Genomic DNA, 57,671 nt, shown 5'->3' on the forward strand with positions numbered 1-57,671 from the left:
GCCGCGGCGCCGCAGAGCGCGCCGCCCCGCCAGCCGCGGACCCGTCCCGCGGAGGCGACGCCCACCCATGTGCCGGGGCGGCGGGCGTCGACGGCTCAGCGGGCCGCCGGGACCTCGGCGATCGAGCGGCCCGCCCACGCGGGCGTCGGCTCGACGAGCGCGGCCAGCCGCTCCCGTACGGAATCCGGGAACGGGACGGTGCGGCCCGCCCGCTGGTCCACGTGGAGCGCCAGCAGCTCGCTCGTCGCCACCTGGGCGGCCTCCGGCTCCGGTACGCCGTCCGGCGCGCCGACCACGTAAAGCTCGTGGCTGAAGCGCGCCTTCTTCGCGTCCACGCCCAACAGGCGGGTGCGGACAGCGAGGTGGGCGCCCTCGGCCACGTCGCGGAGATAGCGCAGATGCGACTCGACGGTGTAGAGCGAGCAGCCGGTGCTCTCCCGGTACCCGGCGTGCAGACCGGTCTCGATCATCATCGCGTCGGTGGCGTACCCGAAGACGAGGACGTAGAACGCCTCGCTCATGTGGCCGTTGTAGTCGATCCACTCGGGTCGCACGGTCCGGTGGAACAGGGGGAGTTCCGTGGCGTCGTCGGCCAAGGTCGTCTCCTCGGGGGTCGGGTGCTCGCTCATCGGGCGACCTCCTCGGCGGACCGGGGCAGCCGGCCCGTGGCCCGCAGGACGTCGATGACGCCCCGGTCCCGCTCGGCGACCAGATCGGCGATGCTCCGGCCGTCCGCCGCCTCCTCGCAGCCGGCCACCACCGCCTCGTACAGCGCCCGGTCCAGTTCCGGTGCTTCGAGCCTGGTCCAGGGCGACTTGAGCGACGGGCCGAAGTGGTCGAGCATATGGGCCATCCCGCCCTCGCCGCCCGCGAGCGCGAAGGTCAGCATCGGTCCCATGACGGCCCAGCGGAGCCCTGGGCCCTCGGTGATCGACGCGTCGATCTCCGCCACCGTGGCCTCGCCGTTGGCGACCATGTGCAGGGCTTCGCGCCAGAGGGCCTCCTGGAGCCGGTTGGCTATGAAGCCGGGCACCTCGCGCTCCATGGTGATCACGGACTTGCCCGCGACGGTGTAGAAGCGCGAGGCCCAGTCGACCGCGGCGGGCGCGGTCCGTTCACCGCCGACGACCTCGACCAGCGGTATGAGGTAGGGCGGGTTGAAGGGGTGCCCGACGACGAGCCGCCCGGGGTCGGCGGCCTCCGTCTGCATGTCCGTCATCGGGTAGCCGGAGGTCGACGAGGCGATCACCGTGCCGGCGGGCGCGGCGGCGTCCAGCCGGGCCAGCAGATCGCGCTTGAGGTCCAGCTTCTCGGGGGCGCTCTCCTGGACGAACTGGGCTTCGGCCACAGCCTCTTCGAGCGTCGCGGTGACGGTCAGCCGGTCCTGCGACGCTCCGGGGGCCAGTCCGAGCTGCTCCAGCGCGGGCCAGGCCGCGGCGATGAGCCGGCGCAGCCGGACGGCCGCGTCGGGGGCCGGGTCCCAGGCGGTGACGTCGTAGCCGCGGGCGAGGAAGTGGGCCGCCCAGCCTCCGCCGATCACCCCGGCCCCGACACACGCCACACGGCGTACGTCCTCCGGGGCGCAGGCGGAGGCGGGGCCGTCGGTCGCGGCGGCGGAGGGGGTGACAGTCATGGGCGACACTCCAGAAAGACGGTGGGGGGAGGGGGCGGCGGAGGCGGAGGACGAACGAGGGGTGAGGGAGGCGTGCGGGGTCAGGCGCGCGGGCGCAGGCCGAGCTTCGCGCGTGCCTCGTCGGGCGTGGCGACCCGGGAGCCCAGGGATTCGGTGATCCGCACGGCGTGCTCCACCAACTGACCGTTGGTGGCCTTGACGCCCCGGCCCAGATAGAGGTTGTCCTCCAGGCCGACCCGGACGTGTCCGCCGAGCAGGATCGACTGGGCGGCCCAGGGCATCTGCATCCGGCCGAGCGCGAAGCTCGCCCACTGGGCGCCCGGCGGAAGCATGTTGACCATCGCCTGGAGGACGCCCGGGTCGGCGGGCGCGCCCCACGGAATGCCCATGCAGAGCTGGAAGACCGTGGGGTCGTCGAGCAACCCCTCGGCGAGGAGCTGCTTGGCGAACCACAGCTGCCCGGTGTCGAAGATCTCCAGCTCGGGGCGGACCCCGAGCTCCTGGATGCGCTTCGCGCCGGTGCGCAGCATGTCGGGGGTCGAGACGTAGAGGTTGCTGCCGTCGCCGAAGTTGAGCGAACCGCAGTCGAGGGTGCAGATGTCCGGCAGCAGCTCCTCCACGTGCGGCAGCCGTTCGAGACCGCTGACCAGGTCGGTGCCCGGCAGCTGACGGAGCGGGGCCTCCGGGTCGATGACGAGGTCTCCGCCCATGCCGGCGGTCAGGTTGATGACCACATCGGTGCCGGTCTCCCGGATCCGCTCGACGACCTCGCGGTAGAGCCGCGGATCGCGGGAGGGCGCGCCGGTCTCCGGCTCGCGGACATGGATGTGTACTACGGCGGCCCCGGCCCCGGCTGCCTCGACGGCGGAGGCGGCGATCTGCTCGGGCGTCACCGGGACATGGGGGCTGCGGCCGACGGTGTCGCCGGCTCCGGTGAGCGCGCAGGTGATGATGACGTCCTGGTTCACGGGCATGCGGGAACGTCTCCTCTCGGGGAGTTCGGGGAGTTCGGGGAGTTCGCGTTCAGGGGTTGGGGGTACAGGGGGTGTACGGGCGGGTGCGGGCGTCAGCCGGACACGGGCGCCGTCAGGCAGGCGTCCACGTGGGCGATGAGCACGTCGTGCATGGTCCCTGCGCCGGTGCCGGGGAGGCCGGGCTCGGTGGCCAGGACCTGGGAGGCCAGTCCGTCGATCAGAGCGGTGAGGGCGAGCGCCGTGCTGTCCGCGTCGACCGGACGGAACACGCCTTGTTCGACGCCGCGACGGATCACGTCGGCGACCGTGCCCCGCCACTGGCGGTAGTACTCCACGTGGAGCCGTCCGACCGTGGTGGACCGGGCGGCCTCGGCCCACAGGTCGAGCCAGACGCACCACTGCCGCCGTTGCTGTTCGGTGCGGGGCGTCTGGAGCTCGATCAGCAGGCGCAGCTCGTCCCCGGCGTGACGGGTGCCGGCCGTGGCGTCGGCACGGCGACGGGTGTCCTCGTCCATGCACCAGCGGACCGCCGCCTCGAGCAGTTCGTCACGGCCGGGGAAGTGGTAGTGGATCGCCGCCGTGCTGGTGTGGCAGGCCGCGGCGATGTCGGCGACCCGGACGGCGTGGAATCCGCGTTCGGCGATGAGCCGGACGGTCTCCCGCACGATCTGCAGGGGTCTGCCGCCCTCCGGCGAGGGCGACGGCGCGCGAGGGGGCGACGGGGCGCGCACGGTCGACGGCGTCGACGTCGCGCTGCCGACCGCCGCACCGGCCGTCGCATCGTCGCCGGCACCGGTCGTCGTACCGATCAGCCGACCGACGTCCACGCCGCCGATGTCCGCGATCCGGGCCAGTTCGGCGGCGGTGAAGCGCCGTGTCCCGTTCAGGGAACGGGACAACTTCGACGGATCGATGACGATCCGCCGCGCGAACTCGCGCGCGCTGACACCCGTCGCGTCGATCACCTGCCGGACCCGTGCGGCCACCTCGTCCTGCTGCATGGTCAGCCACCGTAGCCCCGTGTTGAGAAAACCTCAACATCAGCGGGATGTAATCCCTGAAATGGCGCGGTGTTGCGGTTCTGACTGATGCGTCAGTCAGAACCGCAACACCTGCTCACCCGCTGTCCGACAGGCCAACGCCCGGCGGGGTGGCTCGCGATGATCACTCCTGGACGAGCATCCCGCACCGCAGCTTGCCCAGCATCCGGCTCAGCAGCCGGGACACGTGCATCTGCGATATCCCGAGCTCCGTGCCGATCTGCGCCTGGGTCATCTCCTGGCCGAAGCGCATGTCGATGATCCGGCGCTCCCGATCGTCCAGTTCGTCCAGCAGGGGCGCGAGGGCGTGGAGGTTCTCCACGGTCTCCATGGCGGGGTCCGGCTCGCCCAGCACATCGGCGAAGGTCCGCCCGGCGGTCTGACGGGGCCCGGCCTCACCGGTGTCGGTCGGCATGTCCAGGGAGCCCGCCGTATAGCCGTTGGAAGCGACGATCCCCTCCGTGACCTCGGACTCCTCGATCCCCAGGTCCTTTGCCAGCTCCCGCACGGTGGGGTCCCGGTCGAGGTCGCCCGCCAGGGACTCCTTCGCCTTGGCGAGGTCGACCCGCAGTTCCTGGAGGCGCCGCGGCACGTGCACAGCCCAGCTCGTGTCACGGAAGAACCGCTTGATCTCCCCGACGATGTACGGCACCGCGAACGAGGTGAACTCGACTTCCCGCGAGAGGTCGAAGCGGTCGATCGCCTTGATCAGCCCGATGGTGCCGACCTGGACGATGTCCTCCATGTCGCCGTTGCCCCGGTTGCGGAAGCGGTTGGCGGCGAAACGGACGAGGGAAAGGTTCATCTCGATAAGGGTGTTGCGCGCGTACTGGTACTCGTGCGTGCCCTCCTCCAGCGTCTGGAGGCGGTCGAAGAAGAGGCGCGAGAGCCGGCGCGCGTCCATCGGGGCGACCTTCCCGGCATCCTCGATCCACGGAAGTTCCTCGGCGGCGCCCGCCTGCTCCGTACCGGCCGTCTGCGCGGTCTGTGCGGTCTGCGCGGTCATGTCGGCTTCACGCTCCCTGGTTCGTAGGCCCTGAGGTCTGTTCGCCTTCCCAGAGGTACGGCTCTCATGCGTCGAAGAGGGAGTTGATCCGGCCAACCGGGGTGAGTTGGCTTGAAACAGGTGCAGTTCGGCTCTGAGGCACGGTCATCCGAGAGGCATGAGACTGGGGAAGCGAGCCGAGTGGTACGGACCGCGAGATGCGGGTCGAAAGCCGCGAGCCGAAGGGCGCAGGTAGAGGGCGCACGTGAACGGCGCGGGCAATGAATGCGCAAACAACCGCCCCACCGGTACGGGGGAGCCCGGTGGGGCGGTCGCCACCAGAGTGCCACAGCCGGGGGGTCGTTGGGACCGGACCGGCGCGTATCGGCCTACGGATGAGTCGATTTCGCCGCTCGCCGGTTCGGGCGTGCGCCGGGGCATCGGAGTGTCGCAGGGTCGTCGGCGCCGGTGGCGCGGGCATGGCGCGGGGCGGACAGCCCGCGCCCCGATGATGGCGACGCCGTGAACAGATCCGCCTGACGGAATACTTGCCGTACCCACCGGCTTCTTCTGCCTGGCGGGTACGCGCTCCCGACCCCGGGCGCCCGCTGCCGAGAACCGTGCGATGAACGGAACGAACGAGGAAGGCCATGACCCAGAACAGCACCCGGCCCCGGACCGATGATCCTTCCAGGCTCCACCCCCTGGACAACCCCGCCCGGTCCTCCCTGACCGGCCCGCACGCCCACTTCGCCGAGAGCCGCGGGGGGGTCCTGCGCTATCCGGCCGACGTCACTCCCTGGATCGCGCTCCCCGACGCCCCGGACGCCCGGGACTGGGCCGATGTCGCGGCGCTCGCCGGGCCGGGCGGCTCCGTCACCCTGGCCGCGTTCCAGGAGCCACCGCCGCAGGACTGGGAGATCGTCTTCCGGGCCGAGGGGGTCCAGCTGGTCGACGCGTCGGTGGACGCCGCTCCCGATCCCGAGGCGGTCCCGCTGGGCCCCCGGGACGTGCCGGAGATGCTGGACCTGGTGGCGCGCACCCGCCCCGGCCCCTTCCTGACACGCACGGTCGAGCTGGGCCCGTATTTGGGCATCCGTCGGGGCGGCGCGCTGGTGGCGATGGCGGGGGAGCGGCTGCACCCGACCGGCTTCACGGAGATCAGCGGTGTCTGCACGGACGAGTCCGTACGGGGGCAGGGGCTGGCGAGCCGACTGGTCCTGGCGGTCGCGCACGGGATCCGGGAGCGCGGCGAGACGCCGTTCCTGCATGCCTCCGCCTCCAACATCGGGGCCGTCCGGCTCTACGAGTCCCTCGGGTTCCGGCTTCGCCGGCGTACGGAGTTCATCTCCGCGCTCGTCCCCGCCACGCTCCCGTCCGCCGACGGGAGCCGCAGGCCCTCACTGCGCTGACTGGTACAGGTAACCCCGTACCTGTACCAGGTACCCGTACGACGGGACCGGGGCCGGGACCTCAGGCACCCCCGGTACGGGACCAGGGCCCCGGGCCGGAAGTCCCGGGCGGGACCTTCGGCAGCCGCTCGAGGCCCTAAGCCCTCCTGCGCGGGCGCCCGCCACCCGGTCAACTGGAAGGGACCGACCGGAACCGCGGGCGGCACCGAGAGATCAGAGGGAGGACAGGCCGTGCCCATGAGGTTGCTGGACATGGCACAGAAGCGGAGCGGCGTACGGCCCCTGGGTGGTACCGCGCCCGGAGCGGACGCGGGCGTCGGGGCGGTGTCCCAGAGCCGGATCGGCAACTGGGCACTGGTCGGCGGTCTCGCGCTGCTGACCGTACTCGTCGTGTTCCTCGACGTCAGCACAGGCAACGACCTGCGGGTCGTGCCGCTGCTCGTGGTCGTCCCCGCACTGGCCTCCGTCTACTGCAGCCTCCGCCAGACCATCTGGATCGCGGTGTGGATCACCACCGTCGTCGTCGGGTTCCGGGTCGGGGCGGACGGCACCTTCTGGGACTTCGTCTTCGGCATCGGATTCGCCGTACTGGCCTGTGCGCTCGGGGTCGCCGCCTGCGCGGCGCGCATCCGGCACGCCACCGAGATGGCGCGGCTGCGGTCCGCCGCCGTCACCCTGCAGCGCCAGATCCTGCGGCCGCTGCCGGTCGGTACCGACCACGTCGTCGCGCACGGGCTCTACGAGCCGATCGAGGAGGACCGCTTCGTCGGCGGAGACATCTACGAGGTCGTCGAGTCGCCCTACGGGACCCGCGTGATCATCGGAGACGTCCAGGGCAAGGGGCTCGCGGCCATCGGCGCCGGCTTCGCGGCCATCGCCGCCTTCCGTGAGGCGGCCATCCGCGAGCCCACGCTCACGGGAGTGGTGGAGGCGCTGGAGGCCGCCGTCGTCCGGCACAACGTGTTCTCCGCCCAGACGGGTGAGGCCGAACGCTTTGTGACCGCGCTCGTCCTCGGGTTCGACGAGGGCGGCCGGGTGGAGGCCGTGAACTGCGGGCACCTGCCGCCACGCCTGCTGCACGACGGCCGGTCCTCGGCCGTCACGCTCCACCGGACGTACGTCCCCCTCGGCCTCGCCGGACTCAGCCAGGAGACCCGTACGACCGAGTCCTTCGACTTCCCGCCGGGCGCGACACTCCTCGTCGTCACCGACGGGGTGACCGAGGCCCGCGACATCGACGGCGCCTTCTACCCGCTGGACGAGCGGATCAGGGCCTGGGCCGGGCATGGGCCGCGCGAACTTCTCGACGCGCTCCACGTCGATCTGGGGGAGTTCTCCGGAGGCGTCCGGCGCGACGACGTCGCCGCGCTCGCCCTGCTGCGCACCTCTGCCGACGACGGGCGGCGGCCCGCGGTTCCGGGCGCCGCGATCCCCGGCGACGCCATCCCCGGCGACGCCGGTTCCGGTGCCGGGGCCCTGGGCGATCCCGCCGAAGCGGGCGAGGCCCAGCGGCGGACCGCCGCGGTCTGAACGCGCGCCGCAGGACTGCGACAGGCATCCCTGATGAGCGCCGCGAGACCGCGCGGCAGGCGTCCCCGATGTCCCCATGAGACGAATGTCGCGTGGGGACATTTTCAGGTGTACGGTGCATGTATGACTCCGGAACGGAAGATCCCGGATCGGCGCGGCCGCAAGGCGCGCCGCACCCGCGACACCCTGGCGCAGGCCGCGTTCGAGCTGGTGCTCGACCGGGGGCTGCGGAACGTGACGGTCGAGGAGATCGCGGAAGCCGCGGACGTCGACCGTCGTACGTTCAGCAGGTATTTCCCGAGCAAGGAGGCCGCCGCCCTCGACTCCCTGCGGGGCGACGGCGACCGCATCAACGCGGCCCTGCGAGCCCGCCCGGCCCCTGAACCCCCGCTCCTCGCCTACCGGCGGGCCGTCCTCGACTGGCTCGCCGATCCCGCGTCGGAGCCCTGGCACCGCCGCCCCCGGATCTTCGACCTGCTGGTCGTCGCCGAGGAGGAGCCGACCCTCTACGCCGTCTTCCACCACATCCGGGTGGACGCCCAGGAGGACTCGGTCGCCATCGTCGCGGACCGGCTCGGTGTCGATCCCCGGCAGGACATCCGGCCCGCCGTGGCCGTCGCCGCGGGAGCGGGCGCGCTGCTCGCCGCCCAGGCCGCCTGGGTGCGCGGAGGCCGGCCGGACGCTCTGCCCGGACTGGTCGCCGAGGCGTTCGACGCGCTCTCCGCCGACCTGCTCGGCGAGCCGAGCCCAGCTCCGGAACAGCACCGGGGTGCCCCGGGACAGCACTCCGGCACCACCAGCACCACCGAAGCAGCAGAAGGAACCGAGGCAACACCATGAGCACCGAGCACAGCTCCACCCCCGCGGCCGAGGCGAAGGCCGAAGCCCGCACCGAGTTCGCGGGCCGCACCGCCCTCATCACCGGCGGCGCCTCCGGCATCGGCCTCGCCCTGGCCCGGCGGCTCGCCGCCGACGGCGCGGCGGTCGTCGTCGCCGACTACGACGAGGAGAACGCGCGCAAAGCCGCGGCCGACCTGGAGAGCACCGGGGCCAGGGCCGCCGCCGTCGCGATGGACGTCACCGACCCGGCCTCCGTCGAAGCGGGCGTACGGTTCGCGGTGGACACCTTCGGCGCCCTCCACCTGGCCGTCAACAACGCCGGCATCGCGGGCCCCAGCAGCCCCACCGGCGCGTACCCGGTCGAGGACTGGAACCGCGTCGTCGCCACCAACCTCAGCGGCGTCTTCCTCTCGATGCGCTACGAACTGCCCGCCATCGTCGCGGCGGGCGGCGGCGCGATCGTCAACATGTCCTCCATCCTCGGCACCAACGGCTTCGCCGGGTCGCCCGCCTACGTCGCGGCCAAGCACGGCGTCGTCGGTCTCACCAAGACCGCCGCGCTCGAATACGCCGGACAGAACGTCCGGATCAACGCGGTCGGCCCCGGCTTCATCGACACCCCGCTCCTGCGGAACACCGTCCCGGAGGCCCGCGAGCACCTGATCTCCCTGCACCCGGCGGGACGGCTCGGCACCGCCGAGGAGGTCGCCGAACTCGCGGCCTTCCTGCTCTCCGACAAGGCCTCCTTCATCCACGGCAGCTACCACCTGGTGGACGGCGGCTACTCCGCCCCGTGACGGAGCCCGAGTGGCGCGCGGGAGACACGGGGGCGACAAAGAGAGTCAAGAGAGAAGCGAGGAGACCTCATGAAAGCCGTCCAGTACCGAGCCGTCGGCGCCGCCCCCGAGGTGGTCACCGTTCCGGACCCCGAGCCCGGCCCCGGCCAGGTCCTGCTGAAGGTCACCGCCGCCGGTGTCTGCCACTCCGACATCGCCGTGATGAGCTGGCCCGCCGACCAGCTCCCCTTCCCGCTGCCCCTGACCCTGGGGCACGAGGGCGTCGGCACGGTCGCCGCCCTCGGTGACGGCGTCGACGGCTTCGCCCTCGGCGACTCCGTCGCGGTCTACGGACCCTGGGGCTGCGGCACCTGTGTGAACTGCGCCGAAGGCAGGGAGAACTACTGCCTGCGCGCCAAGGAGCTCGGCATCATGCCGCCCGGCCTCGGCGCACCCGGCGCGATGGCCGAGTACATGATCGTCGACGACCCCCGCCACCTGATCGCGATCGGTGACCTCGACCCGGTGAAGACCGTGCCCCTCACGGACGCCGGACTGACCCCGTACCACGCGATCGTGCGCTCCCGGGCGAAGCTGGTGCCCGGCTCCACCGCCGTCGTCATCGGCACCGGCGGCCTCGGCCACGTCGCGATCCAGCTGCTGCGCGCCATGACGGCCGCCCGGGTGATCGCCCTCGACGTCACCGAGGACAAGCTCGCCCTGGCCAGGACCGTCGGCGCGCACGAAGCCGTCCTCTCCGACGAGAAGGCGGCCGCCCGCGTCATGGAACTGACCGACGGACTCGGCGCCCACGTGGTCCTCGACTTCGTCGGAGCGCCGCCCACCGTGGCGACCGCGGGCGCCGTCGCCCGCGTCGACGGCGACGTCACCATCGTCGGCATCGGCGGCGGCGCGCTCCCGGTCGGCTTCGGCACGCTTCCGTACGGCGCCAACGTCAGCGCGCCCTACTGGGGCTCGCGCAAGGAGTTCGCCGAGGTCCTCGACCTGGCCCACGCCGGAGCGGTCGACGTCCATGTGGAGACGTACTCCCTCGACGAGGCGCCGCTCGCCTACGAGCGCCTCCACGACGGCAGGATCAACGGCCGGGCCGTCATCCTCCCGGGCGGCTGAGCCCTCCGGCACCCGGGAGGCCGGGCCCCTCCGGCCCCCGGGCAGCTGCCTGATGCCCTCCGGCACCCCGGCGGGCGCCTGCATCCCCGCGCGTCGGCCGAACCTCCCGGTCTCCGCGGCGTCGAACGTCCGCCCGTCCGCCCCGGCGGCGGCCGGCGGCCGCCGTCCGGGCCGGCGAGAAATTCCCGGCGCCGGGAGGCCGGCCGCCGTTAGAATGGCCGACATGGGTTCGTACAGCTACTACTTCTTCCGCTGATTCCCGGCCCGGACGGCCGCAGCGCGCCGCACCGCGCGTCCCTCTGAGACGCCCCGGTGACGTCGACGTCACCGCGCGCGCCCGCCGCCGTCCCCTCCGCCGTCCGGCATCCACGCCCCGCCGCCGCGCCTCCGCGCGCGCCTTCGCGGGCCGTCACCCAGGGAAAAGGCACCCATGCACCCCCAGCGCGACCGCGCTCAACTGGCCATCAAGGACGTCTCCAAGGCGTACGGGGACCGCTCCGTACTCGACCAGGTGACCCTCGCCGTCCGGCCCGGTGAGAAAACCGCCGTCATCGGCGAGAACGGCTCCGGAAAGTCCACGCTGCTCCGGCTGCTGGCCGGAGTGGAAGAACCGGACACCGGTGAGATCACCGTCCGCTTCCCCGGCGGCACCGGCTATCTCGCCCAGACCCTCGACCTCGACCCGGCCGACACCGTGCAGGACGCCGTCGACGCGGCCCTCGCCGAACTGCGCGACCTCGAACACCGTATCCGCGAGGCGGAGGCCGGCCTCTCGGAGCGGAAGCCCGGCGACCCGGGGCCCACCGACGCGGAGCTCGCCGCCTACGGAGACCTCCTCACCGCCTACGAGGACCGCGACGGCTACCGGGCGGACGCCCGTACCGAAGCGGCTCTGCACGGCCTCGGCCTCGCCCACCTCACCCGCGACCGCGCTCTCGCCACGCTCTCCGGCGGCGAACAGTCCCGGCTCGCCCTCGCCTGCGTCCTGGCAGCCGCCCCCGACCTGCTGCTGCTCGACGAGCCGACCAACCACCTCGACGCCCGCGCCGTCGGCTGGCTGGAGGACCACCTGCGCGCCCACCCGGGCACCGTCGTGGCGATCACCCACGACCGGGCTTTCCTGGAGCGCGTCACCTCGGTGATTCTGGAGGTCGACCGGGACCTGCGCACGGTCACCCGGTACGGAGACGGCTGGGACGGTTACCGCACCGCCAAGGCCGCCGCCCGCCGCCGCTGGGCCCAGGAGCACGAGGAGTACCTGACGGACCTGGCCCGCACCGAGGAGCTCGTCGCAGCGGCCGGAGCGCGGCTCGCGGCCGGCGGAGGAGACCCGAAACAGGGCTTCGGCAAGCACCGCCGCTCGCACGAGGCGAAGCTCTCCGGCCAGGTCAGGGCCGCCCGGACCCGGCTGGACGCGCTGCGCCGGTCTCCCGTGCCGCCCCCGCCCCACCCACTCGCCTTCACCGGCCGCCCGACCGTCGCCGACGTGACCGGCCCGGCGGACCGCGACGGAACCGCCGACGTGACCAGCACCGCGGACCGTGCGAGGACCGCTACCGGGACCGGCACGACGGGCCGCGACGGAACCAGCACCGTGACCGGCACCGCGGACCACGCGAGGCCCCTCGTGGAGCTGGACGCCGTCTCCGTCGGGAACCGCCTCCGTCTCCCCTCCCTGCGCGTGGCATCGGGGGCCCGCCTCCTGGTGACCGGTGAGAACGGGGCCGGGAAGACCACCCTGCTGCGGGTCCTCGCGGGTGACCTGACCCCCGACGCGGGCACGGTCACCCGCCGGGCCCGCATCGGTTACCTCCCGCAGGAACTGCCCGCGCGCCCGACCCGGCGCAGTCTGCTCGCCACCTTCGCGGCGGGCCGCCCCGGCTTCCCCGACGAGTACGCCGACGAACTCCTGGCCCTCGGCCTGTTCCGCCCCGAGGACCTCGATGTGCCCGTCGCATCCCTCTCCGTCGGCCAGCAACGCAGGCTGGCCCTGGCCCGGCTGGTGACCAGGCCGGCCGATCTCCTGGTCCTGGACGAGCCGACGAACCACATCGCGCTGAGCCTGGTGGAGGAGCTGGAACAGGCCCTCGACCAGTACCGGGGCGCGGTCGTCGTCGTCTCGCACGACCGCAGTTTCCGGGCCCGCTTCACCGGCGACGTACTGGAACTGCGGGCAGGCCGCCCGGCGGGCGCGGCACCGGCCTACGCGTCGGGGGAGGCGGTCGCCCCGCGCACCTGAGCGCGCAGCCGGTCCACGAACACCCGCTGGCCGACGACCAGCCGCTCGGCGGCCTGCTCCGGCGTGCACCAGGCGAACCGGTCCATCTCCGGGAACTCCTGCCGCACGCCGGACCCGCGCGGCCACTCCATCGTGAACGTCCCGGGCACGACGGACGCCACGTCCAGCTCCGCCTCCAGGGCCCAGGCGGTCACCGTCTTGCCGCTGCGCTGCCGTGACTCGCCCAGCGCGATCCACTCGCCCGGCGGGACCGGCACGCCCAGCTCCTCCACGAACTCCCGGCGGGCGGCGGCCTCCGCGTCCTCCTCCGGTCCGTACTCGCCCTTCGGTACCGACCAGGCGGCCGCCTCCCGCCCCGCCCAGAACGGCCCGCCCATGTGCCCGATCAGCACCTCGACATCCCGCTCGCCCGCGCCCTCCGTGAACCGGAAGAGGAGAAGCCCCGCACTGCGCCTGCTTGTCGACATGTCGTCAAGTCTGCTGCGGCGCGGTGCGGGGCGCCACGCGGGCCCGGCGCCCGACCCGGAGGAAAGCGCTACGTCTTGCGGTAGCCGTACGCCTCCGAGGCCGCGGCCTCCACCGCCGCGAGGTCGCCACCCGCCGAGGCGGTCACCACGGCCGCCACGGCGCCCTCCACGAACGGCGCGTCCACGAGCCGCGTGCCCTCGGGCAGCTCGTCGCCCTCGGCGAGCATGGCCTTCACCGTGAGCACCGCACTTCCCAGGTCCACCAGGACCGCGACACCCGCCCCCCGGTCCACCGAGGCGGCGGCCCGGCCGATCAGCTCCGCGCTCGTCCCCAGCCCACCGCCGGGCAGCCCGCCCGCCGGGGCGACCGGCGCGGTCACCCCGCCGGCGGCGAGCCCCTGGGCCAGCTCGGCGACCGACTCGGCGACGGCACCGCTGTGGGAGACCAGAACGATGCCCACCTGCCGCTCGCCGCTCACGCGCCCACTCCGTCCGCCGCCGTCGCCGCCAGGGCCTCGACCAGCAGCGCCGAGGAGGTCGCGCCCGGGTCCTGATGCCCGATACTGCGCTCGCCGAGATAGCTGGCCCGGCCCTTGCGCGCCTGCAACGGCACCGTCGCCTCGGCGCCCGCACGAGCCGCGTTCGCGGCGCCGTCGAACGAGGTGGCGAGGGCCTCCGCCGCGGGCAGCAGCGCGTCGAGCATCGTCTTGTCCCCGGCCTGGGCGCCGCCCAGCTGTCCCACCGCGGCGACCCCGGCCGCGAACGCCCGGGCCAGCTGGTCCCGCGTCACCTCGTCGTCGTCCCCGAGCGCCTTGCCCGTACGGCGCAGCAGGGTCCCGTACAGCGGGCCGGACGCCCCGCCGACGGTGGAGATGAGCTGCCGTCCGGCCAGGGTGAGCACAGCACCGGGAGTGGCGGGGGCATCCTTCTCCAGCACCGCCGTCACCGCCGTGAAGCCGCGCTGGAGATTGCTGCCGTGATCGGCGTCCCCGATCGCCGAGTCCAGCTCGGTCAGATGGTCCGCCCCACGCTCCACGGACGCCGCGACAGCGGTCATCCAGCGGCGGAAGAAGTCGGTGTCGAGCACATGATCTCCTGTTCCTCGGTCCCACCCGGAACGGATCGTCCCGGCGGTGGCACGGGCTGTACGGCCAACCCCGCACCGGGGTCGCCCACGGTCACGGGATTCCGTCGGCGCTCAGCGGCCCCAGCGGAGCGCGGCCGTCCGCACGGGCGCGTCCCACAGTCGCAGCAGCTCCTCGTCGACCTGGCACAGCGTCACCGAACAGCCTGCCATGTCGAGCGAGGTCACGTAGTTCCCCACGAGCGTACGAGCCACCGGGACACCCCGCTCGGACAGGACCCGATGGACCTCGGCGTTGAACCCGTACAGCTCCAGCAGCGGAGTCGCCCCCATGCCGTTCACCAGCGCCAGCACCGGTCCGGTGGGGCGCAGATCCTCCAGTACCGCGTTCACGGCGAAGTCGGCGATCTCGCCGGACGTCATCATCGGCCGCCGCTCACGCCCCGGCTCCCCATGGATGCCGATGCCCAACTCCAGCTCCCCGGTGGGCAGATCGAAGGTGGGGCTGCCCTTGGCCGGAGTGGTGACGGCGCCCAGCGCCACCCCGAAGCTGCGCGAGGCCCCGTTCACCCGCCGCGCGACGGCGGCCACCCGGTCCAGCGGAGCGCCCTCGTCCGCCAGGGCTCCGGCGATCTTCTCGACGAACAGCGTCGCTCCCGTACCGCGCCGCCCGGCGGTGAACGTACTGTCGCTCACGGCCACGTCGTCGTCCACCACCACCTGGGCGACCTGGATTCCCTCGTCGTCGGCGAGCTCGGCGGCCATCTCGAAGTTGAGCACGTCGCCGGTGTAGTTCTTGACGACGAACAGCACCCCCGCCCCGCTGTCGACGGCTGCCGCCGCCCGCAGCATCTGGTCGGGCACGGGGGAGGTGAAGACCTCCCCGGGACAGGCGGCCGACAGCATGCCGGGTCCGACGAACCCGGCATGCAGCGGCTCGTGCCCCGAACCGCCCCCGGAGACGAGGCCCACCTTTCCCGCCACGGGTGCGTCCCGCCGCATGACGACCCGGTTCTCCACATCGACGGTCAGCTCGGGATGTGCGGCCGCGATGCCCCGCAGGGCATCGGCGACCACGGTCTCGGGAACGTTGATGAGCATGTTCATGGTTGTCTCCTGAGTAGCGTGAGGGCTTCGTGACCTGCGTTTTTCCAGGTCAGCAAGGGTTTGGTCGCTTGCGGATCTTGGCGGTCCGTGGCGGCTTGCCGCGCCCTGTGGCGGTACTGATGCTGACTGCCTGCTGAGCTTCCTGACTGGTCGTCACCTTGTTGGCGCGGCGCTTTTGATCTTGACGGGTGGCTGCTTGCTGCTCCAACGTGATGATGCCAACGGGGCGTGTGCGGTGCCACCGCAAAGGCGTCTGCGCAGTCCCGGACTCAAACGTCGGAGCTTGAGGTCGTCGCTATGGATTTGGGTGGAGGTGGGGGTTCGTCAAGATCTGAGTCCAAGTCCCCCGAGTGGTGGCTGGACTCGGCGCGGAGAAGCTCTTGCGCGGGTGACTCACTCGGGGGCGTGGCGAATGAAGAGGCCGCCCCTGCGGCGCCTGCGGCACGACCGCTACGACGGGACACGCAGGTTCTGCTTGCTGCTATGCGCGCGCCGACGGAGGGCGTACCGGGTACATGGCTTCCCGCATCAGTTCGCCTCGAACGCGCTTGCAAAAGGATTTTCAGCGGTGGACGCCGGCGCGGGTGAAGACGTTGATCGGGCGGTTGTTCCACGTCAGCTACACAGTGGAGGGGGCATGGCGGCTGCTGAAGCGTCAAGGCTGATCCTGGCAGCAGCCGACCCGCAGAGCGATCGAACGTGACGACGAAGCAGTGGAGTTGTGGAAGAAGGAGGTATGGCTGCAGGTAAAAGCACGGCGGCGGCCCGCGGAGCCTGGACCGTCTGCGAGGACGAGGTCGGCCAGTCGCTGAGGCCGCCACGCGCGAGGTCGCTTGACAGCTCGACCGCGGCATGGGGACCTTGCTTCAAGGGCTGCGGCTGCGCCGCTCTCCGCTGAGTCGGCAGAACGATGTCTCGGTCATCCCGGCGGCAATCTTCTCGGCCTGGGCCCGCATGTACTCCACCAGGACGGAACGTCGACACCGTCTAGGGAACCGGGGTTGTTCTCGCCTTCGTCGTCGTGGTCAGTGAGCCGCCAACGAAGATGGAGCTGCTGAACAATACGGGCTTCGGCTGCGCGCGAGCGTCGTAGGGAGCGGCCGTGTGGCTTGCGGGGCCGGATCCGATGATGACTCTTGCGATGAGATCAGGCACGAATGACTTCAGCGCCCAATGGTGTCAGCGGCCACTGATGTGACAGTGTCAGTCTGTGATGACGTCAGTCGACATCGAACTGATGCGGGGGCTGAGTGACCCCCTGCGCCTGCAGATCGTGACTCAGCTCGCCCGCGAGATCCTGTGCACCACCCACCTCGTCGAAGAGACCGGTGCCCGGCAGACCAATCTCTCCAACCATGTGAGAGTGCTGCGCGAGGCTGGTGTTGTGGAGACCGAGCCCTGCGGCCGCTTCACCTACTGCAAGCTCCGCCCGGACGCCATCGCTCAGCTCGCGGGTCAGTTCGCCGGCCTGGCCGAGTCCGCCCTTACCACCACCGAGAACAAGAGGGCCTGTCCGTGACCCGCACTCAAGCGCCCGCGAGCGCCGAGGAGCTGTCGGTCGTCGCAAAGCTGTCGACGCTCGACCGCTTCCTTGCCGCCTGGATTCTCCTGGCCATGTGCCTTGGACTGGGGCTGGGCCGACTGATTCCCGGGCTGAACGGCGCGCTCGCCCAGGTCGAGATCGGCGGCATCTCGCTGCCGATCGCCGTGGGCCTGCTGATCATGATGTATCCGGTCCTCGCCAAGGTTCGCTACGACAGCCTCGACACCGTGACCGGCGACCGCAGGCTGATGATCTCCTCGCTGGTCGTCAACTGGGTCCTCGGTCCGGCGCTCATGTTCGCGTTGGCCTGGATCTTCCTGCCGGATCTGCCCGAGTACCGCACCGGCCTCATCATCGTCGGCCTGGCCCGCTGCATCGCCATGGTCATCATCTGGAACGACCTGGCCTGCGGCGACCGTGAAGCCGCAGCCGTCCTGGTGGCGCTGAACTCCGTCTTCCAGGCCATCGCCTTCGGCGTCCTGGGCTGGTTCTACCTCGATCTGCTGCCCGGCTGGCTCGGACTCGGTGACGGCGAGAGCCTCGACATCTCCATGTGGAAGATCGCGCTGAACGTCGTCATCTTCCTCGGAGTCCCGCTGGTCGCCGGCTTCCTGACCCGGCGCATCGGCGAGAGGAGGGTGGGCCGCGAGTCCTACGAGGCGAAGTTCCTGCCGAAGATCGGTCCTTAGGCCCTCTACGGCCTGCTGTTCACGATCGTCATTCTCTTCGCTCTCCAGGGCACCACCATCACTTCGCAGCCGCTGGACGTTGTCCGGATCGCACTCCCGCTTCTCGCGTACTTCGCGGTGATGTGGTTCGGTACGTTCTTCCTTGGCAAGGCCATCGGCCTGAACTACGACCGTACGACGACGCTCGCCTTCACAGCCGCCGGCAACAACTTCGAGCTGGCCATCGCGGTCGCCATCGCCACCTTCGGCGTCACCTCCGGCCAAGCCCTATCCGGAGTCGTCGGCCCGCTCATCGAAGTCCCGGTGCTGGTCGCACTGGTTTACGTCTCGCTGGCTTGGCGCAAGAAGTTCACGGACGTGCAGACGAAGTAGAGCGGTGTGCTACAGCCCGCCCCACTTCATTTAGCGGTGAAGCCGCGTCGGAAAGGGATATCCGCAATGAAATGGCACGTGGATGTGGTCGTCATCGGCGGCGGCCAGGCCGGACTCGCTGCTGGCTATCATCTGCGCCGCCGTGGCCTGGAGTTCGTGGTTCTGGACGCTCAGGCGACGCCCGGGGGCGCCTGGCAGCACACGTGGGACTCGCTCCGCCTGTTCTCTCCAGCCGCGTTCGCGAAGACCTTCGGCGCCAAGTTCCCCAAGGCCGTCGCGAAGATCACCGAGGACCGGGACGAACTGCTCGCGTTCTACGACTTCCCGGCCGAGCGCTGGATCCACCTGCGGACCACCAACTCCATCGCGTTGACCTTCTCCACGGTCAAGCTCCGCACCAAGGTCACCTGAGGCGCTGGCAGCCCGACGGCCGCGCTCGCGATGGTGTTCAAACTGGTCGAGTCCGCCCAAGCGTGGTGCCGCGCGATCACCGGAGCCCACCTGGTCCCCCTGGTCCGCGCCGGTGCACGCTTCGAGAACGGCATCCTGGCCGAGGGTCCGAGGTGGCGGCGTGAAGGACTTGATCGCGGCGCTTGACGCGTTGACCGACCGCGATCCGAACCGTCGGGACGTTGCCGCTGCAGTCCTCGGGGACCTCCTGCGCGGCACCGCGCTCGACACGGACACCGCCTGCCTGACCGTCGGACGTCTGGTCGGCCTGGCCGTCGACGAACCGGAAACGCGCCGCGGCATCTGGCGGGCAGGCTCCCCGGGGGTATCGACGTACGGGGGCGAGCTGCCTTGGGCCTCGCACTCGGGGAACGCGTAGGAGACGACGCCCCAGCTGGTGATCTGCGTGACGCACAACGCGGGCAGCGCGGCGCGGGGCCGTGGCCGGACGCCAGTTCCGGTCACGGCCCCGCGCTCAGGGACGTCGAGGTCGGTCACGGGCCGCAGCAACCCCGCGCTGGTGCGTCGCCCACGGCCTCGGCAGCGGTCGGCGCACCTGTACCGAGCTGGACCAGGGCGGGTTTCGGCGTCGCGCAGGAGCCTCCGGCGTCGCTGGGGGCCGGGTCGTCGAAGAGGCCTGCCCCGCCGCAAACACCCGTTTCGGGGAGGGTGAGTTCGACGCGGTCGGCCGCTTCCAGGTCGCCGGCGAGGGCGGCGGCCACGGAGCGGACCTGTTCGTAGCCGGTCATGGCGAGGAAGGTCGGGGCGCGGCCGTAGGACTTCATGCCGACCAGGTAGATCCCCGGTTCCGGGTGGGACAGCTCGCGGTGCCCGTGCGGGTAGACGGTGCCACAGGAGTGCTGGTTGGGGTCGATCAGCGGGGCCAGTTCGGTCGGGGCCTGGAGGCGTTCGTCCAGGCCGAGACGGAGTTCGTCGAGGAAGCTGAGGTCGGGACGGAGGCCGGTCAGCACGATGACTTCGTCGACCGGGTCCAGGCGGCGCCCGTCCTCGCCCACCAGGACAAGGCGTCCGTCGGGGTCGCGCTCGATCGCTTCGGTGCGGAAGCCGGTGACCGCGTGCGCGTACCCCTCGTCGACAGCGGCCTTCGCTGCGAGCCCGAGAGCCCCGCGGGCGGGCAGCTGGTCGGCGCTGCCGCCGCCGAAGGTGGTTCCGGAAATCCCCCGGCGCAGGATCCACACCCCCGTCGTGCCCGTGCCGTCGTCGGACTTGGCGAGGTCGGCGAGGTAGGCGAGAGCGGTGAACGCGGAGGCGCCGGCGCCGATGACAGCGGTGCGACGGCCCGCGTACCGGGCGCGCTCGGCCGGGTCCTTGAAGTCGGGGAGGCGGTAGGTGATCCGGTCGGTGGCGGCCTTCTCTCCCAGGGCCGGCAGGCCGGAGGCGCCGGCCGGGCTGGGGGTGGTCCAGGTGCCGGAGGCGTCGATGACGGCGTGGGCGAAGGTCCGCTCCTCGCGGCCGTCGGCGTAGGTGACGTGTACGACGAACGGCTGCTGGTCGCGGTCCGCGTCCACGATCCGGTCGCGGCCGACGCGGGAGACGCCGGTGACACGGGCGCCGAGGCGGACGCGGTCGCCCAGGACGTCGGCGAGTGGCTGCAGGTACTGCTCGGCCCACTCTCCCCCGGAGGGGTAGGCCGACGGCTCGGGGTGCGTCCAGCCGGTGGGGGCCAGCAGCTTCTCGGCGGCCGGGTCGACGAGCTCACCCCAGGTGGAGAAGAGGCGTACGTGCGCCCACTCCCTGACGGCGCTGGCGGCGGCCGGTCCGGATTCCAGGACGAGCGGCGAAAGGCCGCGCTGGGTGAGGTGGGCGGCGGCGGCGAGCCCGGCCGGGCCCGCTCCGATCACGACGACCGGCAGGTCCGCGGCGGTTGTGGTCATAGCGGTGATGTCCTCCGGGAGAGGCGGCAGATTCGGCCGCTGTTTCGATTACTGTCTATGTCTAGAGCTTGTCACCGGTATCGATGAGTGTCAACATAGATATATGTCGAAGTACGAGGTTGCCGAGCTGCCCGTCCCGGCCCCGGAAGGGGTTGTGCCGTGCTGCCCGCCCATCACCGCCGGGGAGCTGTCCGTGCCGGACGCGAAGCGGATGGCAGCGATGTTCAAGGCCCTTTCCGACCCGGTTCGGCTGCGGCTGTTCTCCAAGGTCGCCTCGCACCCGGCAGGAGAAGCGTGCGTGTGCGACATCATGGATGTCGGCGTCTCTCAGCCGACCGTCTCCCACCATCTGAAGAAGCTTCGGGAAGCCGGGCTCTTGACCTCGGAGCGGCGAGGTACTTGGGTCTACTACCGGGTCGCACCCTCCGTCGTGGCCGCCATGTCCGCCATGCTCGACCTGCGCCCGACCGCCACCGGCAGCTGAACTCCGGTCGGGTCGGGGCTGCCGCCCGCGCCATGGCGCAGAGTATTTCCGCTCCGCCGAGGTCGGCTGCGGCCCCGGGAGGAAGGGAGTGAAGCCTGTGGCGCCCGAAGCTTGGAGTGCTTGGTGTGAACCCCGTGACCGGTGGGCAGGGCTTGACGGGCTTGGCAGGCGCATGAGTGGCTCGTGATCCGGAGAGAGGGGGCGTTGCCCGGGGTCCGAACGGCATCTACCGAGGGTCCGGTGCGCGGCCGACATTGCTGCCGAGTGCGTCTCCGAAAGGTCATGAATGAAGCACTTCCGGCTGCTCGTGGTGGGTAACGGTCTGTCTGCGTACGGCAGTTACCTGAACATGGTGGCGCTGAACGTTTTTGTCTACGACGTCACCGGCAGCGCCCTGGCCGCCGGGCTCTTCATGGCCGTACGGCTGGGGACGAGTGTGGCGTCGGGCTTCGTGAGCGGGCGTCTGGTATCGGCTTACGATCGGAAGCGCCTGATCATCGCTGCGGACCTCGGTCAGGCCGTGGCGCTGCTGGCCCTGCTCCTGGCACCGGAAACCGACCGGCTTCCGGTGCTGTACGGCCTCGCCGTGGTCACCGGATTCTGTTCCACGCTCTCCCAAGTGGCCCTGCGGAGCAGCATTCCGGAGATCGTGGGGCCCGAGCGCCGGGCCCAGGCCAACGGCCTTCTGGTGACGGGCCGTTCGCTGGCGATGATTGCCGGATTCTCCTCGGCGGGTGTCGTGGTGGCACAACTGGGCTACACGGCGGCCTTCCTGCTGGACGCGTGCACCTTCCTGGCGTCCGCCACCATCCTCATGCTGCTGCCGATCCGCACGAGGGCTTCGGCGGGGAAGGACGCGGACACCGAGGAGAGCGAGGAGGGAGCCGGACGGCGGTCCCTCAGGCTGCTGTGGGCCACGGCGCCGGTCCTGATGGCGATGATCGCCCTGCGGGCCGTGGACGGCCTGGGCTCCTCCTCACACAACGTCGCGCTGCCCGTCTACTCCAGCATCCTCGACCCCGAGCACCCGGCCACCTTCATCAGCCAGTTCTGGGCGACCTGGGCGGTCGGCACGATCCTCGCCCAGCAGGTCCTGGCGCGGTACACCCACCGGAGCGGCCGCACTCCGGGGGAGCGGGCCTTCGCGATCGGCGCCTGTGTCATGTCGGCGGCGTTCATCGTCGTGTTCACCGGTCTGCCGACCGGGCTGACCCTCGCGACGGCACTCGCCGCCGGGGCGGCGGACGGCCTCACCGAAGTCGTCTACGTGTCACGCCTCCAGACGGTCCCCGACGCGGAGCAGGGACGGATCTTCGGGCTCTCGGCCTCGATCGAGAACGCCGGGTTCGGGCTGGGCATGCTGGTCAGCGGTTTCCTCCTGGACTCCTACTCCCCGCTCCAGGTGGTCGCCTCCCTGCACGGCCTCGCCATGGCCGGATGCCTCGCCCTGCTGGCGTACCTCGTACTGCGCCGCCCCTCCGCCGAGCCGGACGCCCGGGTACGACCACCCGGCGGTGGCGTCTTACGCGAGGAGCGAGGCTGATGGGTACCGGCGGACCCGACCCGCGCCTCGCCGTGATCGGGATGGCCTTCCGGCTCCCCGGCGCAGACACGCCGGAAGACCTGTGGCGCGTCATCCGCAACGGAGAGCGGCGCTTCACCCGGTTCAGCCGGGAGGAGCTGAAGGCCGCGGGCGTGTCAGAGGAGCTGTACCGGCGCGACGACTTCATCGGAACGTCGGCCGTCCTGGACGACATCTCCGGTTTCGACGCCCGGCACTTCGGGATGAGCGCCCGCGAGGCACGTCTCACCGACCCCCAGCACCGTCTGTTCCTGGAGTGCGCGCAGCACGCGCTGGAGAACGCCGGCTACCCCGACGAGCGGGACGGAAAGCGGATCGGGGTCTACGCCAGCACCGGCTACCACCTGTACAACATGCAGTCCTACCTGCTCAACAACGTGCTGCCGAACGAGGACATCGGCGATTGGCTGGCCGGCATGCAGGTGATGATCGGCAACTCCGCCGACTTCAACGCGACCCGGGTCGCCTACCGACTCGGCCTCACCGGCCCCGCCGTCAATGTGCAGACGGCCTGCTCCAGTTCGCTGGTGGGTGTGCAACTCGCCGCCAGCTCCCTGCTGCTCGACGAATGCGATATCGCACTGGTGGGCGCCGGTGCCCTCCACGTCCCGCAAGTCCTCGGCTACCACCACGTGAAGGGGTCGATCCTCTCCAGGACCGGCGATCTGCGGGCGTTCGACGCGGCGGCGAACGGCACCGTCGGAGGCACCGGTGTCCTGGCCGTCGTACTCAAACGGCTGTCCCGCGCGCTCGCGGACGGAGACACCGTCCACGGTGTCATCCGGGGCTGGGGTGTGGGCAACGACGGTTCCGGCAAGAAGACGTACGCGGCTCCCAGCGCGCGAGGCCAGCAGAACGCCGTACGCCGGGCCCTGGACCACGCGGGCGTCAGCGCGGACACCATCGGGTATCTGGAGACCCACGGCACGGGGACCCTCAAGGGCGACCCCATCGAGCTGGAAGGAGCGCGGGCGGCATACCGCCAGGACACGGACCGCACCGGATACTGCGCCCTCGGGGCCGTCAAGAGCAACATCGGCCATCTCGACGTGGCGTCCGGCCTGGCCGGTCTCGTCAAAGCGCTGCTGGTGCTCAAGCACGGGGTGATTCCGCCGATCGCCGGCTTCTCCGAGCCCAATCCGCTGCTCGAACTGGAGACCGGTCCGTTCTACGTTCCCCGCTCCCTGCGGCCGTGGCCCGATACCGGCACCCCCCGGCGGGCAGGTGTCACGTCGCTCGGCATCGGCGGTACCAACGTCCACCTCGTCCTGGAGGAAGCCCCCGAGCCCGCCCCGCGCACCGCCGTCACAGCCCCGCCCGACGTGCTCCTGGTCTCCGCGACGAGCGGAGAAGCCCTGGCCGACAACGTACGGTCCCTGCGCGATGTGCTCCGCAGACGGACCGCTCTGCCCCTGGCGGATCTCGTCACGACCGCCGCCCTCGGGCGCTCGCACGGCCGCCACCGCATCGCGGTCCGGGGAAGTACACCGGCCCGGCTGGCGGATGCCCTCGACACCTGGCTCTCCCGCTCCGATCCGCCGACTTCCCCCGGCGGCCTCGTCCCACCGCGCGACGCGGTCACCAGGGTGGTGTTCCAGTTCACCGGCCAGGGGTCCCTGCGTCCCGGAGCGGCGGCGGACCTGTACGAACGGTTTCCTGTCGTACGTGAGGTGCTCGACGCCTGCGAGGCACAGCACCGCCGCCGCACCGGCGAATCGATACTGCCGCGCCTCCTCACCGAGGAGGCCGACGCCCCCGGGGCCGTCTGGCCGACAGCGACGGCGCAGCCGGCGCTCTTCGCCCTGCAGTGCGCCCTGGTTCGGCTCTGGGACGAGGCGGACGTCCGCCCCTGGGCCGTGACGGGCCACAGCGTCGGAGAGTACGCCGCGCTCTTCGCTGCCGGGGCCCTGTCGCTGGCCGACGGCCTCGAACTCATCACGATCCGGGGCCGGCTGATGCGGGACCACTGTAAACCGGGCGCCATGGTGGCCGTGGCACTGGAGCGGGAGGCCGCGGCGGAGCTGGCCGCCTCGCACCCCGGCCTGGAGCCGGCCGTGGCCAACGGACAGTACTCCCAGGTCCTGGCCGGTCCCGACGCGGTGGTGAACCAGGTGTGCGCCGTGCTCGACGACCGGGGCATCCCGTACGAACGCCTTCCGGTGGACCGCGCCTTCCACACCGCCGCCATGGAACCGATGCTCGACGCGCTCGGGGACGTCCTGGCGAGGACCGCCCTCACGCCCGTACGGACCCGCTTCATCAGCTCGCTCGACGGCCGGACCCACGAACCCGGCTGGACGCCCGCCCCGGACCACTTCGTGCGCCATGCCCGTGAGCCCGTCCGCTACGACGCGGCGCTGCGTTCCGTCGCCGGCGAACGGCCCGACGTGCTCCTGGAGATCGGCTCGCACACCACGCTCAGCGGTCTGGCCCGCCGCTCCCTGCCGACGGTGCGGGCTCTCCCTTCGCTGCATCACGGCACCGGACTCACAGCGCTCTTCGGTGCGGCCGCGGCACTGCACTGCGCGGGAGCGGATGTCCGCTGGGAGACATTCCTGGCAGGCACCGCAGGGCGGCGTGTCCCGCTGCCCGGATATCGCTTCCAGCACCGCCCCTACTGGGTCGGGGACCCTCCCAGGCCCCCCGAACCCCTGTCCCCGGCAAGAGAGGAACGCACTGTGACGGCAGAGACTATGGAGACCAGGTACCTCCTGGAGGGCATCCTCGGGGTGCTGTCCCGGGCCTTCGGCGAGGATCTGACCTCGATTTCGGCCGACACCCCGTTCTTCGACCTCGGTGGGGACTCGCTCCTCATGATCAATGTGCTGCGGGAGATAGAGCAGGAACACCGGGTCAAAGTCACGATGCGAGAGCTGTTCGACGAGACGGGAACCCCTCGGCTGCTCGCCGAGCTCGTCGCGGGTCGGCTGCCCCGTGAGCACGGGACCTTCCCGCGGCACGCCAACGCGCCGGTGCCCGCCCCGGAACCCCACGCGGTGGAACCCGCGGCCGCCCGGCCGTCGGCCCCGGCACCCCGGTGGCCGGCAGGTCCGGCCCCTGACCTGCCCCCGCAGGACACCGGCTTCGTCACCCGCCAGGAGTACATGGAGCTGGCCAAGCGGGTCCAGGAGCTGTCCCGGATCCAGCTCCAGATGCTCACCCAGCTCTCCCAGCTGCTCGCCCTGCAGACCGGTGCCCCCGCGGCACCCACGGCCGACGACCGGGTGGTCCGGTGAACGAGCAGCAGGAGATAACGGCCTCCCTCGACCGGGACCTGACCGCGATGGCCGGACTCGCCGACCGCATCACCGAGCGGATGAACGCCCGGCAAGCTGCGACCGGCCGCGGGACGGGACAGCCTCGGGTGCACGGGCCGCGGGTCGAGGTCGCCCCCGATGCCGGCATGGTGGACGCCACCTCCCCCCACTCCCAGCAGGAGCATCTCGACGACCTCGTACGCCGGTACACGGCACGGACAGCGGCCTCCAGACGGCTCGCCCAGCGCCACCGGCGCAGGCTCGCGGACAGCAGGGCGGTCGTCGGGTTCCGCAGGACGACCAAGGAGATGCTGTATCCGGTGGCGGCCCGTCGCGCCGAGGGAGCACGGATCGAGGACATCGACGGCAACAGCTACACCGACATCACCATGGGCTTCGGTGTGCTCCTCTTCGGCCACGAGCCGGACTTCGTCCGGGAGGCCGTACGTGAACACCTCTCCCGAGGCATCCGGCTCGGCCCCCGCAGCGTCGAGACGGGACAAGCAGCCGAGCTGTTGTGCGTACTGACCGGCATGGAACGGGTGGCGTTCGCCAACTCGGGTACCGAGGCCAACGCCGCGGCGATCCGTCTCGCCCGTGCCGCCACCGGCCGCGACCGGATCGTCACCTTCCAGGGCTCCTACCACGGCCACGCCGACCAGGTCCTGGGCCGGCAGGCCGGACAGGGGGAGACCGTGCCCGTCTCCCGGGGCATCCCCCGCAGCGCCGTCTCCGAGCTGACGGTCTGCGAGTACGGCAGCGAGGCGGCTCTGCATGCGATCGAACGGGACGCGCAACGGATCGCCCTGGTCATCGTCGAGCCGGTGCAGAGCAGGCACCCCTCGCTCCAGCCGGTCGAATTCATCCGCAGACTGAGAGAGCTGACGACACGTCACGGCATCGTGCTGATGTTCGACGAGATGCTGACGGGGTTCCGCCCGGCCCTCCGTGGGGCGCAGGATCTCTACGGTGTCACCCCGGACCTCGCCACCTACGGCAAGCTCCTCGGCGGCGGATTCCCCATCGGCGCCGTCGCGGGCCGCTCCGACATCATGGACGGGATCGACGGCGGCTACTGGAGCTACGGGGACGACAGCGGCCCCACCGCCGACACCACCTTCTTCGGGGGCACCTACCTGCAGCACCCCGTGTCGATGACGGCGGCCCACGCCGTACTCACCCACCTCCAGGAGCACAGCCCTCGCCTGCAGGAACGGCTCAACGACCGGACGACCCAACTGGCCACCGGACTCAACGAGTTCTTCGAGGCCGAGGAATTCCCCGTCCGGGTGGGCTGGTTCGGGTCCCAGTTCCGCTTCGAGCACCGCGCCGACATGGAACTCCTCTACCACCACCTTATGTTGCGCGGCGTGCACGTATGGGAGTGGCGCAACTTCTTCCTCTCCACGGCGCACACCGACGGTGACATCGAGCATGTGGCCGAGGCCGTACGGGGGTCGCTGAGGGAGCTGCGGCAGGCCGGGTTCTTCCGCCCGGCCCCGGGCCCGTCCCGGCGGCCCGGCCACAGCCGGCCCGCTCCTACGCAGGCGTCGGCTCCCGCTCCCACGCAGGCGTCGGCTCCCGCCCCCGCGCAGGCGTCGGCTCCCGCCTCTACGCAGGCGTCGGCTCCCGCCTCCACGGCGCTCACACCGGCACGACGCGCGGACTTCAGCCTCTACTTCTTCGGTGACTACCCGCAGGACGGGCCCGGACCGCAGGAGGGCCGCTACGAACTGCTCATGGAAGCGGCCCGGTTCGCCGACCGGCACGGGTTCGAGGCGCTGTGGATGCCCGAGCGGCACTTCAACTCGTTCGGCGGCCTCTTCCCCAACCCCGCCGTCCTGGCGGCGGCCCTGGCCCGGGAGACCCGGCGCATCCGCCTCAATGCCGGGTCGGTCGTCATGCCCCTCCACGACCCGATCCGGGTGGCGGAGGAGTGGTCCATGGCCGACAACCTCTCCGGCGGGCGCATCGGTCTCGGCGTGGCGAGCGGCTGGAACGCCGACGACTTCGTCTTCTTCCCCGAGCGCTTCGGGCGGCACAGACAGGAGATGTACGACGGCCTGGAAGAGGTACGGAGTCTCTGGCGGGGTGAGGCACTGCGCCGGACCACCGGGGACGGCGAGCGCGAGATCCGGCTCCACCCCCGCCCCGTACAGGCGATGCCGCCGCTCTACACCGCGGTTGTGGCCAACCCGGAATCGTACGAACGGGCCGCCGAGCACGACCTCGGCATCGTGACCAACCTGATGACCCAGGACATCGGCCAACTCCGGGAAAACATCGCCCGCTACCGCCGGGCCCGGGCACGCCACGGCCTCGACCCGGACGCCGGGCGGGTCGCCGTCCTGCTGCACACCTACCTCGGCGAGGACCACGACACCGCCCGCACCGATGCCTTCGAGCCGATGGCCCGCTACATGCGTGCCTCCCTTTCCCTGTTCAGCGGCGTCACCAACAGCCTCGGTGTCACCACCGACATGAAGTCGCTCAGCGAGGACGACCTGGACGTGGTCTTCCGGCGGGCCTACGGCCGGTACTGCGACCAGCGTGCCCTGATCGGCGATGTGGACTCCGTCCTGCCCGTGGCCGACGCGGTGGCCGACGCGGGCGCGGACGAGATCGTCGCACTGGTCGACTTCGGCATCGGCGCGGACCAGCTGCGCGCCGGTCTGCCCCGGCTGGACGCCCTCCGCCGCCGGCACAGGGATCGGCAACCCTTCTCCGCGCCGGGAGCGCCCCTCTCACCGGGCCAGGAGCGCATCTGGTTCCTGGAACGCCTGCTCCCCGGGCGCACCGCCTACAACGAGGTGAAGGCGATCCGTCTGCGCGGCTCCCTCGACACCGAGGCGCTGCGCAACGCCTTACGACGGCTCGTCGCCCGCCACGAAGGGCTGCGCACCGTCTTCAGGGCAGCCGGCGACTCGGCGGTCCAGCTGGTACGGGACTCCTCCGAGCCCGGCTTCGCCGTGGTGGACGGCACCCTCGGGGCCGAGAGTGCGGTGCGCGAAGCACTGGCACAGGAGAGCACCCGCCGCTTCGACCTGGAGAACGGACCGTTGTTCGTCACCCGGATCGTCCGGATCGCCGACGACGAGCACGTCCTGGTCCTGTCCTTCCACCACATCGTGGTCGACGCGGCCTCGGCGACCGTCCTGTGCCGGGACCTCTCCGCCTTCTACCGCTCGGAGCTCGACGGCACGGAGGCCGCTCTGCCCGAACTGAACTGGAGCTATGCCGAGCACGCGCGCGAGCAGCGCGCCGCGGCGGACGGCCCGCGTGCCGAGCGGGACGTGGCGTACTGGCGGAGCGTGCTCGGCGGTGACCTCCCGGTCCTCGACCTGCCCACCGACCGGCCCCGTCCGGCCGAGATGACCTCCGAGGGCCGCGCGGTCTTCCGCTCCCTCGATCCAGCCCTGAGCGACCGGCTCAGACAGCTGAGCCGCGGTCACCGCGCCACGCTGTTCATGACCCTGGTGACCGGCTGGGCGGCCATGCTGCAACGGGCCACGGGGCAGGAGGACATCGTCATCGGCGTCCCCGTCTCCGACCGGCCCCGACGGGCCGAGGAGCTGATCGGCTTCTTCGTCAACACCGTGGCTCTGCGGGTCGACCTCACCGACGACCCCGGATTCACCACCCTGTTGGACCGGGTGCGTGCCGCGGCCCTCGACGCCTACGACCACGCGGCCACGCCGTTCGACGAGGTGGTGCGCGCCCTGGCTCCACCACGCGGGACGGACCGCACGCCGGTATTCCAGGTGCTCACCGAGTTCCAGTCGGACGAGCCGTTCCGTCTCGACCTCCCCGGTGTCGAGGCAGTGGCCCTGGACGCGGGCCCCGACAAGGCGCTGACCGACCTGACGGTGTACTTCACCGATCGGCCGGAGGGCATCCGCTGCCATCTGGAGTACAACGCGCAGCTGTTCGACCAGGTCAGCGTCGACCGGTTCTTCACGGTCTTCCGCGACCTGCTCACCGCCGCCGTCGAACGGCCGGGCACGCCGCTTTCCCTGATCGCACGGGTACCCGCCGAGGGCGACGAGGTCCCGGAGAGCTGGGGCAGAGGCCCCCTGCGTCCGGTGCTCGACACCACCGTCCACGACTGGGTGGCCCGGCAGGCGGCCGAGCACCCTGGCCGGACCGCTGTGGTGTGCGGAGACGTCGCGTTGACGTACCGGGAGCTGGACGAGGGAGCCGAACGGCTCGCGGCCGCGCTCACCGAGCTCGGGGCGGGCGAGGGCCGGGCACCCGTGATCGCGGTCTGGCTGCCCCGCGGTGCCGAGTTCGTCACCGCCCTGCTCGCCGTCGTGCGGAGCGGCTGCGCCTATGTGCCGCTCGACCCGTCGCTCGGCGCCGTCCGCGCCTCTCAGGTCATCGCCGAGAGCGGCGCCCGGCTGGTGATCAGCGCTCCGGACGAGGGTCGGGAGCTGCGACTGCCCGCGTCGGTGGGGGTCGTCGGACCGGACGCCGTACCGACCGGAGACACCGGACGCGGCACTCGTCCGACACCTGGCAGCGGCGTCTCGTCCCCGTTCGCCGTCATCTACACCTCGGGCAGCACCGGCACGCCGAAGGGGGCCGTGCTCACCCACCGTTCCGTCGTGGATCTCTGCCAGTGGCACCACGCGCGCTTCGGGCCGACCGGCGCATTCCGCGGCGCCGTCGTGTGCAGCCAGAGCTTCGACGCCTCCCTCATGGAGATCTGGCCGGTCCTGACGGCGGGCGGCACACTGGTGGTGGCCGACGACGAGATCCGCCGTGATCCGCTCGCCCTGGCCCGGTGGTTCGCCGACCGGGACATCACCTTCAGCATCATGCCGACGGCCCTGGGGGAGGAGGTGCTCCGGTTGCCCGCGGCCGATCAGCCTCCGCTGCGTCATCTGCTGGTAGGCGGCGAGATGCTCCGGAGCCGCCCGAGGCCCGAGGCGACCTACGAGACGTTGAACGTCTACGGTCCGACGGAGGCGACCGTGCTGTGTGTCGTCGACACGGTCCTGCCACCGGCCGACGACGCCGTCACGGACGATGGGGCGGACACCATCCCGATCGGCCGTCCCGTCGAGAACGTGACCGTGCGTGTCGTGGACACCTCGGACAAGCCGGTCCCCATCGGTGCGGTGGGGGAACTCCTGGTCGGCGGTCCCGGCATGGCCGAGGGCTATCTGCACCGGCCGGATCTCACCGAGGAGAGGTTCGCGACCTGTCGGGAGGACGGAGAGGATGCCCGCCGTTACCGCACGGGTGACCTGGTCCGGTGGACGGCGGACGGACGGCTGGTGTTCGTGGGCCGTACCGACGACCAGGTGAAGATCCGCGGATTCCGGGTGGAGCCGGAGGAAGTGGCGCAGGTGCTGGGCCGCCTCGACGGCGTCCGGCAGGCGGCAGTCATCAGCCGGCGCCGGACCAACGGCGAAGCGGTTCTCGCCGCTTATGTGGTGCCCACCGAGCCGGACTTGGGAGATACGGCGGAACAAGGGCTCCGTACGGATCGATGGGCCCGCGAGCTGAGCCGCCGTCTGCCGGAGTACATGGTGCCGCGCACCTGGCGCACTCTGGCCCGGCTGCCGTTGAACAGCAGCGGCAAGCTCGACCGGACGCTGCTCCCGCCGACCGCTCCCCTCGCCCCGGCGGCCATCGAAGAGGTTCACCAGCCCGAAGGCCCGTGGCCCGTGGCCGTTGACCTCACCTCTGTGGAGAAGGGGCTGCGTGACCTCTGGGCGGCAGAGCTCGACCTCACCGTTGCGGACGTCGACCCGGATGCCTCCCTCTTCGACCTGGGCGGGCATTCCCTGACCGCGATGAGGCTGGTCAACCGGATCCGGGAGATGTGGGGCGTCGAGTACCCGTTGACACGCCTGTACCAGCGGCCCACGCTCCGCGCCCTGACGGAGTTCGTGGACGAGGGCCGGTCGGGGCGGGTGGTCCGCCGTGGTCCGGCCACCGAACAGCAGACCCGCTTCGCCACCCTGCACTCCCGCCACGCCAGGCCGCAGGTCTTCAATGTGGCTCTGAGCATCACCTTCTCCGGCCGGCTGGAACCCGGAGCCCTGCACGAGGCACTGGAGAACCTGGTGCGGCGTCACGAGTCCCTGCGGACACGGCTGGTACGCGAGAGCTCCGGCACCTGGCGACAGGAGGTGCTCCAGTACCGGCCGCTCGACCTGCCCGTCGAGGACCTCACCCCGCAAGGGGAACCGGAACGGCAGGAACAGCTGCGCCGGCTCACCGAGCAGGCGACGGAGACCTCCCTCGACCCCTTCACGGGAGACGTCCTCTCCGCCCGTCTGGTGCGCACCGGTGCCGAGGCATGGGTGTTGCTGTTCGTGGCGCACCACTGCACGTGCGACGGGTGGGCCCTGACCACTCTGCTGAAGGAACTCGCCGCCCTCTACCGTACGGCTGCCACCGGAGCCGGGCACGGTCTGCCGCCCGCTCCACCCCAGCAGGTGGAGTACGCGCATTGGCAGGCCGCCCACCAGGAGACGACCGACCGGCGCCGTACCGACTACTGGCTCGAAGAGCTGTCCGACGCTCCCTTCGTTCTGGACCTGCCCCTGGACCGGCCGAGGCCGGACGCGCTGAGCGGCCGGGGCGGAGTCATCCGATTCACGGTACCCGCCGAGGTTCGGGCCGCTGTGGAACGGCTGGCAGCCCGGCGCTCGACCACACCCTTCGTGGTGGCGGCGGCCGCGCTCGGCCGACTGCTGACGACGAAGGCCGAACAGGACGACGTGGTGATGAACATTTCCTACGCAGGCCGGGAAAGCCGTGAGTTCGAGTCCCTGGTGGGCTGCACGGCCACGGGGTTCGCCCTGCGGGTCCGCGACGCGCGCTCCGGCTCCTTCGCCGAGCTGACGGACCGGGTCACGCGCACGGCCGTCCTGGGCATGGAACATGCCATGCCACCACGCCGGGTGGCCCCGGCGATGCGGCAGCGCAAGGGCATCCGCATACCGGACGGCCTGGCCATCGGCCTTGCCTACGAGAGTTCGCTGGACACCGGGATCGACATACCGGGACTCACCACCACGGTGGCGGAGATCGCGCCCTCCGCCTCCCGGTCGGAGTTCATCATGGTGCTGTCCCCGGCCGGCGACGTTCTGGAGGGAGCGGTGGAGTACTCGGCAGACCTGTGGGACGCGGCGACGGTCGAGGCGTGGTCGCGCGACTACGTGAGGCTGTTGCGGGAGGGATCGGAGGAGCCCCTCACCGACAAGGCGGGGTGACATCCGCACCTGAAAGGGCGTTCGGACGGGCCGGTATGCCGATGGCAGAACCGGACCGGCCCGGGATTCCAGGGGCGAATTTCCGTGACGCCCTTTTGGGGCCGATACGAGTTCCGTCCGGTCCATGATGCGGGAGCGGGCCCGCAGGGCTCCTGATTTCTCGGCGATGCTCCGTCCATCCGGAGAAGGGTCGGCTGACCAGGTGCGCGCATCGTTCGGGGACTTCGGTTGCCTCTGCTTCCGGCACCCTTCCGCTGTGCTTGTCGCAGTGACTTTCACGGATTGCCGGGCGCAGTCACGTCTTGGGCGATCCGTGCGATCCCTCCGGAAGAATCCCGGCGCGGTTTGGGCTTTCGTGATTCCTCCGGAGGATTCCGAGGGCCGTGCTGCCGCGTTCGCCGGGGTTTCCGCCGTGGTGTACCGGACCGAAGACGTCCGCTACTGCGCTTACCAGGATGCAAGGTGAACCGCAAGCGAACGGAGCGTGAACAGCGTTACACTTGGGGGTAGTTGGTGATCCTTCCCGGCATCCCGTCACCTGCTTAGACTCCCCTCAAATCAGGTGCGCTGCTCTGGGGGGAATCGCATGTCACGTACAGCACGTTCACATTCGATCGATGAGGGACAAGGGGCGGCCGCGCGCGGGGAGTTCGCCGGGCGGCGGCGCGCTCTCGTGTACCTCGCGTCGGGAGTGCTGATGGCCGGCCTGGCCACGGCCTGCGCCGACGGCGAGTCGGGTGCCGGTGGGAGCGGGCTGAGGGCGAGCGGCTCGACGACCGTCGCGCCGGTCGCCGCCGACGCGGCGGAGGCTCTCAAGGCGCAGGGTATGAACATCACCATCGCCACCCAGGGAGGATCCGCCGGCGGCATCTCCCAACTCGCGGCAGGGCAGATCGACATCGCGCTCAGCTCGAAGCCGGTCGCCGAAGAGGACCGGACCGCCCACCCCGAGACCGACTTCGTCACCACGCAGATCGGGTCCGACGCTGTCGGAGTCATCGTCACGAAGCCGGTCGCCGACGGCGGGGTCAAGAACCTCACGGCCGATCAGGTGCGGGGCCTCTTCGAGGGCAAGATCACCAACTGGTCCGAACTCGGTGGTCCGAAGCTCGATGTCTTCGTCTATGACAAGGAGCCCGGGCGCGGTACGCGCGAGGTCCTCGACAAGTATGTGTACGGGGACGAGAAGGCCCCGCCGCCGCCGGACTCGGACAACTTCGCGATCGTCGGCGGCAACCTGGAGACCCGCAACAAGCTGGAGTCCACCCCCGGGGCGGTCGGCCCCCTGTCCACCGGCTTCGTCGAGGGGCGGAACAAGCTCGCCGTCGTGACGCTGGACGGCATCGAAGCCAGCCCGGAGAACATCGCCTCGGGGAAGTACCCGATGAACAGGCCGTTGTACCTGATCACGAACGGCGAGCCGACGGGGGATGCCGAGAAGTTCATCGACTACCTGCTCTCCGACAAGGGGCAGTCTCTCCTGGAGCCTCACGGATACCTGTCGCTCCAGCAGATCGGGAAGTGATCGGTGGCGATCACAGAGGAGAGGCGACCGGCTGCAGAACCCGGGGCTGAGCCGCGTCCTCGGCGATCGGCCTGGGTGTGGGGATGGCTCTTCACCGGAGCGTTCTCCGTCGTCGCCGTCCTGCTGGCGCTCCTCGGCTACCTCGGTGAAGGTGTCGCGGGAGGTGACGTCGACTGGGCGGCGCTGCTCACCGAATCGTCGTGGAATCCCAGCGGTTCGGTCTTCGGCGGACTGGCGATGATCTACGGCTCGGCCGTCGTGTGTGTCATCGCGCTCGTCCTGGCGGTGCCCGTCGGCTGGGGAGCGGCTGTCGCGCTCTCGGAGTACCTGCCCCGACGTGCGGCTCACGCTCTGCGGATGAGTGTGGAGCTGCTGGCCGCCGTTCCCTCGATCGTGTACGGGCTGATCGGTATTCTGCTCATCCGGCCATTCGTCGGGGGCGTCGCCGATGTGCCGGGCGGGGACAGCCTGCTCGCCGCGGGCATGGTTCTGGCTGTCATGATCATGCCTACGATCGTGGCGGTGAGCGTGGACTCCCTGGCCGCGGTCCCCGACCGCGACCGTGAGGCAGCCTTCTCACTGGGGCTGACCCGCCGCGAAGTCATCCGCTCGGCGGTTCTGCCCAAGGCGCGGGCCGGTATGCGGGCGGCCGTACTGCTCGGCCTCGCGCGGGCACTCGGTGAGGCGATCGCCGTCTTCCTGGTGGTGGGAAGGGCCGACGGACGGCTTCCCGGCACGCTCGACCAACTGCTGAACTCGCTGGTACGCCCCGGCCAGACACTGACGACGAAGCTGGCAGGACCGGAGCCCGTTCTGGCGGGCACCTCCGGCACCTACTTCGCCTCACTGTGCGGTCTCGGGCTCATCCTCCTCGCCCTGGTGGCCATGGCGACGGTGTGGGGTAACCGGGGGGCGTCCCGGCCCGTGAGGGTCGCACGGTTCCGCGGCCGGCGGTCGGCCGGCCGGAGCCGTGTCCAGGTGGACCGGTTCGTCGCCGCCCTGCGGTTGAGCGCGCTCGCGCTTCCCGTGCTCCTGCTCCTGGGCATGTTCGCCGTGCTGGCGACACGCGGCAGCGCGGCCTTCAGCCTTTCGTTCTGGTTCACCTCCGCCACCGGCGCGGCCGGCGGGGGCGTCAGTGACCAGATCCTGGGCACGCTGCTGCTGGTCGTCACCTGCGGACTCATCGCGCTGCCCCTCGGGTTCGGCGCCGGGGTCCTGCTGGGCGTGCACGCCACCGCCCGCACGGCGCGGGTGCTCCAGACGCTGACGGTCGTCGTGGGAGGGACACCGACCATCCTTCTGGGCCTGGCCGGGTTCGTGATCTTCTGCAGTGCGATGGGCTGGGGGAGATCCTGGCTCGCCGGAGCCTTTGTCCTGGTTCCGGTCGTCGTACCCATGGTCGCGTTACCGACCTGCGCGCGTGTCAGGAGTCTGTCGCCCGAGATGACGGAGAGCGCGCTGTCCCTCGGGCTGACGCGTGCCCAGTACATCCGGTCCGTCGTCGTCCCGTACACCTGGCCCGCCACGCTGACCGGACTGCTGCTGGGGCTGGCGCGCGCGGCGGGGGAGACAGCGCCGCTGCTCTTCACCGCCACCGTCTTCTTCGGTGCGCCCGCGCTGCCCGGCGGCATCGTGGAATCGCCGGTACAGGCCCTGCCCACGCACATCTTCACCCTGTCCCAGGACTCCGGCGACCCCCAGGCCGTCGCACAGGCATGGGGGAGCGCCATGGTTCTGGTGCTCATCACCGCCGTAGTGCTGAGCCTGGCGGTCGCGTTGCGCAACCGTTTCGAAGGAGAACGATGGACCACGTAATCACCGTGCGGGAACTCCGGGTGCGGGATCGGAACAAGACTCTGGTCGGGCCGGTCTCCTTCGAGGTGGAACACGGCTCGACCACCGGCCTGTGCGGACCGTCGGGCGCCGGCAAATCCACGGTGCTGCGTGCTCTGGTCGACCTCCTTCCGGCCGGGCTCGCCAGAGAGGGCCGGATCGAAGTGGCCGGGCGCCCCGTCGTCTCGCGCAAGGGAGACGCGGACCTCAGGGCCAAGGTGGTCCTGGTTCCCCAGACGCCTGTCGTGTTCGGTGGCAGCATCCTGGACAACGCGCTGTTCGGGCTGCGCCATGTCATGCGTGCCCCCCGCCAGGTCCTGGGCGACCGCGCGGAGCAGGCGCTGAAGGAGGCGGGTCTGTGGAAGGAGGTCCGCGACCGGCTGGACGCTCCCGCTCAGACGCTGTCCGCCGGACAGCGCCAGCGCCTCTGCCTCGCGCGAGCGCTCGCCCTGGAGCCGACCGCACTGCTCCTCGACGAGCCCACCAGTGCCCTGGACGAACGGAGCAGGGACACGGTGGAGGAGTCGGTGGCCGCGCTGCGCGGGCGCCGTACCGTGCTCCTCGTGTCGCATGATCCCGCACAGGTCGACCGGCTCTGCGACCGTACGGTCCGGCTCGAACTGCCCGGTGCGGAGAGTCTCGTCGCCGTGCCCTCCTGACCCGTCCGGGGTGCACCGAGCCCTGCCCGTGCGGCTGTCCAGCGTCCTGTCGGCAGCCGCACGGCGCTCTCGGCTCAGCAGGGGCGCGTACGGCCGGAGTCGGCGGTCTCCTCGGCCAGTACCGACAACTGGGCCAGTTCGGCAGCCAGACCGGACAGCGTCTCCGGCTTCAGGCGGTAGTACGTCCATCTGCCGCACGGCTGGGTCTCGACCACACCCGCCTCACGCAGCACCTTCAAGTGATTGGACAAGTTCGTCTGCCGAGCCCCGGTCTCCTCCACCAGGTGACTCGTGCACAGGGACTCCCGGGCAAGCAGGGTGACGATACGCCAGCGCAAGGGGTCAGCCAGCGCTCGTAAAGTGTCACTGTCAACTGATGTCACCATGTGCTGATGTTCTCATGTCGATTGCCGCCGGGTCCACCGGTTCACGGGATCTCGAACGATTTCCGCACGGTGGCCTGATCGAAGTCCGAGGTCCGCACAGTCAGGGACAGATCCCAGGAGTATCCAGTTGATTAGATGAATATCTAGACAGTCGCTGTTCCTCGCCCCTAGGCTCACCACGCCTCACACATCTCAGGGGGAGTCGGACGTGGCCAGAAGCAACACCCCAGTCAGCAGGCGGCAGTTGGTCCAGGGGGTCGCGCTCACGAGTGCGGCCTTGGTAGTGGGTGCACCGTCCGCCGACGCGACGGGCCGGCCCACCCCCGGCGCACCCGTCGCCACGGCCGAAGGGACGCAGTCGCCCGACTTCACCGAGGGCTCGGCAGCGATGGAGCCCGACAGGACGGTGACCAGTGCCTGCCAGTTCTGCAACTCGAACTGCTCCCTGTCCGTCGATGTACGGGCCGACCGCGTCATCGGCGTACGAAGTGGCGCCGACGACCCCGTGCAGAACGGCAACATCTGTGTGAAGGCGCCGATGATGGCGGAGCTCGCGCACAACCCTCTGCGCCTCACCCACCCACTGATCCGTACCGGCGGCCGCAAGGGCTCGAAGGACTCCACCTTCCGGAAAGCCACCTGGAACGAGGCGCTCGACGTCATCGCCCGGCAGTTGCTCGTCCTGCGGGACAAGGGCGAGGCCGCCTCCATCGCGAACCGGACCACCGGCCGGTTGCCGCGGGGCACCGGCTCCCTGGTGGCCAGGCTGTTCACCCTGCTGGGCAGCCCGAACAACACCGATGTCGGGCCCGTGTGCAACGACGCGGGCGGAAACGCTCTCAAGGCGACCTTCGGCCTCGGCAACTTCACCAACGGGTACGGCACGGACGGCGCCACCGGCAAGGACGACCTGGGCTCGGCCGACTACTACCTCTTCCTCGGCACCAACCAGGCCGAGACCCACCCGGTCACCTTCGACTACCTGCTGCGCGGTCGCGCCCGCACGGGCGCCCGGCTGGTGGTGGTCGACCCGCGCCGGACCCCGACCGCCGCCGTGGCCGACGACTGGATCGCGCCCAAGCCCCACACCGATCTGGCCCTGGCTCTGGGGATGCTCCACCACATCCTCGACAGGAACCTGCACGACCGCGCGTTCGTCGAGCGCTGGGTCGTCGGCTTCGCCGAACTCAAGGCCCACATGGCGGCCTCCCCCTACACCCCGGAGTGGGCCGCCGGCGTCACGGGTGTCCCGGCGGCGACCGTCCGCCGCACCGCCCGCGACTACGCGAGCGCCAGGTCCGCGGCGCTCTTCTGCAACGCGGGTATCTCCCACCAGCTGGGCGCCTTCGACACGTACCGCGTACTCACCTTCCTGGCAGCCGTCACCGGCAACATCGGCAAGCTCGGCGCCGGCTGCAACTTCATGCACAACACCTGGCCCGGAGACCTCCACCTGCCTGCTCTCACCGTAGCGACCCCGGATCCCGGCCAAGCCCTCCCCGTCGGCCCCGACTACTTCGCCGAGGCCATACTCACAGGCCGGCCCTACCGCCTCAAAGCCCTCATCACGCAAGGGAATCCGCTGGTCTCCTCGGCCAACACGGAGAGGGTGAAGGAGGCCTACCGCCGGCTGGACTTCTACGTCTACACGGGTCTGTTCATGGAAGAGGCCGCCTACTACGCGGACGTTGTACTGCCGGTGAGCTCCCCGCTCGAGTACGACGGGGTCTACATGCGGCGGGACGACCGGGCGATCCGCTGGCAGCAGGCCGCCGTGCCCCGCTGCGGCGAATCCAGGCCGGACTGGGAGATCTGGATCGATCTGGCCCATGCGCTGGGCCGCAACGACAGGCGAAAGGGCTCCGCCTACTGGGCCGACGCGTTCCCGCCTGCCTGGAAGGACTACTCCGTCCTGTGGGCCGAGTTCGTGCGGCACACCCCGGGGGCGGGCGGGATGACGGAAGCGCGCATGCGCGAGCGGACCGAGCCCTTGCGCTGGCCCTGCCCCACACCGCGCCATCCCGGCGTCAGCGCTCTCTACCAGGACCACCCGTCCTGGTACGAGGCCGCGGCATCGCTCGGCGGCGCCCCGGGGCAGAGATTCCTCACCCCCAGCGGCAAGATCGAGATCTACACCAGCGCGCTCGACCAAGGGCTCGCCGTCGCCGGACACCGGGCCCTCCCCGACTTCTACACCCATCCCGAAGTGACGGGCGCGCACCCGACGCTCGCGTACGAGAAGCGTTTCGTCACCAGCCCGGTCAACCCGCAGGCCCTCACCCACCCCGTCAAGCTGGGCGTGAAGGGCAACGGGGACGTGCACCGCGGATACCCGCTGATGGGGATGACCGGCCGGCCCGGCGTGGCCCACTTCGCCACGGTCACCCACTGGACACCCACCGGCGCCCGGCTCAACGGGATCCGCTTCCTGCAGATCCACCCCGACACCGCCCGACGGCTGGGTATCGCCGACCGCGACGAGGTCGTCGTGGAGAGCCCGCGCGGCAAGGTCACCGCCACGGCTCTGTACTGGCCGGGTATCCGCAAGGACACCGTGTTCATCCCGAACACCTTCGGCCCTGCCCAGCATCTCGCCGAAGACCTCGGGGGCACCCGGTACGAGGCCGTGAACGCCCTCGTCGACGACCGGTACTACGACAACCTCTCCGGACAGCAGGCATACAAGTGTTTCGCCTGCCGGGTCACGAAGACCCCTTCCTGAGCCCTTCGGCCGCCCGGCGTCGGCCCCCGGGCGGGGGCCCGCCGTGCTGCCGGCTGGTTGCGCAATGATTAGACCGCTGTAAAACTGGGGCTGTGTCAAGCCTGCAAGTAGTTACGTCAGCGCCCTGCTGCCCGCCCGTCACCGCCGCGCCACTGGAGGCTGAGCGGGCCTCGGACATGGCCAAGATGTTCAAGGCGCTGGGTGACTCGATCAGGCTCCGTCTGTTCTCGATGATCGCGTCGGCCGCCGGTGACGAGGTCTGCGTCTGCGACCTCACGGGCCCCTTCGATCTCTCCGCCCCGACGATCTCGTACCACCTGAAGATCCTGCGCGAGGCGGGTCTGGTCACTTCCGAGCGCCGCGGCACCTGGGTCTACTACCGGGCCCGGCGCGACAAGCTCGGCATTCTCTCCGGACTCCTCGCCGTGGACACGGTGCACGAGGCCTGCGCGGTCTGAGTCCGCGGAGCCCCTTTCTCGCACCGACCGGGCGCCGCCCTCAGACGCGCGAGACGATGCGCAACGACCCCGCGGTTCCGGTGGCTGACCCGGACGGCTGAGTCTCCCGGGACGGCAGAGGGCGGTCGCCGGCGCAGGCGCACGGGCGGAGCCAGCCGCGATCGACGGCGTTGGCTCCGGCCTCGAACCTGCTGCGGGCGTCCAGGCGCTCCATCAGGTCCGCGATCATGCGGCGGGCGGTGCGCAGACCGACTCCGAGCTTCTTCCGTACGGCGTCGTCGGTCAGTCCCTGGCTCATCAGGCGGAGGATCTCCTTCTCCATGGGGGTGGGCTGGTCCTGCGCGTCCCCCCCGCACAGGGAGTCCAGTGGCCTCATGGTCTCGCAGAGGCGCTCGAAGAGCGCCACCAGGCCCGCCAGGAACCCCGCCCCGCTGACCTGGACGGCTCCCGCCGCCGGATTCCTGGGATCTATGGGCACCAGAGCGGTGGTGCGGTCGTAGACGACGAGCCACATCGGCAGCGTCGGAACCGTCCCCACGCGTCCGCCGTCGCGCGCCAGCCAACGGGCGTAGCCGAGGGCCGCACGGTCGTTGTAGACGCTCTCCAGATGGATGTTCCAGACGGAGAGACCGCGCTCCAGCATGTGCTGGTCGAGGGGGTGCCGCGCGAGCAGAGCCTCCTCCCCGAGGGTCTCCGCGGGTAACAGGGACATGCACCCGACCGTCGCCCGGCCGGCGAGCCGCTCCATCCGGGCCAGTACCGCGGCCTGCGATTCCAGGCGCTCCCAGCCGGAGTGCGACGTCGACGGCTGAGCGACCTCGTACTCCTCGGCGAGCTGGTCGACGGCGTCCTTGATGTCGGCGAACTCCTGCTGCTTGCTCATGATCTCGGCCTGCCGCTGCTGGAGCAGGGTTCGCAGGGCGAGAGAGGGCTTCGCCGGGACGAGCGTTCCGGCGAGGGGGCGGAGCAGGGAGAGTTCCAGAAGCCGGTCGACGCTGCGTCGGATGTCGTCCCGGGATGCGCCGAGCCCGCTGAACAGGTCTTCCGGCGAGCAGCCGGGCCGCCCGAGTGCGAAGCGGTAGACCGCGTGTGTCAGGTCGTCGAGTCCCAGCGGCTGCGACATCCGCCCCCCAGATGTGCTGGTGCTTCGAATGTCTTGAAGTTAGCACGGCCGGGAGGCAGTTGGGCGATCAAAATGGGCCGATGGCGCGGGGCGAGACAGGTAGTTGCCGGGCAGCTTGCTGCCTCACCGGGAGCTTTCTTCACCAGGGCGCGACCCCTCAGGATCTTCCCGATTGCCACTGGCGTTCGACGCCAACAACCATGGGGAGACGCGTTGAGTTCTGTCGAGACCGATCCGCGACTGAAGGCCGAGAGCGTCACGATCAGGCCCCTGGCCGCCTTCCGGAAAACCGTTCAGGTCCTCGGCTCCAAGAGCTACTCCAACCGCTACCTCGCCCTCGCGGCGCTCTCGGGCGAGCCGACCGTCATCGAGGGTGCTCTCGTCTGTGACGACACCCGGTATCTCGCCGATGCGCTGACCCGGTTCGGTCATGTCGAGGTGGAGGTCGACGCGGCAGCCGAGCGCATCACCGTCACACCGACCGGCCGCGCCATGCGCGCCCCGGAGGAGGACGTGTACGTCGGCGCGGCCGGCACCCCGATCCGTATCCTCATCGCCATGGCCGGACACGCCGAGGGCACCACCGTCCTCACCGGGACCCCGCGCATGCAGGAGCGGCCGATGGGCTCCCTGCTCGAAGCGCTGCCGGGCCTCGGAGTGACGGCCGAGGCCGTGAAGGGCAACGGCAGCCCGCCCGTCCGGGTCACCGGTCCGAGTTTCCGCGGTGGCTCGACGCGTATCAGCGGGGCGGTCAGCTCCCAGTTCACCTCCAGCCTGCTGATCAACGCCACGCGCGCCGAGCAGGACACCGAGGTCCACGTCATCGACGAACTGGTGTCCAAGCCGTACGTCGAGATGACGATCGCGGCCCTCGCCGAGATGGGCGTCGTCGTCGAGCGGGACGGCTACACCCGGTTCGCCGTCGCCGCGGGCCAGAAGCTGCGCGGCGGCACGGTCCAGGTGGAACCCGATGCCTCCGGCATGTCCTACTTCCTCGCGGCCGCCGCCGTCCTCGGCGGCACCGTCACCATTCCCGGCATCGGCAAGGGATCGCATCAGGGGGACGTCGGCCTGGTCGCCGCTCTGACCCGGATGGGATGTACGGCGGACATCGCCGACGACTCCATCACTCTGACCGGCGGCGAACTGCGCGGCATCGACATCGACATGGAGACGATGCCGGACGTGGTCCCGACACTCGCCGTCGTCGCGGCCTTCGCCGAAGGCACCACGCACATCAGCAACATCGCCAGCCTGCGGATCAAGGAATGTGACCGGATCGCCGCCGTCGCCACCGAACTGCGCAAGATGGGCATCACGGTCGAGGAGCACCCCGACGCGCTGACCATCACCGGCGGTACACCCCGTGGAGCCGTCATCGACACCTACGACGACCACCGCATCGCCATGTGCTTCGCCATCGCGGGACTGCGTACGCCGGGGGTGGTGATCAAGGACCCGGGATGCGTCGCGAAGTCCTTCCCGGCCTTCTGGCAGAAGCTGGACACCCTCGCCGGCCCGACCTCCAGCACCCTGTGAGCGCGGCGCGACCGGGCATTCTGCTGGTCCTCGACGGATGGGGGCACGCGGGACCGGGCGAGGCCAACGCTCTCACGGCGGCCGACACGCCCTGTCTGGACCGGCTGCTCGGCACCCCTTTCGCCGGTCTCGCGGAGGCGTCGGGCAGTGCCGTCGGCCTGTTGCCCGGCACGGTCGGCAACTCCGAGATCGGACACATCGTCATCGGGGCGGGACGGCCCGTCTCCTACGACAGCGTCCTGGTCGAGGAGCGGATCAGCAGCGGCGCTCTGCGATCGGACGAGACCCTGAGCGCCGTGCTGAGGGGCGCCGCGCGCACCGGTGGCTCGCTCCACCTGATCGGTCTGACATCCGACGGCATGATCCATGCCAACGTCCACCATCTGCGCGAACTGCTGCACATCGCAGCCCTGTTCGCGGTTCCCGAGGTCAGGATCCACGCGATCACCGACGGTCGGGACGTGGCGGACGGCACCGCCGCCAGCTATCTCGAAACGGTCGAGGGATACGCCGCGGAAGCGGGCATCGGGTCGATCGCCACGGTCACGGGCCGCGGGTACGCCCTGGACAAGAGCGGCGACCTCTCGCTGACCGAACGGGCGGCCCGCGCCATCGCCGACGGCACGGGCCACCTCATCGGTGAGCCGAAGGAGGCTCTGGCGACCACCGGACGCGGCGAGGAGTGGGTGGAGCCCAGCGTCGTCACCGGCGGTGACGGTGCACCGGCCGGCCCGGTCCGGGACGGTGACGTCGTCCTGTTCACCAACTTCCGCAGCGACCGCATCCAGCAGCTCGCCGATCACCTCCACCGCGATCTGGCGGCCCGGGGCGTGACCTTCCTCAGCCTGGCTCAGTACGACACGGACGCGGCCATACCCGCGTTGGTCCACCGGGCCGACGCCGGGGGAGGGCTGGCCGCCCGGCTCGCGGAGATGGGTCTGCGGTCGGTGCGGATCGCGGAAGCCGAGAAGTTCGAGCACGTGACGTACTACCTCAACGGCCGGGAGGCCGCCGTGGCGCCGGTGGAGGAACATCTGAGGATCTCCGATGCCACGCGGCCGGACTACCGGGCCAGGCCGGAGATGAGTATCGGTCAGGTCACCGAGGCCGTCGGTTCGGCCGCCCGGCGCGATGATGTGCCGCTGGTGGTCGCCAACCTGGCCAACATCGACGTGGTCGGCCACACGGGGGACTACGCGGCCACCGTCCGGGCCGCCGAGCACACCGACCGCGCCGTGGACGTCCTGTGCCGGGTCGCGAGCGAGACCGGACGCTGGATTCTCCTGGTCGGTGACCACGGCAACGCGGAGAAGATGCTCACCGAATCCGACGGAGTCCGCCGCCCCTACGGCGGTCACACCACCAATCCCGTACCCGTCGTGCTCGTCCCGGCGGAGGGGCAGCGGGTGGGCCGCCCGCAAGGGGCCGCCACGCTCGCGGACATCGCTCCCAGCGTGCTGTCGCTCCTCGGGGTCGGCCCGGCGCCCGCCATGACCGGCCGCGCGCTGTGGTGACGGTACGTCCGTAGCGCGGAGAAAGCACCAGAACATGCTTGTTCCGCCACCAAAGGAGGCACGTTGATGACTTCCCGGCCGAGACTCGCCCTCGTCGGTGACCGCAGCGATCGTGTACCCGCTCACGCCAAGTTCGACGAACTGGTTCCGCACTTCGGGGTGGAGGTCGACTGGCTTCCCAGCGCGGCGGTGACCGACGCCGTCGCCGACTACGACGGGGTCTGGGTGATACCCGGCTCCCCCTACGTGAGCCAGGCCGGCGCCCTGCTGGCCATCCGTACGGCCCGTACGGCAGGCATTCCCTACCTGGGAACCTGCGGTGGCTTCCAGCACGCGCTCATCGAGTACAGCCGTAACGTCCTGGGGATCAGGGACGCGGAGGACGTCCAGTACGACGCGGATGCCACGACCCCGCTCATCGTCCCGCTGGCCTGCTCCCTCGTAGGGGAGACCGCACCGCTCCACTTCGCCGCCGACAGCCGACTCGCCTCCGTCTATCCGGGGCGCGAGTCCGCGGTGGAGACCTATCACTGCAAGTACGGTCTCAATCCGGCCTACGAGAACGAGCTGCGGTCCGGTCGGCTCCGGATCAGCGGCTGGGACGCGGAGAAGGCGCCGAGGGCGGTGGAACTGCCCGGTCACCCCTTCTTCATCGGCAGCCTGTTCCAGCCCGAACTGTCCTCCACGCCGACCGACATCCATCCGCTCATCAGGGCCTTTCTGGCGGCCGTCAGTGTGCGCGCCGTGGTGCGGGAACGCGGTCCGGTGGCTGTGGGGGAGTGAACCCGACCGTTGCCATTGACACGACGATCACACTGATTCGATACTTGTTTAAGTAAGTGTCCATCGAATCAATGATCGGAGAGCAGCGGACATGAGCAGTGATCCGTCCGGCGCATCTGAGCAGAAGCCCGTCGGTGGCTTCATCACGGAACCGCTCGTGGCCGCGGCGGCCACCACCGGTGGCTGCTGCGGCGAGCCCGCCGATGCCACGGGCGCGGTTCCCGGCGGCCAGGGCGGCGGTTGCTGCGGTGAGCCCGTGAGCGAGCCGAAGGCCGAACGCAGCAGCTGCTGCGGCGAACCCGCCGCCCAGACCCCCCGAAGCTGCTGTGGTGACCCCGCGGCGGCAGGCTGAGGAAGACACCCTTCACATGACCGAGACGGCACACGACCAGGGGCCCACCGCGGCAGGCGGGCCGGCGGACTCCTTCGACACCGAGCGCGCGCTCGCCATGCTCCGCTCCCTGTGCGTCCCGGACATGGCCGGGCGCGCACCGGGCAGTGCCGGACACGACCGCGCCACCCGATTCCTGGTGTCGGAGCTGACCGGCAGCGGTCTCTCGCCCGTCCTGGAGCACTTCGCCATCAGCGGGGTGCTGCGTCTCCCGGCGCCGCCCAACTGCCGTGCGGACGGGCCCGAGGGCGTCCGCGATCTCGTCCACCGCGCGGAATTCGCCGAGCACCCCCGTTCCGCCCCGATGCCGGCGCCGGTCTCCGGTGTTGCCTCGGCGGAGCCCGGGCCCGGCAGGTGGGCCATCGTGCGAGGCCCGTCCCAGGGGCCCGACTTCGCCGGACTCGCCGATGAACTGACGGCACGCGGGGTGGTGGGCATTCTGGTGGCCCAGCACGCCGACGCATCCGGATACCTGACCAAACGGGTCCAGGGCCCACCGCCCGTACAACTGCCGGTCGTGGCCCTCCTGCCGGAGCTGCTCGACGCCGTCACCGACACCGTCGTCACCGCCCACGTACCGCTGGAGCGGGTGGCCGCCGTCGGAGCCAACATCATCGCGACACTGCCGGGCCGCGCTCCGGACGCCCGCCCGATCCTCCTGTCGGCGCACTACGACGGGGTCGGATCCGACCCCGAACTGCACTTCCCGTGTGCCGGGGACAACGCCAGCGGTGCCGCCGTACTCTGCGAGACGGCCCGCGTTCTGAGCCGGGCCGAACCGCTGAGCCGCCCCCTGATCTTCGCGCTCCTGGACGCCGAGGAGATGGGCACCCTGGGGTCGGGACACCACGCCCAGCAGCTGAGCGAGGCGAAGGTGCGGCCCGACGTTCTCAACATCGACATGGCCGGCAAGTTCAACGGCAAGGTGGCCGTGGAACTGGGGCCGGCCGACCCGCCGCCCGATGACCTCATCGCAGCGCTCGACGCGTCCGGCCGGCACCTGGGCATCCCTCTCTACGCCGCACCCGTCGCATCCGACAACCGGCGTTACGCCGCCTCGGGCTTCCCCTCCGCGGGCGTCGGGCTCGGCGCGGCGCACTACCACTCACCCCTCGACAGCCCGGAGCGGATCGAGCCCGACGCCCTGCGCAAGGCGGGACAGCTCACGCTGGCCACGATCCGTCATCTCGCCGCCCACGGCTGATCCACCCGTCGTCCCCCTTCATCCTGAGGAGCCCCTCCATGGCGACCACGCCCCAGCAGTCCGTCTCGACCCAGCTCATCCAGCTCGCCCCGAGCGTCGGCGAGCACCACGCCGCCTTCTCCAAGAGCTACCAGGAGTTCTTCGGCGCCGTCTTCGACCACGACGCCCTGGAACCCAGGACGCGTGCCGCCGTCGCTCTCTGCGCGGCCCTGATGCAGGACCGTGAGGAAACGGTTCGCTCCTTCCTCGCCGCCGCCAAGAAGCTCGGCCTCAAGAACGAGGAGATAGGCCAGATCGCCGGCATCGTCGAAGCGATGAAGCTGGACGAGCTCCAGCGCCCGGCCGTACAGGCGGTCGCGGCCGCCGCGAAGAAGGCCAACACCTGCTGCTGAACAGTCCCGGCCGCCACGCCCACCAGCCCACTCCCCCTCGACGAAGGACATCGGCAGTGCCTGAACCATCCACCCCCGTGACCGGCACCGTCGTGATGCTCGGTGGCCGCAGCGAGCGAGAGTTCGGCGTCGTCAGGGAGCTCGGATACCGGGTCGTGCTCCTGGACGAACGGATTCCGTGGCACTGCATGCCCTGGGTCGACGCCCACGTGGACATCGGCCTGGACGACTGGGGCGCGGTGGCGGACGCGATCCGCGACGAGCTCGGGGACGAGCGGCCCGCAGCGGTACTGACGCACACCGAACCACGTCTGCCGCTGATGGCGCACCTCGGCAGCCTGCTGTCCCCGGGCTCGCCGGGGCTGGACGCGGAGGCCGCGGCCAACTGCCGGGACAAGTGGCGCACGCGCACCGTGCTCGAAGCGGCCGGCCTGCCCGTACCGCGCTTCGCGCTCGCCACGAGTGAGGACGAGGCGGTGTGGGCGGCCTCGCGCATCGGCTACCCCGTGGTGGTCAAACCCCGCGACGGGGCCGGCGCCTTCGGTGTCCGGTGCTGCTTCGGGGAAGCCGAGGTGCGGGAGGCCTTCGGCGCGCTGGGCGGCTTCCTGCCCGACGGCCTGCCGGGGGCGCTGGTCGAGGAGTACGTCGACGGCCCCGAGTTCGCCGTGCAGACCCTCACCCGCGGCGGAACCACGCAGCTCCTCAGCGTCTTCCGGCAGCGTACGACCCCGCCTCCCGTCTTCGTGGAGCTGGGTTACGAACACCCGTGCGGCCTCGCGGCGGCCCACCACGAGGAGCTGGCACAGCTGCTCCAGGACACGCTCGACGCGCTCGGTCTGCGGGACTGGATCAGTCATACGCAGGTCCGGCTCGGCACCGACGGGTTCCGCGTCATCGAGGTCAACGCCCGCAGACCCGGCGGACGCCTGGTGGAGATGACCACCGCCGTCAGCGGCGTCGACATGGTGGAGGCCGTCACCCGCCAGGTGCTGGGCCTGGAGCAGGCCCCGCCCGGTCCGGCCGTGGCCTTCGCCCGCTACACGAGCATCGTCTTCGACGAGCCGGGGACGGTTCTCTACGACGAGTTCGTGCCGGACGGGGAAGGCCCCGGCAGACCCGTCGTCGAGCTGGAGATCGCACCCGGCGAGACCGTACGGCCCAAGGAGGATCCCCAGGGCGGTGTCTACGGCCGCATCGTGGTGTACGGCGAGAGCGCCGAGGAACTCGACCGGGCGGAGCGGGATGTCCGCCGGGCTCTGGACCTTCAGGTGGTGTTCGGCGACGGCCTCGATCCCGCCCCGTCGGACAGCCGTGAATTCAAGTCGTGCTGCTGAGGTGCGTCCGATGACCCTCACCGACCCGGTCGGCCACATGACCGGACAGCACCGGATCGAGATCCTGTCCACGGTCCACGACGTCAACGCCGACGCGTGGAACAGGGTCGTCGGCCTGGCGGCCGGAAGCGTCTTCCACACCTGGCAGTGGCTCGCCGCCTTCGAGGAGGCTCCGCCAGGAGAGTTCGAGCCCCGGCACATCGCCGCCTACCAGGGCGACGAACTCGTCGGGATCTGCCCCGCCTACCTGGTGCACGCCTGCCCGCGCCTCTCCTACCTCGTCGAGCTGGGTGACTTCGCACCGACGGGACCGATACTCCTGGCACACAGCCTGGCCGCGCTGGACGGTGGCCCGTTGGCCGTGCCCGGACACGACGGCGCGGTGGACGCGCTGCTGCACGCTCTGGGGGAGGCGGCGCGTTCCGCCGGAGCCCGGGTCTGGGGTGTGGCCAACGCGTCGGCGGACCGGCTCAGCGGAAGGCTCATGCGGCAAGGTTTCGCCACCGCCCACATCACCACGTCCTACCGCTGTGCCACCGACGCGGAGACGGTCGAGGAGTACTGGGCCTTCGCCGAGGGGCACCGCCGCCGCAAGCTGGCCAGGGAACGCCGGCGCGCGGCGCGCGACCACACCGTACGCGACCGGCCCGCCGACCCGGACACGACGATTCGTCTGGTCCACTGCCTTCTCCGGGACCGCGACACCCCCACCGACGTCCTGCCCGCCGCGTTCCTCCGGGCCATGCAGGCCTGGCTGGCGCCGTTCGAGCGGTCCATCACGGCCGTCGACGGCGCCGGACACACCGTCGGCGTCTTCGCCGGCTGGCAGTTCGGCCCGGTCTGGTCGATGTGGCTGGCCGGTCTGGACACCGAGCGCCTGCCGTCCTTCGTCCCCTACCGGGCGATGGCCGGCCGCATCGTCGAGAGCGCCGTCGCCACGGACGTCGCCACGGTCGACCTCGGCCGCTCCAACGGGATGGAGAAACGCAAACTCGGGGCCTACCCCGTACCGCTCCACCTGGCGCTGAAGGCGGCCGACCGCGATGAGCAGGCCGCTCTGCACGCGTCCTGTCTGCGCCTGGAACAGCGTTGCCAGGGCCCGGAGGAGCAACTCGACCTGACCAGGCGGTGCTGCTGATGAGCGCCGACATCCGTCCCGGTGTGGCCTGTCTCTCCGGGCGCCGCGTCGTGGACGTTCTCGATGCCCTCGACGTACACACCGTCCTGCTCGACGATCCCACGCCGCTGGAGCTGGCCTGCCGGGTCGACGTGCCCCTCGACATCGACCTCGGCGACTGGGCCGTGGTGGAGAGCGCGGTGAGCCGCATCCACGCCGGCCGGCCGCTCGAAGCGGTGTTCAGCGTGTACGACGCGCATGTGCCGCTGGCCGCCTACCTGGCCGCGCGGATCGGGGTACGGGGGCTCGACCTCTCAGCCGCCCTGGCCTGCCACGACAAGGCGCGCCTTCGGATGATGCTGGCCGCCGGCGGCGTACGGACGCCCGACTCCCTGGCGGTCGCCGATCCGGCCGATGCCCCGGCGTCGGCCCGGAGGCTGGGGCTGCCTGTCGTGGTGCGGAAGTCGGTCGGCAGGGGGCAATCGCTCTGCCGCGATCCGGGCGAGGTGAAGCGGGCATCGGAGCTTCTCGGTCCCGGCGCGCTCCTCGTGGAGAAGTTCACCGACGGGCCCGAGTACGCCGTGCAGAGTTTCACCGTCGACGGGGTCACCGAGATCGTGAGTGTGCTGGCCCAGCACACGGGTCCGGGCCCGGGGCGGGCCGAGACCGGTTACGACCACCCCAGCGGTCTCGACCCGGTCCAGGAGTCGGAAGTGAAGGCCTTCTGCGTCCGGGCCCTGGCCGCACTCAACTTCGACCACGGTGTTTCCCACGTCCAGGTGAGGCTGACGGACGACGGGCCCGTCCTCGTCGACGTCGCCGCCCGGCCGCCCGGCGGGCAGCTGTGCGCCGCCACCGAACGGGTCAGTGGGATCGATCTGACGCGCGCGGCCGCGGAGATCGCGCTGGGACGGCCCGTCACACGCAGGCCGCCCACAGCGAGCCACGTGCTGTACCGATGTGTCGGCTTCGACCGCCCGGGCCGGATCGACTACGACGTCCGGGGCCTCGATTCCCTGGGCGTCTGGCTCGACGTCGAACCCGGCGACAGCGTCCGCGGTGTCGACGACCCCGAAGGCGGCAGCTGCGGCCGCATCGTGGTGTACGGCGACGATCCGGCGGAGCTGGAGTCCACGTACCACTCCCTCTTCCACTCGCTCCGACTCCGCGTCGAGCCAGACATCCAGTAGGTGATGGACCCTTGTCCACGCGCATTCTCGTGCTCGGCGGTCGGCGTACCGTCCAGCAGCTCCAGGAAGAGAGCGACTACGACGTCGTGTTCGCCGAGGAGAACATGACGCTCGAACAGGTCATGCTCGCCGACTACCCCTTGGAGGTCGACTTCGGCGACTGGGCCTCGGTCTCGCGCCAGGTGGCCGGGGTCCACGCCCAGCAGCCGATCCACGCCGTCGTCACCGGGGTCGAGCGTCTCGTTCCGCTGGCCGGCCGGTTGCGGGAGGAGCTCGAGCTCGACCACGGCATCACCGAGCAGGCGGCCCGGAACTGCATCGACAAGGTGGCCACCCACCGCCTCCTCGAAGGGGCCGGAGTTCCGGTGCCGCGCACCCGGGTCGTGAGCGGAGCGCAGGAGGGCGGCGAGGCGGCCGAAGGGCTCGGTCTGCCCGTCGTGGTCAAGCCGCGCGACGCGTCCAGCGCGGCCGGGCTGGCGTACTGCGACACCCGCGCCGAGGTCGAGCAGGCCATCGCCGGCATCCTTGCCGGCGGCCGGGACAGTGCTCTGGTCGAGGAGTACGTACAGGGGCCGGAGTTTGGTGTCTTCGCCGCCCGTACGGCCGGAGCGACCCGGGTCCTGTGGGTGGTCGAGGGCGAGGTGGGGCCGCCGCCGACCTTCGTCAAGGTGGGCGGCCACTTCCCCGCCGGACTCGGCGAGGAGAACAGGCGGGAGCTCGACCGGCTGGCGGACCTCGCTCTGACCGCGGTCGGCCTGGACGACTGGGTCGCGGCGCTCCAGTTCACCCTCACGGCCGACGGCTGGCGGGCGGGCGAGATCAACCCCCGTGTCCCCGGCGGCCAGGCCGTCGAGATGATCAGATCCACCACCGGCTGGGAGCCGAGTCTCGTCGCTGCCGAAGCCGCTCTCGGGCAGCACGGGGAGCCCCGGGCCGCCGACGCCGCCTGCGGCCTGTACCGGAGCATCGTCTTCGAGGAGGCGGGGCGCATCGACTACGACGCCGCTGCCATCGGCTCGTTCGGCGGACTCGAGTCCTCGCATCCGCCCTTCGTCGAGTTCGACGTCGCACCGGGCGAGTCGGTGCTGCCGGTCGGCCATCCGCGCGGCGGAGCCTTCGGCCGTATCGTGCTGGCGGGCGAGAGCCCCGAGCAGTTGGAGCGGGACCTCGCACGGGTCACCGAACAGCTGGCCGTCCGGCTGGCGGACGAGCAGGTCAACGAAGGTTCCGTGGACCGGGCGCATACCAGCTGCTGCTGACAACTCCCATCGGAGCCAGACCACTTGACGCCCCCGAGGCTCCGTGATTCGATACTTTTGAAAGTATCGAATCAGCGAAAATGAGAAGGGAGATGCCATGGCCGACGACATGATCGGGTCCGGCTGCTGTGAGACCAGCGGCAACGAGGACGTCGCGGAAGACGGCACCGAGTGCGGCTGCGCCTGCGCCTGCTGCGACTAGTCCAGCGGCATGACGGCGGGTCGCATCCTTCCGGGTGCGGCCCGCTCGGACCGACTGCACGAACCAACTATCAAGAGGGGGCTCGACGTTGAACGACTCGCTACGCGCGCTGCGCTTCATCTATAGCTACCCGCTGCGCTACCGCCGCGAGATGACCATCGCCACCGTGGTCATGTTCCTCGGTCTCCTCGGCAACATCGCCGTGCCACTCCTGACGCGGTACGCCATCGACGTCGGGGTACTCGGCGGAGCGACAGAGACCCTGCTCTACACCTCCCTGGGCGTCCTGCTCGCCGGCGCGGCGACCACCGCCCTGCTGCACTTCGGCAAGCGCATCAGGTTCTCCGTGGCCAGCAAGGCCGTGAACGACCTGCGGGAGGATCTCTTCCGCAAGCTCATCCATCTCGGCCCCGCCGACATCGCCGAAGCATCCGGCGGCCGCGCGCTCACCCGCCTGATATCCGATGCCGTCTCGGTCCGCGGTCTCACCAACGGTGGTCTGCTGGAGCTGCTCAACCAGGTGCTCGTCACGCTCACCATGCTGGTCACGGCCATCGTCATCGACGCGCGCACCACGCTGCTGGCCGTCATCCCGATGGTCTTCGTCATCATCGGGAACTTCACCGTCCAGCTCCGCCTGCAGAAGGCGTTCACCGAGCTCAAGAGCCAGTTCACCAAGCTCCTGAGCGGGGTCGGCGAATCCCTCGCCAACATCAACGTCGTCAAGTCCTACGGCCGCGAGTCGGACGCCTCGGGCCGCCTGGACAAGGTCAACCAGGCGCACGCGGCGCGTGACGGCCAGATGAAGCGCACGTACAGCCGGTGGGAGGCGATCCTCAACGTCATCGGCGGTCTGCCCACCCCGATCGCCTTGTGGGTCGGCGGGCAGGGAGTACTCAAGGGCACCAGCACGGTCGGCGATCTCGTCGCGGTCGTGGCCCTGGTGATGATGTTCCAGATGAGCATCCACATGCTCGCCATGCACACCAACGGGGCCTTCCGGAGCGTCGTCACCGCTCAGCGCCTCCTGCGCGTCATGGACGCTCCCTCCGTCATCGCCGGCCACGACGGCCGCACCGACGTCCCGGCCATCGGCACCGTCGACATCCAGGGCATCGACGTCGACATCGCCGGTCGCCGCGTTCTGGACAACGTCGACCTCCACGTGGAGCCGGGCGCCGTCATCGCCCTGACCGGCCCGACGGGAAGCGGCAAGTCCACGCTCCTCCACGTCCTGGCCCGGCTGCGCGACCCGGACGGCGGCACCGTCGCGTACGACGGCGTCGACGCCCGCGCGTACGCTCCCGAAAGCCTGCGCCGGCACATCGTGTGTCTGCCGCAGCGGCAGTGGGTCTTCGAGGGCACCCTCGCCGAGAACGTCCACTTCGTCCGGCCCGAGGCCACGGACGAGCAGGTCGCGCAGGCGGTCACCGCTGCGGGCCTCTCGCACATCCCGCTGGGACGGCGCTTCGGCGCCAGCACCCTGGACCTGTCGGCGGGGGAGCGTCAGCGCATAGGCCTCGCCCGGGCGCTGCTGGTCAACCCCGACATCCTGCTGCTCGACAATCCGACGGCGAACCTGGACGCGGAGACCGAGGCCGCACTGCTGCGGACCATCCTCAAGGTGCGCAACGGCCGCACTCTGATCATCGCCTCCCAGCAGCCCGCGGTCACGCGGTACGTCGACCGCACCGTCAGCCTGGCCCTCCCGGAAGTCCCCGCCCAGGCCGTGGCGTCGCTCGCCGGGGCGGCCACCCCAGAGGGAGGAAAGGTTTCATGACCGTCACCTCGCACGAGGTACCTCTGGAGGGCAAGGAAGCCCGGCAGGCCCTGCTGAAGGCGACCCGCAGATTCCTGCCCTACCTGCGGCCCCACTGGTTCTGGCTCAGCGTCGCCACGCTGATGGCCATCCTGAACTCCATCGCCACGATCGCCGTCATGTACACGGTGATGGCCGGTATCGGACAGATCGTCATCGGTGACATGAGCGCCGTACGGTCCACCGCCATCAACCTCGTCGTCCTGACCGTGGCGGAGAACATCATCCGGATCATCTACAACTCGGCGATGATCCGGATCAACGAGAGCCTGTCCGTCACCATCCGCAACGACCTGGTCGTACGCCTGCACAACGTGCAGCTGTCCCGGCACGTCTCCCAGGCCAGTGGCGAATGGGTCACCCGCGTGCTCTTCGAGGCGAACCGGTTCCGCGGCTTCCTCACCAAGTCCCTGATGGAAGTGGCCAACAGCGTCATCTGGTTCCTGGCGTTCGCCGTCTTCCTCCTCGCTCTCAGCCCCCTCGTGGCGCTGCCCACCCTGGTCACCATCCCCCTGATGGTGTGGATCGCGGTGGTGTGGACCAAGCGCCTGCGTCCGGACACCCGGAAGCAGCGAGAGAGCTGGGACCAGATGGTGGGCTACCTCGACCAGCGCATCGAGGGCCTGGCCGACATCCGTTCCTTCGGCCAGGAGGAGTCCGTACTCGCCGACCTGCGCGCGCGGTCCGAGGCGTACAGCACGGTTCACAACCGGCTCTCGCGCAAACGCCTCTGGCTCACCTCCCACCTGGGGTTCAGCGTCTTCCTCGCCCTGGGCCTGCTGATCTTCTTCGGCGGCCTGCAGATCATCAACGGGCACCAGCTCGGCTCGGGCTTCTTCTTCGACATGGCCGCCGGCATGATGCCCATGACCTGGATGCTGATGGGCACGGACACGATGATGGCGTCCATGGGCATGGCGTCCGGCACGGCGCTGGCGGCCGGCACGCTCGCCGCCTTCGCCCTCTTCGTCAAGCGCATGCTCAACCCCGTACGTGACCTCGCCCACCAGCTCGGACAGTCGTCCGACATCGCCACCTCGGCGCACCGCATCCTGGACGTCCTCGACCTGGAGGAGGAGCGGAGCGGCTCCGGTACCCTGCCGCCCGTCGAAGGCGCTGTCGCCTTCGAGGACGTCACCTTCGCCTACGGCGACGGCCCCGACGTCCTCCACGGCATCACGCTGCGCGCGGAGCCCGGACAGCACATCGGCATCGTCGGTACGAGCGGCGCCGGCAAGAGCACGCTGATGCAGCTGCTGGTCCGGCTGTACACACCGACCGGCGGCACGGTCAGCATCGACGGGCACGACCTGACGGGCATGAGCAGCGCGTCCGTCCGCTCGCAGGTGCTCCTCGTCACCCAGGAGGCACAGCTCTTCGACGGCACCGTCACCGAGAACATCCTCTTCGGGCGGCCCGGCGCCACGGAGGAACAGGTGATCGACGCCGCGAAGACCCTCGGGGCGCACGAGGCCATCATGGGCCTGCGCAACGGTTACGAGACCCGCGTCGGCGAGCGGGGCTCCCGCCTGTCCGTCGGTGAGCGGCAGCTGATCGCCCTGGCCCGGGCGATGCTCGCCGACCCCCGCGTCATCGTTCTGGACGAGGCGGTCTCCAGCGTCGACCCGGCACGTCAGCGACTGGTCCTCTCGGCGATACGCCGCCTCCTGGAGGGCCGCACGGCAGTCGTCGTCGCGCACTGGCTCCCCCTGGTGGAAGACCTCGACCAGGTCTTCGTCATCGAGGACGGACGGATCGTCGAATCCGGCCTGCCCGTCGAGCTGTTCACCGCGGGCGGGCGGCTCACCGAACTGTGCGACGCCCAGGAGGGCCGCACCCCCAGGAACACCTCCGGAAAGGACAACGCCCATGTCTGACACCAACCTCGGCAACATGTTCTGGAACGCCACCCAGCAGACCCCGACCGCGACCGCCGAGGAGCCCAAGAAGGCTTCATCGTGCTGCGGGCCGAAGCCGGCTGCCGAGGCGGCCCCGGCAGAGCCGAAGAAGGCTTCATCGTGCTGCGGCCCCAAGCCGGCCGCCGACTCGGCCGCCCCGCCGAAGAAGACGTCCTCCTGCTGCGGCCCCAAGCCGGCCGCCGCGACGGAGACCGAGGGCGCCGCGGCCCCCAAGAAGTCGTCCTGCTGCGGCTGATCACCACCGTACCGACCGTCCCGAGGAGGACACATGACCTGGCGCACGGCCCCCCACCAGCCTGACGGAGAGGCCACGAAAGCGGCGTACCCGGCCGGGCCCCGCACCACCCGGGGGGCCGCGCGCCGGGCCGCCACCGCGACCGTGTTCCTGCTCGCCGCGGTCCTGACCGGCTGCGGCGGCACCACGGACGCCGCCGGCGGATCGGCTCCCGCCGGAGACCTGGACGAGAACTGCCGGGCGACCAGGTCCGACGCGGGCCTGGAGGTCACGGTCACCGTGGCCCCCTGCCCGCCCACCGGCGGGGGAACGGCCGGGACGGCCGGTATCGCGGTGAAGGACGCCGACGGCAAGGCGGTACCGGGCGCCAAGGTCGAGATCAACCCCGAAATGCCCAACATGAAGATGAAGGGCGGGAATCAGACGGCACGCCCCAAGGGTGACGGCTATGAAGCCAAGCTCGTCCTGGGGATGGCGGGTGACTGGCGGATCACCGTCACCGTCACTCCCGCGTCGGGTGAAGCGTCCACCACCGCGTTCAACCTGACGGCGAAGGACTGATCGGTGCTGAGCAGCCGGGTACGATCGCTGCCCGCGTCCAGCACCGCGGCCCTGGACGCCGAGATCAAGGCCCGCATCGCCGGCGGCGCCGACATCATCAACCTCACCGGCGGCGAACTCGACTTCCCCACCCCGGAACAGGCGGCTGACGGCGCTCGGCGGGCCATCGCCGAAGGCCTTACCCGGTACACGCCGGTCGCCGGTGTGCGGCCTCTCAGGGAGGCCATAGCCCGGCGCCTCTCGGAGCACTGGGGCTGCTCCTACGACGCGGCGCAGATCGTCACGACGAACGGCGCCAAGCAGGCGCTCGCCCAGGTCTTCACCGTCCTGTGCGAGCCCGGCGACGAGGTGATCCTCCCGGCCCCTCACTGGGTCAGCTTTCCCCACATGATCGCTCTCGCAGGTGCGTTGCCGGTGACGGTCCCGACCGCTGACACCGGCTTCAAGCTCACCCCCGAAGCGCTCCGGGCCCACCTGACTCCACGGTCCAGAGTTCTGCTGCTCAACAACCCGTCCAACCCCACGGGCGTGGTCTACGAACGCTCCGAACTCCTGGCCCTTGCCCGGATGGCCGTGGAGCACGGGCTGATCATCGTGACCGACGAGATATACGGGGACCTGGTCCACGCCGGTGCGTCCTTCACCAGCGTCGCCTCGCTCGGCCCGGCGATCGCCGAACGGACCGTCACGATCGGCGGCTTCTCCAAGACGTACGCGATGACGGGATGGCGTATCGGATTCGCGGCGGCACCCCTGCCCGTCGCCGCCGCCCTCACGGCGGTGCAGG

General features: G+C 70.7%; 44 protein-coding genes and 4 pseudogenes (1 of these 48 running past the window's edge). 35 read left to right on the forward strand and 13 right to left on the reverse strand.

The genetic code is table 11. The annotated features are described in order from the left end of the window. Positions 1-95 precede the first annotated feature (95 nt). The 5 genes from AB0F29_RS10105 to AB0F29_RS10125 all read right to left on the reverse strand — a co-directional run bounded on the left by AB0F29_RS10105 (position 96) and on the right by AB0F29_RS10125 (position 4,653). Positions 96-629 (reverse strand): thioesterase family protein, encoded by a 534-nt coding sequence (locus tag AB0F29_RS10105; protein WP_361869575.1) that lies wholly within the window; start codon positions 627-629, stop codon positions 96-98. Continuing rightward, positions 626-1,633, reverse strand: a complete 1,008-nt coding sequence (locus AB0F29_RS10110; protein ID WP_361869577.1) for a 3-hydroxyacyl-CoA dehydrogenase NAD-binding domain-containing protein — start codon at positions 1,631-1,633, stop codon at positions 626-628. Before AB0F29_RS10110 ends, AB0F29_RS10105 begins: the two co-directional genes overlap by 4 nt. Before the next feature lie 80 nt (positions 1,634-1,713). Then, positions 1,714-2,607, reverse strand: a complete 894-nt coding sequence (locus AB0F29_RS10115) for a 3-keto-5-aminohexanoate cleavage protein (RefSeq protein ID WP_361869579.1) — start codon at positions 2,605-2,607, stop codon at positions 1,714-1,716. A gap of 92 nt (positions 2,608-2,699) precedes the next feature. Beyond that, complete coding sequence (locus tag AB0F29_RS10120; protein ID WP_361869582.1) at positions 2,700-3,608, reverse strand: TetR/AcrR family transcriptional regulator; 909 nt, start codon at positions 3,606-3,608, stop codon at positions 2,700-2,702. Positions 3,609-3,771: 163 nt separating this feature from the next. Next, positions 3,772-4,653, reverse strand: coding sequence for an RNA polymerase sigma factor SigF (locus AB0F29_RS10125; RefSeq protein WP_361869585.1), 882 nt, complete (start codon positions 4,651-4,653; stop codon positions 3,772-3,774). Positions 4,654-5,282: 629 nt separating this feature from the next. Between AB0F29_RS10125 and AB0F29_RS10130 the strand changes: the two genes are divergently transcribed. The 6 genes from AB0F29_RS10130 to AB0F29_RS10155 all read left to right on the forward strand — a co-directional run bounded on the left by AB0F29_RS10130 (position 5,283) and on the right by AB0F29_RS10155 (position 12,560). Beyond that, entirely contained in the window at positions 5,283-6,044 is a 762-nt protein-coding gene (locus AB0F29_RS10130; protein ID WP_361869587.1) for a GNAT family N-acetyltransferase, read from the forward strand. Between the two features lie 252 nt (positions 6,045-6,296). Next, complete coding sequence (locus AB0F29_RS10135) at positions 6,297-7,574, forward strand: PP2C family protein-serine/threonine phosphatase (protein ID WP_361869589.1); 1,278 nt, start codon at positions 6,297-6,299, stop codon at positions 7,572-7,574. Positions 7,575-7,697: 123 nt separating this feature from the next. Next, the gene (locus tag AB0F29_RS10140) at positions 7,698-8,414 is read left to right on the forward strand and encodes a TetR family transcriptional regulator (RefSeq protein WP_361869592.1); all 717 of its coding nucleotides are present in this window, start codon (positions 7,698-7,700) and stop codon (positions 8,412-8,414) included. Beyond that, entirely contained in the window at positions 8,411-9,211 is an 801-nt protein-coding gene (locus AB0F29_RS10145) for an SDR family NAD(P)-dependent oxidoreductase (protein WP_361869594.1), read from the forward strand. Before AB0F29_RS10140 ends, AB0F29_RS10145 begins: the two co-directional genes overlap by 4 nt. 69 nt (positions 9,212-9,280) lie before the next feature. Next, a complete protein-coding gene (locus AB0F29_RS10150) occupies positions 9,281-10,321 on the forward strand; it encodes an NAD(P)-dependent alcohol dehydrogenase (protein ID WP_361869597.1) in 1,041 nt (346 codons plus the stop codon). A 430-nt stretch (positions 10,322-10,751) separates the two neighbouring features. Beyond that, the gene (locus tag AB0F29_RS10155) at positions 10,752-12,560 is read left to right on the forward strand and encodes an ABC-F family ATP-binding cassette domain-containing protein (protein WP_361869599.1); all 1,809 of its coding nucleotides are present in this window, start codon (positions 10,752-10,754) and stop codon (positions 12,558-12,560) included. Here the strand turns inward: AB0F29_RS10155 and AB0F29_RS10160 are convergent. The 4 genes from AB0F29_RS10160 to dhaK all read right to left on the reverse strand — a co-directional run bounded on the left by AB0F29_RS10160 (position 12,524) and on the right by dhaK (position 15,218). Then, entirely contained in the window at positions 12,524-13,027 is a 504-nt protein-coding gene (locus tag AB0F29_RS10160; RefSeq protein WP_361869601.1) for an NUDIX domain-containing protein, read from the reverse strand. The two genes, AB0F29_RS10155 and AB0F29_RS10160, sit on opposite strands and share 37 nt — an antisense overlap. 68 nt (positions 13,028-13,095) lie before the next feature. Continuing rightward, positions 13,096-13,506 carry a PTS fructose transporter subunit IIA gene (locus tag AB0F29_RS10165; RefSeq protein ID WP_361869604.1) on the reverse strand — a complete coding sequence of 137 codons (411 nt, stop codon included), beginning with the start codon at positions 13,504-13,506 and terminating at the stop codon, positions 13,096-13,098. Continuing rightward, entirely contained in the window at positions 13,503-14,114 is a 612-nt protein-coding gene (dhaL, locus tag AB0F29_RS10170) for a dihydroxyacetone kinase subunit DhaL (protein ID WP_361869607.1), read from the reverse strand. Before dhaL ends, AB0F29_RS10165 begins: the two co-directional genes overlap by 4 nt. Positions 14,115-14,225: 111 nt before the next feature. Continuing rightward, positions 14,226-15,218, reverse strand: coding sequence for a dihydroxyacetone kinase subunit DhaK (dhaK, locus tag AB0F29_RS10175; RefSeq protein ID WP_361869609.1), 993 nt, complete (start codon positions 15,216-15,218; stop codon positions 14,226-14,228). Between the two features lie 515 nt (positions 15,219-15,733). On the opposite strand from dhaK, the pseudogene AB0F29_RS10180 reads away from it, so the two are divergent. From AB0F29_RS10180 to AB0F29_RS10200, 5 genes and pseudogenes are all read left to right on the forward strand, one after another. Next, positions 15,734-16,030, forward strand: a pseudogene (locus AB0F29_RS10180) (winged helix-turn-helix domain-containing protein). Between the two features lie 398 nt (positions 16,031-16,428). After that, on the forward strand, positions 16,429-16,737 hold the full coding sequence (locus tag AB0F29_RS10185; protein ID WP_361869612.1) for a metalloregulator ArsR/SmtB family transcription factor: 309 nt from the start codon (positions 16,429-16,431) through the stop codon (positions 16,735-16,737). Beyond that, positions 16,734-17,822 (forward strand): annotated as a pseudogene (gene arsB, locus AB0F29_RS10190) (ACR3 family arsenite efflux transporter). Before AB0F29_RS10185 ends, arsB begins: the two are co-directional and overlap by 4 nt. A 66-nt stretch (positions 17,823-17,888) precedes the next feature. After that, a pseudogene (locus AB0F29_RS10195) lies at positions 17,889-18,419 on the forward strand (FAD-dependent oxidoreductase). Then, complete coding sequence (locus AB0F29_RS10200) at positions 18,394-18,651, forward strand: hypothetical protein (protein WP_361869614.1); 258 nt, start codon at positions 18,394-18,396, stop codon at positions 18,649-18,651. The pseudogene AB0F29_RS10195 and the gene AB0F29_RS10200 overlap by 26 nt, the downstream one beginning before the upstream one ends. Here AB0F29_RS10200 and AB0F29_RS10205 read toward each other — a convergent pair. Then, positions 18,639-18,770: pseudogene (locus AB0F29_RS10205) on the reverse strand (MFS transporter); the annotation flags it as partial. The gene AB0F29_RS10200 and the pseudogene AB0F29_RS10205 sit on opposite strands and share 13 nt — an antisense overlap. After that, a complete protein-coding gene (locus AB0F29_RS10210) occupies positions 18,767-20,167 on the reverse strand; it encodes an NAD(P)-binding domain-containing protein (protein ID WP_361869616.1) in 1,401 nt (466 codons plus the stop codon). The pseudogene AB0F29_RS10205 and the gene AB0F29_RS10210, both read right to left, overlap by 4 nt. 103 nt (positions 20,168-20,270) lie before the next feature. Between AB0F29_RS10210 and AB0F29_RS10215 the strand changes: the two genes are divergently transcribed. The 7 genes from AB0F29_RS10215 to AB0F29_RS10245 all read left to right on the forward strand — a co-directional run bounded on the left by AB0F29_RS10215 (position 20,271) and on the right by AB0F29_RS10245 (position 36,736). Further along, positions 20,271-20,651 carry a metalloregulator ArsR/SmtB family transcription factor gene (locus AB0F29_RS10215; RefSeq protein WP_361869619.1) on the forward strand — a complete coding sequence of 127 codons (381 nt, stop codon included), beginning with the start codon at positions 20,271-20,273 and terminating at the stop codon, positions 20,649-20,651. Positions 20,652-20,937: 286 nt separating this feature from the next. Beyond that, complete coding sequence (locus tag AB0F29_RS10220; protein WP_361869622.1) at positions 20,938-22,194, forward strand: MFS transporter; 1,257 nt, start codon at positions 20,938-20,940, stop codon at positions 22,192-22,194. Beyond that, positions 22,194-25,469, forward strand: a complete 3,276-nt coding sequence (locus tag AB0F29_RS10225) for a beta-ketoacyl synthase N-terminal-like domain-containing protein (RefSeq protein ID WP_361869625.1) — start codon at positions 22,194-22,196, stop codon at positions 25,467-25,469. The genes AB0F29_RS10220 and AB0F29_RS10225 overlap by 1 nt, the downstream gene beginning before the upstream one ends. Next, complete coding sequence (locus tag AB0F29_RS10230) at positions 25,466-32,719, forward strand: MupA/Atu3671 family FMN-dependent luciferase-like monooxygenase (RefSeq protein WP_361869627.1); 7,254 nt, start codon at positions 25,466-25,468, stop codon at positions 32,717-32,719. Before AB0F29_RS10225 ends, AB0F29_RS10230 begins: the two co-directional genes overlap by 4 nt. 697 nt (positions 32,720-33,416) lie before the next feature. Next, on the forward strand, positions 33,417-34,244 hold the full coding sequence (locus AB0F29_RS10235; RefSeq protein WP_361869630.1) for a phosphate ABC transporter substrate-binding protein: 828 nt from the start codon (positions 33,417-33,419) through the stop codon (positions 34,242-34,244). 75 nt (positions 34,245-34,319) lie between these two features. Beyond that, complete coding sequence (gene pstC / locus AB0F29_RS10240) at positions 34,320-36,059, forward strand: phosphate ABC transporter permease subunit PstC (protein ID WP_361869633.1); 1,740 nt, start codon at positions 34,320-34,322, stop codon at positions 36,057-36,059. Further along, positions 36,047-36,736, forward strand: a complete 690-nt coding sequence (locus tag AB0F29_RS10245; RefSeq protein ID WP_361869636.1) for an ATP-binding cassette domain-containing protein — start codon at positions 36,047-36,049, stop codon at positions 36,734-36,736. Before pstC ends, AB0F29_RS10245 begins: the two co-directional genes overlap by 13 nt. 74 nt (positions 36,737-36,810) lie before the next feature. Here AB0F29_RS10245 and AB0F29_RS10250 read toward each other — a convergent pair whose 3' ends face one another. Continuing rightward, positions 36,811-37,122: a metalloregulator ArsR/SmtB family transcription factor gene (locus AB0F29_RS10250; RefSeq protein ID WP_361869639.1), complete on the reverse strand. Its 312-nt coding sequence runs from the start codon at positions 37,120-37,122 to the stop codon at positions 36,811-36,813. A 208-nt stretch (positions 37,123-37,330) separates the two neighbouring features. On the opposite strand from AB0F29_RS10250, the gene AB0F29_RS10255 reads away from it, so the two are divergent. Both AB0F29_RS10255 and AB0F29_RS10260 read left to right on the forward strand, forming a co-directional pair. After that, positions 37,331-39,844, forward strand: coding sequence for a molybdopterin-dependent oxidoreductase (locus tag AB0F29_RS10255; RefSeq protein ID WP_361869642.1), 2,514 nt, complete (start codon positions 37,331-37,333; stop codon positions 39,842-39,844). 176 nt (positions 39,845-40,020) lie between these two features. After that, positions 40,021-40,302 carry a metalloregulator ArsR/SmtB family transcription factor gene (locus AB0F29_RS10260; RefSeq protein WP_361870382.1) on the forward strand — a complete coding sequence of 94 codons (282 nt, stop codon included), beginning with the start codon at positions 40,021-40,023 and terminating at the stop codon, positions 40,300-40,302. 40 nt (positions 40,303-40,342) lie between these two features. Here AB0F29_RS10260 and AB0F29_RS10265 read toward each other — a convergent pair whose 3' ends face one another. After that, positions 40,343-41,425, reverse strand: coding sequence for a helix-turn-helix transcriptional regulator (locus AB0F29_RS10265; RefSeq protein ID WP_361869645.1), 1,083 nt, complete (start codon positions 41,423-41,425; stop codon positions 40,343-40,345). Between the two features lie 213 nt (positions 41,426-41,638). Here AB0F29_RS10265 and aroA point away from each other — a divergent pair, with 213 nt between their 5' ends. The 15 genes from aroA to AB0F29_RS10340 all read left to right on the forward strand — a co-directional run. Beyond that, positions 41,639-42,964 (forward strand): 3-phosphoshikimate 1-carboxyvinyltransferase, encoded by a 1,326-nt coding sequence (gene aroA, locus AB0F29_RS10270; RefSeq protein ID WP_361869648.1) that lies wholly within the window; start codon positions 41,639-41,641, stop codon positions 42,962-42,964. Further along, complete coding sequence (gene gpmI / locus AB0F29_RS10275) at positions 42,961-44,478, forward strand: 2,3-bisphosphoglycerate-independent phosphoglycerate mutase (protein ID WP_361869650.1); 1,518 nt, start codon at positions 42,961-42,963, stop codon at positions 44,476-44,478. Before aroA ends, gpmI begins: the two co-directional genes overlap by 4 nt. A 66-nt stretch (positions 44,479-44,544) precedes the next feature. Beyond that, the gene (locus tag AB0F29_RS10280; protein ID WP_361869653.1) at positions 44,545-45,261 is read left to right on the forward strand and encodes a hypothetical protein; all 717 of its coding nucleotides are present in this window, start codon (positions 44,545-44,547) and stop codon (positions 45,259-45,261) included. A 91-nt stretch (positions 45,262-45,352) separates the two neighbouring features. Beyond that, entirely contained in the window at positions 45,353-45,613 is a 261-nt protein-coding gene (locus tag AB0F29_RS10285) for a hypothetical protein (protein ID WP_361869655.1), read from the forward strand. A gap of 16 nt (positions 45,614-45,629) precedes the next feature. After that, positions 45,630-46,856: a M28 family metallopeptidase gene (locus AB0F29_RS10290; RefSeq protein WP_361869658.1), complete on the forward strand. Its 1,227-nt coding sequence runs from the start codon at positions 45,630-45,632 to the stop codon at positions 46,854-46,856. A 38-nt stretch (positions 46,857-46,894) separates the two neighbouring features. Beyond that, entirely contained in the window at positions 46,895-47,248 is a 354-nt protein-coding gene (locus tag AB0F29_RS10295) for a carboxymuconolactone decarboxylase family protein (RefSeq protein ID WP_073880930.1), read from the forward strand. 56 nt (positions 47,249-47,304) lie between these two features. Beyond that, positions 47,305-48,582: an ATP-grasp domain-containing protein gene (locus AB0F29_RS10300; RefSeq protein WP_361869661.1), complete on the forward strand. Its 1,278-nt coding sequence runs from the start codon at positions 47,305-47,307 to the stop codon at positions 48,580-48,582. A 10-nt stretch (positions 48,583-48,592) separates the two neighbouring features. Beyond that, positions 48,593-49,720 (forward strand): GNAT family N-acetyltransferase, encoded by a 1,128-nt coding sequence (locus AB0F29_RS10305; protein ID WP_361869664.1) that lies wholly within the window; start codon positions 48,593-48,595, stop codon positions 49,718-49,720. After that, positions 49,720-50,889 carry an ATP-grasp domain-containing protein gene (locus AB0F29_RS10310; protein ID WP_361869667.1) on the forward strand — a complete coding sequence of 390 codons (1,170 nt, stop codon included), beginning with the start codon at positions 49,720-49,722 and terminating at the stop codon, positions 50,887-50,889. Before AB0F29_RS10305 ends, AB0F29_RS10310 begins: the two co-directional genes overlap by 1 nt. 11 nt (positions 50,890-50,900) lie before the next feature. Continuing rightward, complete coding sequence (locus tag AB0F29_RS10315; RefSeq protein WP_361869669.1) at positions 50,901-52,148, forward strand: ATP-grasp domain-containing protein; 1,248 nt, start codon at positions 50,901-50,903, stop codon at positions 52,146-52,148. Positions 52,149-52,438: 290 nt separating this feature from the next. Further along, a complete protein-coding gene (locus tag AB0F29_RS10320) occupies positions 52,439-54,130 on the forward strand; it encodes an ABC transporter ATP-binding protein (RefSeq protein ID WP_361869672.1) in 1,692 nt (563 codons plus the stop codon). Then, on the forward strand, positions 54,127-56,046 hold the full coding sequence (locus tag AB0F29_RS10325) for an ABC transporter ATP-binding protein (RefSeq protein WP_361869675.1): 1,920 nt from the start codon (positions 54,127-54,129) through the stop codon (positions 56,044-56,046). Before AB0F29_RS10320 ends, AB0F29_RS10325 begins: the two co-directional genes overlap by 4 nt. Beyond that, a complete protein-coding gene (locus tag AB0F29_RS10330; protein WP_361869677.1) occupies positions 56,039-56,323 on the forward strand; it encodes a hypothetical protein in 285 nt (94 codons plus the stop codon). The genes AB0F29_RS10325 and AB0F29_RS10330 overlap by 8 nt, the downstream gene beginning before the upstream one ends. Before the next feature lie 33 nt (positions 56,324-56,356). After that, the gene (locus AB0F29_RS10335) at positions 56,357-56,884 is read left to right on the forward strand and encodes a FixH family protein (protein ID WP_361869680.1); all 528 of its coding nucleotides are present in this window, start codon (positions 56,357-56,359) and stop codon (positions 56,882-56,884) included. Positions 56,885-56,887: 3 nt separating this feature from the next. Beyond that, positions 56,888-57,671, forward strand: partial view of a pyridoxal phosphate-dependent aminotransferase gene (locus AB0F29_RS10340; RefSeq protein WP_361869682.1) — the 5' portion only. Its footprint extends 413 nt past the window's final position; 784 of the gene's 1,197 nt are visible here — the first part of the coding sequence; it begins with the start codon at positions 56,888-56,890; the stop codon falls past the right edge of the window.

Origin of the sequence: Streptomyces sp. NPDC026589, from assembly GCF_040638385.1 — a bacterium.
Lineage (GTDB): Bacteria > Actinomycetota > Actinomycetes > Streptomycetales > Streptomycetaceae > Streptomyces.

What these genes read in the sequence shown, in the direction of transcription:
- AB0F29_RS10105 (WP_361869575.1), bottom strand. Translation starts at nt 629, where the DNA reads ATGAGCGAGCACCCGACCCCCGAGGAGACGACCTTGGCCGACGACGCC.
- AB0F29_RS10310 (WP_361869667.1), top strand. Translation starts at nt 49,720, where the DNA reads ATGAGCGCCGACATCCGTCCCGGTGTGGCCTGTCTCTCCGGGCGCCGC.
- AB0F29_RS10260 (WP_361870382.1), top strand. Translation starts at nt 40,021, where the DNA reads ATGGCCAAGATGTTCAAGGCGCTGGGTGACTCGATCAGGCTCCGTCTG.
- AB0F29_RS10280 (WP_361869653.1), top strand. Translation starts at nt 44,545, where the DNA reads ATGACTTCCCGGCCGAGACTCGCCCTCGTCGGTGACCGCAGCGATCGT.
- AB0F29_RS10250 (WP_361869639.1), bottom strand. Translation starts at nt 37,122, where the DNA reads ATGGTGACATCAGTTGACAGTGACACTTTACGAGCGCTGGCTGACCCC.
- AB0F29_RS10145 (WP_361869594.1), top strand. Translation starts at nt 8,411, where the DNA reads ATGAGCACCGAGCACAGCTCCACCCCCGCGGCCGAGGCGAAGGCCGAA.
- AB0F29_RS10225 (WP_361869625.1), top strand. Translation starts at nt 22,194, where the DNA reads ATGGGTACCGGCGGACCCGACCCGCGCCTCGCCGTGATCGGGATGGCC.
- AB0F29_RS10220 (WP_361869622.1), top strand. Translation starts at nt 20,938, where the DNA reads ATGAAGCACTTCCGGCTGCTCGTGGTGGGTAACGGTCTGTCTGCGTAC.
- AB0F29_RS10150 (WP_361869597.1), top strand. Translation starts at nt 9,281, where the DNA reads ATGAAAGCCGTCCAGTACCGAGCCGTCGGCGCCGCCCCCGAGGTGGTC.
- AB0F29_RS10120 (WP_361869582.1), bottom strand. Translation starts at nt 3,608, where the DNA reads ATGCAGCAGGACGAGGTGGCCGCACGGGTCCGGCAGGTGATCGACGCG.
- AB0F29_RS10335 (WP_361869680.1), top strand. Translation starts at nt 56,357, where the DNA reads ATGACCTGGCGCACGGCCCCCCACCAGCCTGACGGAGAGGCCACGAAA.
- AB0F29_RS10125 (WP_361869585.1), bottom strand. Translation starts at nt 4,653, where the DNA reads ATGACCGCGCAGACCGCACAGACCGCGCAGACGGCCGGTACGGAGCAG.
- AB0F29_RS10245 (WP_361869636.1), top strand. Translation starts at nt 36,047, where the DNA reads ATGGACCACGTAATCACCGTGCGGGAACTCCGGGTGCGGGATCGGAAC.
- AB0F29_RS10160 (WP_361869601.1), bottom strand. Translation starts at nt 13,027, where the DNA reads ATGTCGACAAGCAGGCGCAGTGCGGGGCTTCTCCTCTTCCGGTTCACG.
- AB0F29_RS10295 (WP_073880930.1), top strand. Translation starts at nt 46,895, where the DNA reads ATGGCGACCACGCCCCAGCAGTCCGTCTCGACCCAGCTCATCCAGCTC.
- AB0F29_RS10130 (WP_361869587.1), top strand. Translation starts at nt 5,283, where the DNA reads ATGACCCAGAACAGCACCCGGCCCCGGACCGATGATCCTTCCAGGCTC.
- AB0F29_RS10140 (WP_361869592.1), top strand. Translation starts at nt 7,698, where the DNA reads ATGACTCCGGAACGGAAGATCCCGGATCGGCGCGGCCGCAAGGCGCGC.
- AB0F29_RS10110 (WP_361869577.1), bottom strand. Translation starts at nt 1,633, where the DNA reads ATGACTGTCACCCCCTCCGCCGCCGCGACCGACGGCCCCGCCTCCGCC.
- AB0F29_RS10210 (WP_361869616.1), bottom strand. Translation starts at nt 20,167, where the DNA reads ATGACCACAACCGCCGCGGACCTGCCGGTCGTCGTGATCGGAGCGGGC.
- AB0F29_RS10285 (WP_361869655.1), top strand. Translation starts at nt 45,353, where the DNA reads ATGAGCAGTGATCCGTCCGGCGCATCTGAGCAGAAGCCCGTCGGTGGC.
- AB0F29_RS10155 (WP_361869599.1), top strand. Translation starts at nt 10,752, where the DNA reads ATGCACCCCCAGCGCGACCGCGCTCAACTGGCCATCAAGGACGTCTCC.
- AB0F29_RS10235 (WP_361869630.1), top strand. Translation starts at nt 33,417, where the DNA reads ATGGCCGGCCTGGCCACGGCCTGCGCCGACGGCGAGTCGGGTGCCGGT.
- AB0F29_RS10265 (WP_361869645.1), bottom strand. Translation starts at nt 41,425, where the DNA reads ATGTCGCAGCCGCTGGGACTCGACGACCTGACACACGCGGTCTACCGC.
- AB0F29_RS10290 (WP_361869658.1), top strand. Translation starts at nt 45,630, where the DNA reads ATGACCGAGACGGCACACGACCAGGGGCCCACCGCGGCAGGCGGGCCG.
- AB0F29_RS10305 (WP_361869664.1), top strand. Translation starts at nt 48,593, where the DNA reads ATGACCCTCACCGACCCGGTCGGCCACATGACCGGACAGCACCGGATC.
- AB0F29_RS10325 (WP_361869675.1), top strand. Translation starts at nt 54,127, where the DNA reads ATGACCGTCACCTCGCACGAGGTACCTCTGGAGGGCAAGGAAGCCCGG.
- dhaK (WP_361869609.1), bottom strand. Translation starts at nt 15,218, where the DNA reads ATGAACATGCTCATCAACGTTCCCGAGACCGTGGTCGCCGATGCCCTG.
- AB0F29_RS10330 (WP_361869677.1), top strand. Translation starts at nt 56,039, where the DNA reads ATGTCTGACACCAACCTCGGCAACATGTTCTGGAACGCCACCCAGCAG.
- AB0F29_RS10215 (WP_361869619.1), top strand. Translation starts at nt 20,271, where the DNA reads ATGTCGAAGTACGAGGTTGCCGAGCTGCCCGTCCCGGCCCCGGAAGGG.
- AB0F29_RS10135 (WP_361869589.1), top strand. Translation starts at nt 6,297, where the DNA reads ATGGCACAGAAGCGGAGCGGCGTACGGCCCCTGGGTGGTACCGCGCCC.
- AB0F29_RS10115 (WP_361869579.1), bottom strand. Translation starts at nt 2,607, where the DNA reads ATGCCCGTGAACCAGGACGTCATCATCACCTGCGCGCTCACCGGAGCC.